Annotated in this window: 52 protein-coding genes (2 of these 52 cut by a window edge); 26 read left to right on the top strand and 26 right to left on the bottom strand. The window is 69.3% G+C overall.

The window, feature by feature from the left end; translation table 11 throughout:
* From G1H11_RS14615 to G1H11_RS14625, 3 genes are all read left to right on the top strand, one after another.
* Window positions 1–129 carry the 3' end of a gamma-glutamyltransferase family protein gene (locus G1H11_RS14615; protein WP_246211436.1) on the top strand. The gene continues 1620 nt to the left of window position 1, outside the view, so only the last 129 of its 1749 coding nucleotides appear in the window; its start codon lies off the left edge, out of view; the stop codon is at window positions 127–129.
* A 66-nt stretch (window positions 130–195) separates the two neighbouring features.
* Entirely contained in the window at window positions 196–843 is a 648-nt protein-coding gene (locus G1H11_RS14620; RefSeq protein WP_163819324.1) for a helix-turn-helix domain-containing protein, read from the top strand.
* A complete protein-coding gene (locus G1H11_RS14625; RefSeq protein ID WP_163819325.1) occupies window positions 843–1469 on the top strand; it encodes a helix-turn-helix domain-containing protein in 627 nt (208 codons plus the stop codon). The genes G1H11_RS14620 and G1H11_RS14625 overlap by 1 nt, the downstream gene beginning before the upstream one ends.
* A gap of 93 nt (window positions 1470–1562) precedes the next feature.
* On the opposite strand, the gene G1H11_RS14630 is transcribed toward G1H11_RS14625, so the two are convergent.
* Together G1H11_RS14630 and G1H11_RS14635 are read right to left on the bottom strand one after the other, a co-directional pair.
* Window positions 1563–4784, bottom strand: coding sequence for a gamma-glutamyltransferase (locus tag G1H11_RS14630; protein ID WP_163819326.1), 3222 nt, complete (start codon window positions 4782–4784; stop codon window positions 1563–1565).
* Between the two features lie 195 nt (window positions 4785–4979).
* Window positions 4980–7961 (bottom strand): DEAD/DEAH box helicase family protein, encoded by a 2982-nt coding sequence (locus G1H11_RS14635; RefSeq protein WP_216843762.1) that lies wholly within the window; start codon window positions 7959–7961, stop codon window positions 4980–4982.
* Between the two features lie 125 nt (window positions 7962–8086).
* Here G1H11_RS14635 and G1H11_RS14640 point away from each other — a divergent pair, with 125 nt between their 5' ends.
* Window positions 8087–8935 carry an SDR family oxidoreductase gene (locus tag G1H11_RS14640; protein ID WP_216843763.1) on the top strand — a complete coding sequence of 283 codons (849 nt, stop codon included), beginning with the start codon at window positions 8087–8089 and terminating at the stop codon, window positions 8933–8935.
* On the opposite strand, the gene G1H11_RS14645 is transcribed toward G1H11_RS14640, so the two are convergent.
* The 3 genes from G1H11_RS14645 to G1H11_RS14655 form a co-directional block, all read right to left on the bottom strand.
* Complete coding sequence (locus G1H11_RS14645; RefSeq protein ID WP_163819327.1) at window positions 8926–9807, bottom strand: cytochrome c oxidase assembly protein; 882 nt, start codon at window positions 9805–9807, stop codon at window positions 8926–8928. The two genes, G1H11_RS14640 and G1H11_RS14645, sit on opposite strands and share 10 nt — an antisense overlap.
* Window positions 9791–10219 (bottom strand): DUF2243 domain-containing protein, encoded by a 429-nt coding sequence (locus tag G1H11_RS14650; RefSeq protein WP_216843764.1) that lies wholly within the window; start codon window positions 10217–10219, stop codon window positions 9791–9793. The genes G1H11_RS14645 and G1H11_RS14650 overlap by 17 nt, the downstream gene beginning before the upstream one ends.
* 91 nt (window positions 10220–10310) lie before the next feature.
* Complete coding sequence (locus G1H11_RS14655) at window positions 10311–11192, bottom strand: manganese catalase (RefSeq protein ID WP_163819328.1); 882 nt, start codon at window positions 11190–11192, stop codon at window positions 10311–10313.
* Between the two features lie 130 nt (window positions 11193–11322).
* Here G1H11_RS14655 and G1H11_RS27080 point away from each other — a divergent pair, with 130 nt between their 5' ends.
* Window positions 11323–11556: a CDGSH iron-sulfur domain-containing protein gene (locus tag G1H11_RS27080; RefSeq protein ID WP_163819329.1), complete on the top strand. Its 234-nt coding sequence runs from the start codon at window positions 11323–11325 to the stop codon at window positions 11554–11556.
* Here the strand turns inward: G1H11_RS27080 and G1H11_RS14665 are convergent.
* Complete coding sequence (locus G1H11_RS14665; RefSeq protein ID WP_163819330.1) at window positions 11471–12535, bottom strand: glycosyltransferase family 2 protein; 1065 nt, start codon at window positions 12533–12535, stop codon at window positions 11471–11473. The genes G1H11_RS27080 and G1H11_RS14665 overlap by 86 nt on opposite strands.
* Window positions 12508–13503, bottom strand: coding sequence for an iron-containing redox enzyme family protein (locus G1H11_RS14670; protein ID WP_163819331.1), 996 nt, complete (start codon window positions 13501–13503; stop codon window positions 12508–12510). The genes G1H11_RS14665 and G1H11_RS14670 overlap by 28 nt, the downstream gene beginning before the upstream one ends.
* 155 nt (window positions 13504–13658) lie before the next feature.
* Here G1H11_RS14670 and G1H11_RS14675 point away from each other — a divergent pair, with 155 nt between their 5' ends.
* The 3 genes from G1H11_RS14675 to G1H11_RS14685 all read left to right on the top strand — a co-directional run bounded on the left by G1H11_RS14675 (window position 13659) and on the right by G1H11_RS14685 (window position 15878).
* Window positions 13659–14159, top strand: coding sequence for a hypothetical protein (locus tag G1H11_RS14675; RefSeq protein ID WP_163819332.1), 501 nt, complete (start codon window positions 13659–13661; stop codon window positions 14157–14159).
* A 12-nt stretch (window positions 14160–14171) separates the two neighbouring features.
* On the top strand, window positions 14172–14612 hold the full coding sequence (locus tag G1H11_RS14680) for a DUF421 domain-containing protein (RefSeq protein WP_163819333.1): 441 nt from the start codon (window positions 14172–14174) through the stop codon (window positions 14610–14612).
* A gap of 90 nt (window positions 14613–14702) precedes the next feature.
* Complete coding sequence (locus tag G1H11_RS14685) at window positions 14703–15878, top strand: alcohol dehydrogenase catalytic domain-containing protein (protein WP_163819334.1); 1176 nt, start codon at window positions 14703–14705, stop codon at window positions 15876–15878.
* Window positions 15879–15956: 78 nt separating this feature from the next.
* On the opposite strand, the gene G1H11_RS14690 is transcribed toward G1H11_RS14685, so the two are convergent.
* Both G1H11_RS14690 and G1H11_RS14695 read right to left on the bottom strand, forming a co-directional pair.
* The gene (locus tag G1H11_RS14690; protein ID WP_163819335.1) at window positions 15957–16508 is read right to left on the bottom strand and encodes a thermonuclease family protein; all 552 of its coding nucleotides are present in this window, start codon (window positions 16506–16508) and stop codon (window positions 15957–15959) included.
* 25 nt (window positions 16509–16533) lie between these two features.
* Window positions 16534–17409 (bottom strand): SDR family oxidoreductase, encoded by an 876-nt coding sequence (locus G1H11_RS14695; RefSeq protein WP_163819336.1) that lies wholly within the window; start codon window positions 17407–17409, stop codon window positions 16534–16536.
* 213 nt (window positions 17410–17622) lie between these two features.
* Here G1H11_RS14695 and G1H11_RS14700 point away from each other — a divergent pair, with 213 nt between their 5' ends.
* Window positions 17623–18171, top strand: a complete 549-nt coding sequence (locus G1H11_RS14700) for a hemerythrin domain-containing protein (RefSeq protein WP_163819337.1) — start codon at window positions 17623–17625, stop codon at window positions 18169–18171.
* Window positions 18172–18247: 76 nt separating this feature from the next.
* Here the strand turns inward: G1H11_RS14700 and G1H11_RS14705 are convergent, their stop codons facing one another.
* Entirely contained in the window at window positions 18248–19273 is a 1026-nt protein-coding gene (locus G1H11_RS14705; RefSeq protein ID WP_163819338.1) for a DNA topoisomerase IB, read from the bottom strand.
* 18 nt (window positions 19274–19291) lie between these two features.
* On the bottom strand, window positions 19292–19726 hold the full coding sequence (locus tag G1H11_RS14710) for a DUF6098 family protein (protein ID WP_163819339.1): 435 nt from the start codon (window positions 19724–19726) through the stop codon (window positions 19292–19294).
* Window positions 19727–19937: 211 nt separating this feature from the next.
* Between G1H11_RS14710 and G1H11_RS14715 the strand changes: the two genes are divergently transcribed.
* Both G1H11_RS14715 and G1H11_RS14720 read left to right on the top strand, forming a co-directional pair.
* Complete coding sequence (locus G1H11_RS14715; protein WP_163819340.1) at window positions 19938–20537, top strand: hypothetical protein; 600 nt, start codon at window positions 19938–19940, stop codon at window positions 20535–20537.
* Window positions 20521–20913 carry a hypothetical protein gene (locus G1H11_RS14720; RefSeq protein WP_163819341.1) on the top strand — a complete coding sequence of 131 codons (393 nt, stop codon included), beginning with the start codon at window positions 20521–20523 and terminating at the stop codon, window positions 20911–20913. The genes G1H11_RS14715 and G1H11_RS14720 overlap by 17 nt, the downstream gene beginning before the upstream one ends.
* Before the next feature lie 30 nt (window positions 20914–20943).
* On the opposite strand, the gene G1H11_RS14725 is transcribed toward G1H11_RS14720, so the two are convergent.
* On the bottom strand, window positions 20944–21234 hold the full coding sequence (locus tag G1H11_RS14725; protein ID WP_163819342.1) for a hypothetical protein: 291 nt from the start codon (window positions 21232–21234) through the stop codon (window positions 20944–20946).
* Window positions 21235–21321: 87 nt separating this feature from the next.
* A complete protein-coding gene (locus G1H11_RS14730) occupies window positions 21322–24231 on the bottom strand; it encodes an FAD-binding and (Fe-S)-binding domain-containing protein (protein WP_163819343.1) in 2910 nt (969 codons plus the stop codon).
* 345 nt (window positions 24232–24576) lie between these two features.
* Here G1H11_RS14730 and G1H11_RS14735 point away from each other — a divergent pair, with 345 nt between their 5' ends.
* From G1H11_RS14735 to G1H11_RS14750, 4 genes are all read left to right on the top strand, one after another.
* The gene (locus G1H11_RS14735; protein WP_163819344.1) at window positions 24577–25758 is read left to right on the top strand and encodes a Nif3-like dinuclear metal center hexameric protein; all 1182 of its coding nucleotides are present in this window, start codon (window positions 24577–24579) and stop codon (window positions 25756–25758) included.
* 28 nt (window positions 25759–25786) lie between these two features.
* Entirely contained in the window at window positions 25787–26491 is a 705-nt protein-coding gene (locus G1H11_RS27085) for a zinc ribbon domain-containing protein (protein ID WP_216843765.1), read from the top strand.
* A gap of 43 nt (window positions 26492–26534) precedes the next feature.
* Complete coding sequence (locus tag G1H11_RS14745) at window positions 26535–27722, top strand: bifunctional RNase H/acid phosphatase (RefSeq protein WP_163819345.1); 1188 nt, start codon at window positions 26535–26537, stop codon at window positions 27720–27722.
* Window positions 27723–27792: 70 nt separating this feature from the next.
* Window positions 27793–32016 (top strand): cation-translocating P-type ATPase, encoded by a 4224-nt coding sequence (locus tag G1H11_RS14750; RefSeq protein WP_163819346.1) that lies wholly within the window; start codon window positions 27793–27795, stop codon window positions 32014–32016.
* A 3-nt stretch (window positions 32017–32019) separates the two neighbouring features.
* Here G1H11_RS14750 and G1H11_RS14755 read toward each other — a convergent pair whose 3' ends face one another.
* Window positions 32020–32523 carry a MarR family winged helix-turn-helix transcriptional regulator gene (locus G1H11_RS14755; RefSeq protein ID WP_343074864.1) on the bottom strand — a complete coding sequence of 168 codons (504 nt, stop codon included), beginning with the start codon at window positions 32521–32523 and terminating at the stop codon, window positions 32020–32022.
* 53 nt (window positions 32524–32576) lie between these two features.
* Here G1H11_RS14755 and pip point away from each other — a divergent pair, with 53 nt between their 5' ends.
* Complete coding sequence (gene pip / locus G1H11_RS14760) at window positions 32577–33560, top strand: prolyl aminopeptidase (protein WP_163819347.1); 984 nt, start codon at window positions 32577–32579, stop codon at window positions 33558–33560.
* A gap of 50 nt (window positions 33561–33610) precedes the next feature.
* On the opposite strand, the gene G1H11_RS14765 is transcribed toward pip, so the two are convergent.
* From G1H11_RS14765 to G1H11_RS14775, 3 genes are read right to left on the bottom strand one after another with little or no spacing between them, the layout of a single operon-like run.
* Window positions 33611–34192 carry a DUF3618 domain-containing protein gene (locus G1H11_RS14765; protein ID WP_163819348.1) on the bottom strand — a complete coding sequence of 194 codons (582 nt, stop codon included), beginning with the start codon at window positions 34190–34192 and terminating at the stop codon, window positions 33611–33613.
* The gene (locus G1H11_RS14770) at window positions 34189–34608 is read right to left on the bottom strand and encodes a phage holin family protein (RefSeq protein WP_163819349.1); all 420 of its coding nucleotides are present in this window, start codon (window positions 34606–34608) and stop codon (window positions 34189–34191) included. The genes G1H11_RS14765 and G1H11_RS14770 overlap by 4 nt, the downstream gene beginning before the upstream one ends.
* Window positions 34601–35482 (bottom strand): hypothetical protein, encoded by an 882-nt coding sequence (locus G1H11_RS14775; protein ID WP_163819350.1) that lies wholly within the window; start codon window positions 35480–35482, stop codon window positions 34601–34603. Before G1H11_RS14775 ends, G1H11_RS14770 begins: the two co-directional genes overlap by 8 nt.
* A 610-nt stretch (window positions 35483–36092) precedes the next feature.
* Here G1H11_RS14775 and G1H11_RS14780 point away from each other — a divergent pair.
* From G1H11_RS14780 to G1H11_RS14790, 3 genes are all read left to right on the top strand, one after another.
* The gene (locus tag G1H11_RS14780) at window positions 36093–37193 is read left to right on the top strand and encodes a winged helix DNA-binding domain-containing protein (RefSeq protein ID WP_163819351.1); all 1101 of its coding nucleotides are present in this window, start codon (window positions 36093–36095) and stop codon (window positions 37191–37193) included.
* A gap of 24 nt (window positions 37194–37217) precedes the next feature.
* Window positions 37218–38012, top strand: coding sequence for a 2-phosphosulfolactate phosphatase (locus G1H11_RS14785; protein WP_163819352.1), 795 nt, complete (start codon window positions 37218–37220; stop codon window positions 38010–38012).
* Between the two features lie 268 nt (window positions 38013–38280).
* Window positions 38281–38757, top strand: coding sequence for a VOC family protein (locus G1H11_RS14790; RefSeq protein WP_163819353.1), 477 nt, complete (start codon window positions 38281–38283; stop codon window positions 38755–38757).
* Between the two features lie 40 nt (window positions 38758–38797).
* On the opposite strand, the gene G1H11_RS14795 is transcribed toward G1H11_RS14790, so the two are convergent.
* Window positions 38798–39511, bottom strand: coding sequence for a VOC family protein (locus G1H11_RS14795; protein ID WP_163819354.1), 714 nt, complete (start codon window positions 39509–39511; stop codon window positions 38798–38800).
* Window positions 39512–39660: 149 nt separating this feature from the next.
* Here G1H11_RS14795 and G1H11_RS14800 point away from each other — a divergent pair, with 149 nt between their 5' ends.
* Window positions 39661–40449 carry an ArsR/SmtB family transcription factor gene (locus G1H11_RS14800; RefSeq protein ID WP_163819355.1) on the top strand — a complete coding sequence of 263 codons (789 nt, stop codon included), beginning with the start codon at window positions 39661–39663 and terminating at the stop codon, window positions 40447–40449.
* 70 nt (window positions 40450–40519) lie between these two features.
* Here the strand turns inward: G1H11_RS14800 and G1H11_RS14805 are convergent, their stop codons facing one another.
* Both G1H11_RS14805 and G1H11_RS27090 read right to left on the bottom strand, forming a co-directional pair.
* Window positions 40520–41635, bottom strand: coding sequence for an ABC transporter ATP-binding protein (locus G1H11_RS14805; RefSeq protein WP_163819356.1), 1116 nt, complete (start codon window positions 41633–41635; stop codon window positions 40520–40522).
* Between the two features lie 244 nt (window positions 41636–41879).
* Complete coding sequence (locus tag G1H11_RS27090; protein WP_163819357.1) at window positions 41880–42386, bottom strand: tetratricopeptide repeat protein; 507 nt, start codon at window positions 42384–42386, stop codon at window positions 41880–41882.
* Window positions 42387–42520: 134 nt separating this feature from the next.
* Between G1H11_RS27090 and G1H11_RS14815 the strand changes: the two genes are divergently transcribed.
* The gene (locus G1H11_RS14815) at window positions 42521–43357 is read left to right on the top strand and encodes an acyl-CoA thioester hydrolase/BAAT C-terminal domain-containing protein (protein ID WP_163819358.1); all 837 of its coding nucleotides are present in this window, start codon (window positions 42521–42523) and stop codon (window positions 43355–43357) included.
* A gap of 39 nt (window positions 43358–43396) precedes the next feature.
* Here the strand turns inward: G1H11_RS14815 and G1H11_RS14820 are convergent, their stop codons facing one another.
* Complete coding sequence (locus tag G1H11_RS14820; protein WP_163819359.1) at window positions 43397–43642, bottom strand: hypothetical protein; 246 nt, start codon at window positions 43640–43642, stop codon at window positions 43397–43399.
* A 298-nt stretch (window positions 43643–43940) separates the two neighbouring features.
* Between G1H11_RS14820 and G1H11_RS14825 the strand changes: the two genes are divergently transcribed.
* Window positions 43941–45017 carry a hypothetical protein gene (locus G1H11_RS14825; RefSeq protein ID WP_163819360.1) on the top strand — a complete coding sequence of 359 codons (1077 nt, stop codon included), beginning with the start codon at window positions 43941–43943 and terminating at the stop codon, window positions 45015–45017.
* A gap of 24 nt (window positions 45018–45041) precedes the next feature.
* Complete coding sequence (locus G1H11_RS14830; RefSeq protein ID WP_163819361.1) at window positions 45042–47339, top strand: heavy metal translocating P-type ATPase; 2298 nt, start codon at window positions 45042–45044, stop codon at window positions 47337–47339.
* Between the two features lie 51 nt (window positions 47340–47390).
* Here G1H11_RS14830 and G1H11_RS14835 read toward each other — a convergent pair whose 3' ends face one another.
* Complete coding sequence (locus G1H11_RS14835; RefSeq protein ID WP_163819362.1) at window positions 47391–48098, bottom strand: hypothetical protein; 708 nt, start codon at window positions 48096–48098, stop codon at window positions 47391–47393.
* Window positions 48099–48232: 134 nt separating this feature from the next.
* Window positions 48233–49027 (bottom strand): peroxide stress protein YaaA, encoded by a 795-nt coding sequence (gene yaaA / locus G1H11_RS14840; protein WP_163819363.1) that lies wholly within the window; start codon window positions 49025–49027, stop codon window positions 48233–48235.
* Window positions 49028–49220: 193 nt separating this feature from the next.
* Between yaaA and G1H11_RS14845 the strand changes: the two genes are divergently transcribed.
* Window positions 49221–52223 carry a glycine--tRNA ligase gene (locus tag G1H11_RS14845; RefSeq protein WP_163819447.1) on the top strand — a complete coding sequence of 1001 codons (3003 nt, stop codon included), beginning with the start codon at window positions 49221–49223 and terminating at the stop codon, window positions 52221–52223.
* 56 nt (window positions 52224–52279) lie between these two features.
* Here the strand turns inward: G1H11_RS14845 and G1H11_RS14850 are convergent, their stop codons facing one another.
* Window positions 52280–53371, bottom strand: a complete 1092-nt coding sequence (locus G1H11_RS14850) for a Gfo/Idh/MocA family protein (RefSeq protein ID WP_216843767.1) — start codon at window positions 53369–53371, stop codon at window positions 52280–52282.
* Window positions 53372–53407: 36 nt separating this feature from the next.
* Window positions 53408–54193, bottom strand: a complete 786-nt coding sequence (locus tag G1H11_RS14855) for a ThuA domain-containing protein (protein ID WP_163819365.1) — start codon at window positions 54191–54193, stop codon at window positions 53408–53410.
* Between the two features lie 189 nt (window positions 54194–54382).
* On the opposite strand from G1H11_RS14855, the gene G1H11_RS14860 reads away from it, so the two are divergent.
* The gene (locus tag G1H11_RS14860; RefSeq protein WP_174257659.1) at window positions 54383–55402 is read left to right on the top strand and encodes a LacI family DNA-binding transcriptional regulator; all 1020 of its coding nucleotides are present in this window, start codon (window positions 54383–54385) and stop codon (window positions 55400–55402) included.
* Between the two features lie 190 nt (window positions 55403–55592).
* On the opposite strand, the gene G1H11_RS14865 is transcribed toward G1H11_RS14860, so the two are convergent.
* Window positions 55593–55958 carry an ArsR/SmtB family transcription factor gene (locus G1H11_RS14865; RefSeq protein WP_163819366.1) on the bottom strand — a complete coding sequence of 122 codons (366 nt, stop codon included), beginning with the start codon at window positions 55956–55958 and terminating at the stop codon, window positions 55593–55595.
* A gap of 65 nt (window positions 55959–56023) precedes the next feature.
* On the opposite strand from G1H11_RS14865, the gene G1H11_RS14870 reads away from it, so the two are divergent.
* Window positions 56024–56182: the 5' portion of a cation diffusion facilitator family transporter gene (locus G1H11_RS14870; RefSeq protein WP_163819367.1), read on the top strand. 1014 nt of this gene lie beyond the right edge of the window; only the first 159 of its 1173 coding nucleotides appear in the window; its start codon is at window positions 56024–56026; its stop codon lies beyond the right edge, outside the window.

The raw sequence follows: 56182 nt of genomic DNA on the forward strand, positions 1-56182 counted from the left end.
ATCCCCTGGACGCCGATGGAGGGGATCGGCGCCGCCAACGGCCTGCAGTGGAACGACAAGGGCGACGTGACCGCGGTGGCCGAGCCGGTTCGGCGTGGAAGCGGTTACGCCGCGGTATGGCGGCTGTAGGATCTTGGGGCAGAGTGCATGCGGATCGGACCCATACTGCCTGTTCGACGTCGAATGGGAGAGCTCATGACGCGTGGTGAGGCGGACGGCGCCGTCGACCGCTCCGGCCTGGATCCCACGGTGGTGGGCGCGCGGATCCGAGCCCGCCGCAAGCAGCTGGGGCTGACATTGCAGAACGTCGCGGATGCCGCTGAGGTCTCCAAGAGCTTCGTCAGCCAGATCGAGATCGGCAAGACCTGGCCCTCGGTGGGTGTCCTCGAGCAGATCAGCGCCGCGCTCTCGACGTCGGCCCGGGCGTTCGTCGCCGACGACGAGGTCCCCGGGCCGGACGACTCGACCCTGGACGGAGTCGGCAGCGTGCCCGTGTCCGACGGCGCCGTGCACGTCGTGCGCCGCTCCGAGCGCAAACGGCTGACGTATCCAGGAGGGCGTGCCGCCCTGCAGCTGCTCACGCCGGATCTGCAGCGGCCCTTTGAAGTGACCCTCGCCGAGGAGAACCCGGGCGAGTGGTTCGACGTGACCCGCACGGCGGCCGAACGCGAGGAGTTCGCCCTGGTTCTCGAAGGCCGCTACGAGATCGACGTGGACGGTGAGATCGTCGAGCTGGACGCGGGCGACAGCGTCTATTTCACCCCCGGCGGGCCGTACCGGGTACGGGTCATGGGGACGGCACCGGCCCGGGCCATCTGGATCGCCACCCCTCCGGCGTTCTGATGAGTACGCAGGAGATGGACGGGCGGTTGCCAGAGGACGGCGTCCGCGACGCCGATATCGGGCAGCGGCTGCGCGCCGCCCGCCGCGAGCGCAAGCGCAGCCTGCAGTTCGTCGCCGATGCGGCGGGGTTGTCGAAGAGCTTCATCAGCCAGCTGGAGCTCGGCCAGTCCGCGGCGTCGCTCGGCACCCTGAAACGCATCTGCGCCGTGCTGGACATCCCCGTGTGGGCACTGCTGGACGACGCGCCGGCCAACGGCACGGAGGGCCAGGACGATGCCGAAGGACGGGCCCGGGTGAGTGTGGTGCGCAGCCACCAGCGCAAGGTGCGCCGGCCGTCGGGATCCTCCACCGAGATCTCCCTGCTGACCCCGGACCTCAACCGGAAGATCGAGGTCACACTGAGTGTGGTCCAGCCCGGCGAGGGTTACGGTCATGAGCCGTACACGCACCGCGGCGAGGAGTTCGGCCTGGTCCTCTCCGGGACCTACGAGGTGACCGTGGACGGCGTGGCGCACGTGCTGGAAGCGGGTGACAGCATCTATCTGCCCAGCCACCTGCCTCACCGCACCCGCGCTCTGGGTGACGTGCCGGTCACCACCTTCTGGGTGGTGACCCCGCCGTCCTGAGCGCCGCCCCGCTTCCCCGTAATCATTGGCTTTTCGCCACCTGATCGTGTGCACGATAGCCAATGATCACGGGGAGTGGGCGTGCGTGGCGGTTCAGGGAGATGGAGTCTCGACCATCGCGCTGCCGCCGCCGCGCCGCATGGGCTCCGAGACCGCCTGGACGCGTCCGTCGGGCAGGAAAGCCACCGCGTTGACCGCCCCGATGCCGTAGCTGAGCCCGGTGACGAAGAAGTCGTGCCCGCGTTCTCGCAGCGCCTGATACTCCGGCTCGAGCGTGAACTCCGGCTCGACCAGCGTCTGCCCGAGGGCGCTGTGGTTGCGCTGGCTCAGGCGTGGCGCCGCCACGGCGTCGGGCAGTGACATCCCGAGGTCCAGCGTGTTGATCAGGACCTGGAGGACCGTGGTGACGATGGTCCCGCCGCCGGGTGAGCCGAGGGCCATGACCGGCTCCCCGTTGTGCATGACGATGGTGGGCGCCTGCGTGCTCACCGGGCGCATGCCGCCGCGCGGTCCGTTCGGGTGCCCGACGGGTGCGTTGGTGGGGGTTCGCCCGCTGAGCTCGTTGTTGAGCAGGAAGCCGTAACCAGGGACCACCATGCCGTTGCCGCCGATGGCGCTGAGCGTGTGCGTGTAGGCGACCACGTTCCCGTCGGCGTCGGTCACGGTCAGGTGAATGGTGGAGTGGCTGGCGTCCTCGGCATCCGGATCGTCGCCGACGCTCGTCCCGCCCGCCGTGGTGCCCGCCGTGGTGCCCGATGTCTGACTGCTGGCGGCCGGCGGATGGCTGTCGCGGATCGCGTCGTGGTCGAAGAGAGTTAAATCCTCCAGGAGAAACTCGCCACCGCTGCCGCTGCCGGTCGACTCGATGCCGCCGATCATGAGCGAACCCGGCTCGGTCACCTCGAGATCAGTGCGCTGGAACGTCCAGTCCAGTGGTTCGGGGTCGCCGTCGTCCCACACCCGGGCACTGATGCCGTTGCCGTTGACCCGGAACCGCAGCCACAGCGCGCCGGTGGAAAGGTCCCGGCGAGTACTGGTGAGGGTGTACGGCGAATTGCCGTGCCGGACACGCAGGAGGCGGACGTTGTCCACGGCCGGGTCGGTGGTGGAGCGGATCTCGATGCCGTAGCCGTAGTTGGGTGCCACCAGCGTGTTCCACTCGTCGCCGCGTAGCCACAGGCGCAGCCGCCGGTCGTCGCCGAGATCGCGAACGTTGACCTTCACGAGCAATTCGCTGTCCAGCAGTTCCGGGGTGAGGGACTGGGCGCGGGCATAGGAGTACCTCGACGTGTCCAGGCTGAGCCGGCCCACTTCGTCCTGGACGTCGATCGCCGCGCCGACACCGGGATTGCTGGCGCCGTTGCCGAACTGCGTGCTGAACAGGCCGGTGGAGTCCCACGTGGAGTCGTCGGCCACTCCGGCGAACGGCTCCCGAATGGCCGCCGGGTCCAGCTCGGTGACCCGCACGTCGTCGACGCTGAAACCACCGCCGGACGACGCTCCGCTGAGCTCGATCCCCGCCACGAGCAGGCTGCCGCTGCCGCTCACGCTGGTGTCGGTGAGCTCGCCGGTCCATTCCTGTCGCGGTTCCGGCTCGTCGTCGGGCCAGATCCGCATTGTGAGCTGGTCGCCGTCGACGCTGAAACGCAGCCACTGCCAGTCGGTGCTGCGGACGTGTGGGAAGGAGGCCAGCCCGTGCACGGCGTTGCCGTCGCGGGTGCGGATGAAGCGTACGGTGTCGTCGGCGCTGTTGATCTCGACGGCGTAACCGTTGTGCGGCGACGTCGAGTTGTTCCACTCGTCGGAGCGCAGCCAGAAGCGCAGCCGCCGGTCACCGCCGAAGTCGTCGATCTTGAACCGGACCAGGAGCTCACTGTTCGCGGTGGGTGTCATCGACGAGTCCGCCCTGGCGTAGGAGTATTGCCCGGGGTCGAGATGTATCTCGCCGGTCTCGCCCTGGATCTCGACGCTGCTCGCCGTTCCCGCGCTATTGGTGGTGGTGAATGCGTCGTCGGCGGCCCACGACGAGCCGTTGGCGAGACCGGAGAAGTCCGTATTCAGAGCGTTGCCGCCGGCGGCGGGGAGAATCGCGACGGGGTGGTTCGGGTCGGCGTCGAACGGCCACGGGTCGGCCGGATTGATCACCCGCTGTACGCCATTCTCGGTGATGCGCTGCCGCACCTGCTCGGCGTAGTTGTCACTGAGCAGGCCGTCCACCGGGATGGTGCCGCTGTAGGTGGTGGGATCGCCGAGGTACGCCCCCTGGTCGGCGAAGGCGTGCCGGGAGGCCTCCAGATAGTAGTGCAGCGCTTCCTCGGGTGCGGCAGCCGCGAGATCGTAACCTTCGAGGATCTTCAGGGCCTGGCCGACCGTTGTTCCGCCCGACGACGACGGCGGCGCGCCGTAGACCTGATAGCCGCGGTAGTCGACGCTGACCGGCTGGTACTGGTAGGTCTGGTAGCCGGTGAAGTCGGTGAGCGCGAGATCCCCCTCGAGGACGTCGAACGGGGGAGTGGGTACCGTCTCCGGATCGTTGATGGTGTCCACCACGGCGTCGGCGATCTCGCCGTCGTAGAAGACCGTGCTGCCGTGGTCGGCGATCAGCTCCAGTGTCGCGGCCAGGTCAGCGTTCGTGACCAGCGAGCCCACCGCCGGCACCGCGCAGCCGGAATCCAGGTAGATCGCAGCAGTTGCTGGGAAGATGCAGAAGCGGTCCGCGTTCTCGGATACCTCGCGGATGTAGTTCTCGTCGGCGATGAATCCGCTGGCCGCGACGTCGATCGCCGGCTGAAGGATGTCCTCAAAGGTCAGCACGCCGGAGCCGTAGTCGGCGATCGCCTCCTCCCAGGCCTTGACCACGCCGGGGACGCCGAACGCCGGGCCGCTGTTGGTTCGCACCTCCTCGTCGTAGTCCTCGCCGGTCAGGGGATCGACGAGGGCGTTCTCGTCGAAAGACGCTGCCCCGGCGCTGCGGTGGTCGATGACGACGAACTCGTCGGTGTCCTCGAGGTAGATGTGCAGGTATCCGCCGCCGCCGATGCCTCCGGAGAACGGTCGGACGACGCTTTGCACGGCGGAGGCGGTGATGGCCGCATCGATGGCGTTGCCTCCGGCATCGAGCGCGTCCATGGCGGCCTGGGTGGCGAGCGGGTGTTCGGTCGCCGCGGCGCCGCCGTATCCGGTGGCCGTCGGCGACTGTGGGTAGGGCGGCGGATCGGCCGCGGATGGCACGGCGGCGATGAACGAGGTGGCCAGGAGGGCGCCGGCGGGGAGAAGGGAGAGTGGGGCGAAGGTCAACGGGCGGTTTCTGCGCATCGTCGGTCCTTGCATCAGCCGTCGGGTCGCATGACCAGACGGGACGGGATGGGCGTGCGGCCGCGTGATCAATGTACGGTTACACTTAACTCATGTCAATGGTCACTGGACTCATACGCGTGCCCATGACGCCGTGCGTCCTGCATGCCGAGTGCTCTAGGCCACGGTGTGCAGGACGTAAGGGATCGGTGCGACTCAGGACCAGGCCACGCGCAGGCGGGTGGTGGCGGAGAACGGGTCCTGCCCCCGGTGGGTGACCAGGATGCCTTCACCCTCGGGCGTAGCCGTGCGTACGGCCTCGCCACGGCTGACCCAGGTGTGCCATGCCGTGACGAAATGCCGGACCCGCGCGCCGTTGGTGCAGAGCACCGACGGCACCGCGTGGTAGACGACGTCGTTAGGCGCGGCCGTCTCCTCCAGCCACTGCCGCCCTGCTTCGCGCAGAGCGGCGTCGTCCTCCGGGACAGGCGGCGAGATGTAGCGCGGAACGACGTACCGCGGTGCGGTCAGCGGGGAGAGCACTTCGTCGAGGGCCGTGGTGAACAGCTGTGACGATGTGGTGCCGACGCCCTCGAGCGCGATCCGGTAGGAGCCGTCGCGATCCACGCCGACGCGCACGGCCGTCGCACCGTGGGAGGACAGGCCGGCGAGCTTCAGGGCGTCGGCGACGGCGTAGGCGAAGGTCAGCGGCTCCGGGCCTGACGCCAGTTCGGCGAGTTCGCGCCCGCCCGCGAGCAGGACGGCCTGGAACCGGCGGTGCCGATGCCACCAGGCCACGATAGCGACGACGATGCCCACGGCCACTAGCCACCAGATGCCGGTCGCTGCCGCGGCGATGCTCAGGGCGACACCGAGCGCGGTACCGCCGACGGCTAACGCCGGTCCTGGCGTGTGCAGCCAGCCGGGACGGGTGGGACCGTGCGGACCGGGAACGGTCGATGGCGGAACCGGGCGCGGCAGTTCCTCGATCACATCGAGCCGAGACCGCCGTCCCGCGGTTACCCGGATCGTGTGCACGAGCTCATCGCGATACGGAGCGCCGACGTTCCACAGCTCGCGGACCCGCGGCCGGTCCCGGGCCCGGTCCAGCATCGTCGCGTTCATGGCGTCGAACTCGGAGACCGGCGGCGGCTCGTACGGCGAAAGGCCAGGGTCGACGTGGCCGACGCCCGAGGCGATCTCACCGGAGTCCGTCACACCGAAGTAGCCGTGGTGCTTGCGGACGAAGCGTTCCCAGTCGCTGGTGCCACCGGGATGCTCGTCCGAGACGCAAACCACCGTCCATGTGTTGGCCGACTTCTCCGGCCACGTCGGGTCCACGCGGAGCGCGCGGCCGCGGGTCTGCACCACAGCGGTCGGCGTGGTGGCAGTGGTCAGGTCGACGAGCGTGTTGACACCCTTGGCATCCCAGCCTTCGCCCAGCAGTGCGCGCGTGCCGACGAGGATCCGGGCCTCGCCGGTTTCGTAGAAGCGGGTGACGAGCGGAACCCACTGACGGGAACGCCACCGGCCGGTGATCTCGACCATGCCGTCCGCATCGGACGGGATGTCGTCGAGCTCGAGCCGCGGCGCGTGCTCGGCTACGAAGGCGACGAGCTTGCGGGCCGTGAGCGCGTGCGCCGCGACGGTGCGCCCGGTGATGAGCACGGGCTCAAGTAGAGTGGTGCGTGGGTCGGCGAGAAGGTTTGCCAGGACCAGTCGGGCCGATCCGGCCTGGGCGTCGAGCACGCCCCGCAGCCTGGCCGGCAGCGTGGCCGTGGCCCGCTCGTGATCGCAGAGGACGAGAGCCCGAAGCCGGCCGCCCAGGCTGTCGGCCTCGGCAGCGAGGATCTCCACGGTGGCAGTGGTCTTGGCTTCGCTGCGGGCCAGGACCCGGTCCACCGGTGACCTCCCGCGCCGGATCCCGCGGGTAGTGAGCTGGTAGCCGACGCTGGGCAGCGCGGCGCGAATCTCTTCCAGGAGCGCCGCGTCACGCGGATCCGGGGACGGTAAGAGACAGCCTTTGACGTAGTCCCCGAGCAGCGCGACCCAATCCTCGGCGGTGGGCCGGTGGCGGTGCTCCTCGCGCATGGTTGAGCCTGGCGGCAGCCGGAGCAGATCGGCGTGGTGGAAGCGCATCGCGGCGGCGGCCAGGCCGGGACTGTCTCGCTCCAGGCGGGACCACTCGAGCGCGAGCGTCTCGGGCCGGGGAGGCACGGGGGCAAGGCCGGCGACGGGCACATCATCGGCTTGTCCGGCGGTACTCACGCTTCGGGTGACGAACCGCTGGTCCAGCCAGGTCAGGAATCCGGTGCCCGCACGGGCAGGGTCGAGAAGGTCTGTCTGCAGTTCGGCGAACCGCTCGGCCTCTTCGGCCAGCCACTGCGCTTCCGACGACGCCGGGGTGGTGAACCACGCCAGCTCGGCGAACGGCGCAAGGTGTCCTTCCCGCACTACCGACGGGATGGACGTGCTGTATAGCGGCGCGCCGAACAGCTGATCCACGAGCGCCGCCTGGTCCGAGCTCAGGGTTTCCGGCGGGGTGCCGGTGAGCCCGATGACATGCGCGTTCGGCAGGTCGTCGAGCAGCTCGGCCAGGAGCCTTCCCCACACCTCCAGGAGGTGGTGGCACTCGTCCAGGACCAGTGTGATCGGACCGGCGTTCTCGAGCGCGGTGACCAAGGCTCGGCCGTTCTCGTGGAGCCGGTCGAGCAGGCTGCCCCGGCGTGGCCGTCCGAGCCGGGCCTGATGCTTGTGGCCCTCCTCGTCGACCTCGGCATCCGGGTCGAAGGTCGCCAGAGACTGGTAGGTAAGCGCTGTGACCAGCGCCGATAGGTCGCGAGTGGTGCCGGCGCGGATCGTGGCCGGCGTGAACGTCTTCCACTCGGAGAGCCACTGTCCCTGGATGGCAGTGTTGGGTCCGAAGACCACGATCGGCTGCCCGAGCCGGCGGGCTGCCTCCAGCCCTACCAGTGTCTTGCCGGTGCCGGGCGGAAGCACCACCCACACCCGTCGCGAGCCGGCGGCCTGGGCCGCCTTGATGGCATCGAGCGCGTGCTGCTGGTGGGTGCGAAACGGCCGCGGGCTGCGGACCTGCGTCCAGTCGGGCGTCGGCTTGCTCTGCAATCCGGCCGGACGGGCCATGCCATGGGGCATGCCGTCGACTCCCGACGATGGGCCGGTACTGGATCCGGGCATGCCCACATCATGCCAAGGCGACCTTGCCGTGATCATCGATGGTTTGGCCGGGCCATGACACGTCCAACCATCGATGATCAGAGGGAAGGGTTTGGGTGGCAGCCCGTAGGGAACGTGTTGACAGCATGACGTCGATACCTGAGCAGGAGCAGGAGTGGCCCGGCCGTACCGGCCAGATGCGGCCGCACCCGCGGGACGAGATGGCCGACTACGAGGGACGCGGCCTGCTCGAGGGCCGTACGGCGCTGGTCACCGGCGGTGACTCGGGGATCGGGCGGGCCGTCGCGGTGGCCTTCGCCAAGGAAGGCGCCAATGTCGGTATCGCCTACCTCGAGGAGGACGAGGACGCCAGGCACACCATCGATCTGGTCAACCAGGCCGGACGGCACGGGCTCGGCCTGCCGGGTGACCTCTCGACCGCCGATCACTGCCGCGACGTGGTCGCCCGGACCATCGCCGAGTTCGGCCGGCTGGACGTGCTGGTCAACAATGTCGCGTACCAGAAGCCGCAGGACTCCCTGGACGAGATCGACGACGAGCAGTGGGACCGCACCTTCCGGACCAACATCCACTCCTACTTCTGGGTCACCAAAGCGGCGCTGAAGCACCTGCCCGACGGCGGCGCGATCATCAACACGTCGTCCATCAACGGGCTGCGCGGGAACGCGTCGCTGATCGACTACGCCACGACGAAGGGCGCGATCAACGCATTCACCTACTCGATGGCGCAATCGCTGGCGGACCGGCGGATCCGGGTCAACTGCGTGGCGCCGGGCCCGGTGTGGACGCCGCTGATCCCGTCGACGCTGCCTCCGGACAGCGTGGAGGACTTCGGCTCGCAGGTGCCGCTGGGGAGGACGTCACACCCGGACGACATCGCGCCGTCGTACGTGTTCTTCGCCTCCGAGCGGCTCTCCGGCTACTACAGCGGAGAAATCCTGGCACCGGTGGGCGGGGAGATCGTTCACGGCTGAGCAGCTGCGTCCGGGACGCGATCGGTGGGTCGATGACGGGCCGGACGCGACGTCGCGCCCATACGTTGCCGTCCGGCATACCACGACGCGAACAGCATGACCGCAAGGGCGAGCTCGGCGATGTCGCCGCCGTAGTACATGACCTGCGCCGCACCTTCCGCCTCCGTGACGGCGACGCCGACGCCGGGTGGCAACTCGCCTGCGCGCGCGTAGAGGAGCTTCGCGAGGTATGCATGGGCCGCGGCCGCCAGAACCAGCACGGCCAGTCGCATCGGGAAACCGGCCCGCCGGGGGGCCGGGTCCGGGCCGGCGATCGACCAGACGAACAGGTAGCCCGCGATCAGAAAGTGCGCATGCACCAGGTGGTGAACGACCGGATGCTCTGTGCTCAGCAGGTAGAGCGGGCTGAGATAGAGCGCGTACACGCCGCCGACGTGCAACGACGCCGTACTGACCGGATGTGCGACGAAGTGGACCGCGCGATGGGTGAGCACCGCACGTACCGGACGTCGGCAAGCCACCGGTAGCGCGCCCAGGGCGACCGTAAGCGGCGCCCCGAGTACGAGCAGCACCGGCGCGAACATGCCCAGCAGGAGATGCTGCACCATGTGCCCGCTCATGCTCGCGTGGCCGAACTCCTCGACGATGGGCGAGAGCGATGCTGCGACGAGGGCCGCACCGAGCATGAAGCAGGCCGTGCGCCACCCGGCCCACGGCCGCCGGAGGCGGCGGCGCCGCCGCACCACACCGAAACGGTAGGTCCCAATGAACGCGCCGGTCACGCCAAGGACGAGTAGCCACGACACTGGGGACGCCGCGGCGGAGTGCTCGGCGTGCGCGAGTGTCCCGATCCCCTCAGCTAGTAGCGGCATCGTCGACCCGTTCGGCTCCCTCGTGCCTGCTTCGCCAGGCAAGGACGAGCCCGGTGATGATGAGCAGTGTCCCGCCAGCTACCCACGCGATGTCGTAGGGGAGCGGATCTACGCCGTATCTGACCTGATGAAGCCCGAGCAGCTTGTGGTGGACCAGGCCGTCCCAGACCTGGAATCCGCCCAGCCCGAGGAAGAACCCGGCCCACCCTGACCGCCGCGCCAATGTGCCTCGGCGACGCAGATCCGCAAAGAGGAAGAAGCCGGCTATCAGGATGACCACTTCGGCTGCGTGCAGCAGGCCGTCGGACATCAAAGCCACGTCGGTGGTGGAACGGTCGTAGAAATGATGCCAGGCGAGGATCTGATGAAAGACGATCTCGTCCACCGCGGCCATGAGCGCGATACCGATCATGGCGCAAATCACCATCGAACGGCGTCGCTCCAGGCGCCGGGACGTCACGCGACGCCTCGAGCGATGCGCGCAGGCCGTGGCCCAGCCGGGCTCATTCCTTGTTGAGCATGTCCTGCGCCTTGCCGGCGATCTTCTCCACCGTGTTCGGGAGATCCGTGGTGCCGAAGAAGCGCGAGTCGGGACGCGTCGGGTCGGGCATGGGGTATCCGGCGGGCGGCTCGGGCACGTACTCGAACTCGCCGTTCCCGTCCGGTGTCGGGCCGTCGGCCCAAGAGCCGTCGGCCGCTCTTTCGCCGTTGGAGAAGTTGATGTACTGATAGGCGACGTCGCCGTTCTCGTCGGATTGCGGGAAGTTGCTGGGCACGGGCAGTTCCTCCACACCTTCTTCTTGCAGTTCCCGGGCGGCCGCGATCCACTGGTTCTGGTGCATCGTGTCCCGGGCGATCAGGAAGGACAGCAGGTCACGCACACCCGCGTCGTCGGTCATGTTGTAGAGCCTGGCCACCTGCAACCTGCCCTGCATCTCGGCGTTGGCGTTCGCGGTGAAGTCCGCCAGGAGGTTGCCGCTGGCGGTCACGTAGCCGGCCGTCCACGGGTTGCCCATACTGTCCACCGGACGCGCTCCCGCACCGGCGACGATGGCGTGCTGAAGATCGGTCCCGCCGATGACGGCCGCGACGGTCGGGTCGGCCTGCATCGCACCCTCGGTGACACCGACCGGGGCGTTCTCGAGCAGCTGGGCGATCATCGTCGCCAGCATCTCGACATGGCCGAACTCTTCGGTGCCGATGCCGAACAGCAGGTCGCGGTACTTGCCGGGAATGTGCGCGTTCCAGGACTGAAATCCGTACTGCATGGCCACGGTGATCTCGCCGTACTGGCCACCGAGCACTTCCTGCAGTTTGCGCGCGTAGACCGCGTCGGGCTGGTCCGGCTTGGCTCTGTGCTGTAGTTCCTGACGGTGAAAGAACATGTCCCTACCCCTTGTCGTGTGGGCGTGCAAGATGGAGCGGCAGTACCCGGATCGAGGCGTGTGATGCGGATGAATCGGGTGATTCCGGGTGTCGCCGCTTGAACAGGCCCGCTCGGGGTAGACCGTGGCCATGGACGGTGAATCCGGCGCGGCGATCCGCGTCTACGAAGACGGCCCCCTGATCGTGCGGGGAGACTTCGAGATCCAGACACAGGACGGCACCACCATCGACCCCGGCCGGTCCACAGTCGCGTTGTGCCGTTGCGGCAAGTCCGCCATCAAGCCGTTCTGCGACGGCCGCCACACGGTGGCTGGCTTCCGTGCTCCGGGTGGCAAGATCCGTGGACCGGCGAGCGCCGGGTGAGGCCGGCCGTGCTGTGTGCCGCGACCCGCAGCCGGGTGCCCGCGTAGGGCACGCCGCCGCGCAACAGCCGTAGTCCCAGCGCCGCCCAGCTGCACAGCGCCCGCTCGCAGACCCAGGCCGGCGCCCACAACGGCGAGCTCCGGGGGTACACGGAGGTGCCGCCGGCTCGCCTTCGGCCGATCTCGGCGGCGGTGACGGCCGCGAGCGCGCCCGCTGCCACGGTGGTAAGCAGCGGGCGTGCACCACGAGACGTCGCAGCGGCCATCACCGGTACGAGGGCGAGCTCCGCGGCCAGCCGTCCCGGTTGAGCGAGGCTGTCGTATGCCTGCCGTACCCGCTGCGACCAGAACCCGCGACTCGCCGGTGGACGGCGCGCGACGAAGATCGACAGCTCGGGACGGACCACCGCGCCAGTCACCTCCAATGTGCGGATCAGTTCCAGGTTCTCGAACAAGACGTCGCCGTCGTAGCCGCCGGCCCGGGTGAACGCGGAGCGCCGCAGCGCCAGCGTGCCGGGGTAGTCGGTGCCGAACGCCCGGTTGATCAGGGACCGCGCGGTGTCCCAGCGCGCATGCCACGGCAGTGGGTCGAAGTAGTTCTGTGGGATCACGAGATCGGCGTGGCCTAACGCGGTGATCACCGCGTTCCAGGACGCCTCGTCGTAGCGGACGTCGTCGTCGGCAATGACCACATACTCGCCGTGTGCCCGCCGCACGCCGGTCATTACGCCGTGGACCTTGCCGTTGAGGCAGCGCAGGTCGGCATCGGGCCGGCAGACCAGCGCATGCGGGCTCCAGTCGCGGTGGTGCCGCTCATAGAGGTCAGCAGGCGAGCCGTCGACCACGACGACGTCACAGCGCGCCGCCAGCCAGGCCAGATACGCGGTGAGTTCGGCGCCGCGTCCATCGTCACCGGTCCAGCGCAGCGGGAGGACGTATGTGGGCCGCGTCGTCACGCCGCCGGAACCGAGCCCGCGCACGGGGCCTTCTCCCGGTCCCACCCGGCCATGAGGTGCTCCGCGGCGAGCGCATCGATCCGCAGGCATGATGCCGCGCCGAACACGACGTCGACCAGGGCATCCGGATTGTGCGCGACGAAGCTGCCGCACAGGTCGTGCGCGGCGATCTGTTCGTGCACGGCGTCGGCCTCGACGTGTTCGTCGAAGTACCACGCGGCTGTGTCGTCGCCGCCGAGCCGCCGAATACCTGCGGCGTATCGCCTGTTGGGCTCGGTCGACGTCATCTCCAGAGCGGCGAGGTGGCCGACCAGGGCGCCGATCCAGCGCCGGTGCAAGGCGAAGAAGGACATCACGTTGGAGACGGCCAATGTCGGCCCGGGCGCTTCGGGCACGTACCTGCCGTACTCGTCGGACAGGCCCAGCCAGCGCATCGTGTGACCGAACAGGGTCGCGTGCATGCGCTTCAGCTGTCCGCCGCCGTACTCGTCGGCCTGGATCTCCACCAGGGCGGCCTTGGTCTCCGGATCGAGCCGGGGGATGCCGAACGTGTGCGGGTCGGCCTCCTTGAGCTGGTAGACCGAGCGGTGCATGACGAATTCGCGAAATTGTTCCACGGTTGCCTCGCGTTGCAGGTACCGGGCGAGCGGCGGCCCGTCGAGGGTCTTGACCACCTGCCTGAGAAGTGTCGGAACCGGCAAAGTGAGGTCGAACGCGTGCTCCCGGTGCAGATCCTGCAGGCACGCCAGCCAGGCGCGCTCCAGCCCAGCACGGAAGGCCAGGACCCGGGGATCCCATTCCAGTGCGTCCGGAACGTCGTCGAAACCTCGATAGTGCAGCTCGTAGCAGCACCAGAGAGCCAGCTGGAAGTCGTCGTCGGACCACACGTCCGCCGTGGAACCGGTGAACTCGGGAACGGGCGTGGTGCGGTCGTCCCGGAGTACATCGGTCAGCCACGTGCTCAGCCCGCCCCGGGCCGGAGGTACCTTCATTCCCGTTTCCTTCCGTGTTTTCGCAGCGCACAATTACCCCGAGTTGCGGGCGGCATGCCGACCGGAAGGCACGCGAGTATCTCAGAGTGCACCGCGGAGGGCGGAGCCCCGCAGTAGCCTGTTGTGCGTTTCCTTCTGCGGAAGTGAGGACTGTGGTGGCGCGTTCGCTCTCCGTTCGGGACATCGACGCGGGTGACTTCCAGCGGCGTGAGTGGAGGGTGGAGCGGGCGGGCTGGATCGCCCTCGTGCTGGTACTCGTCGCGGCCGGCTTCGGCGTCTTCGGGTCCGGTCCGCTCAGCAGCACCGAATCGGTTTCTGGTGATGGCTCGATCCGGGTGGACTACGAACGTTTCGTCCGGCACAGCGGCCAGTCGCAGCTCACGGCCACGGTGGCTCCCGATGCCGTACGCGACGGCTACGCCACCGTGCGCCTCTCGGCCGGTCTCAACGAGACCATGGACATCGAGTCGGTGTTTCCGGAGCCGGAATCGAGCACCTCGGACGGTTCTGGCGTCATCTTCCGCTTTGCCGTGGAAACCGGCTCACCGCTGGTGATGCGGGTGCATTACCGGCCGCAGTCGATCGGAACGAATTCCGGCTATCTCAGGACAGGACAGGGTGATGCGGCGCACGTGCGGCAGTTCACCTATCCATGACGAAAGGCCATCATGGACCTCATCGCGCGGGCGCTCGCCGTCTACCTCGTGCTCATGCTGCTCTTCCGGATCACCGGGAAGCGGTCGCTGGCTCAAGTCTCCACGTTCGACTTCGTGCTGCTCCTCGTCGTGGGAGAAGCGACGCAGCAAGCCCTCCTCGGTGACGACTTCTCCATCACCACGGCCGCGATCGTCATCGCCACCTTGCTGGTGGTGGACCGTGGCGCCGATTACCTCGGCTACACGTTTCCCAAGCTGGGCCGGGCCATGGAGAGCGTCCCGCTGATCTTGATGAACGACGGCGAGCTGCTCAGGGACCGGATGCGCCGAGTGCAGATCACCGAGGAGGACATTCTCGCTTCAGCCCGGGAGCGGCATGGAATCGAGCGCCTCGATCAGGTCAAGTACGCGGTTCTCGAGCAATCCGGAGGGATCAGCGTCATCCCCAGGTAGTGCGACGGGCTGGTGCGTTTGGCCGTGCACTGGGCGGGTACGCACAGACTCTCGACGAACGTGGATGCGAGAGGGAGAGGTGGCTGTCCGATGAAGGCTGTGACCTGGCAGGGCAAGCGGGATGTACGGGTCGACGAGGTACCCGATCCCCGCATCGAGGAACCCACTGACGCCATCATCCGGGTCACGACCACCGCGCTGTGCGGCTCGGACCTGCACTTGTACGAGCCGTTGTCGCCGTTCATGCAGGCGGGCGACATTCTCGGTCACGAATCGATTGGTGTGGTCGAGGAAGTGGGCGGCGAGGTCTCGCACATCGTGCCCGGCGACCGGGTAGTGGTGCCGTTCCAGATCTGCTGCGGGACGTGCTTCATGTGCACCCGAGGTTTGCACACCCAGTGCGAGACCACCCAGGTACGCGAGCAGGGAATGGGGGCCGCAATCTACGGCTACACCAAGCTCTACGGCCAGGTGCCCGGGGGCCAGGCGCAGTACATGAGGGTCCAGCAGGCTCAGTATGCGCCGATCAAGGTGCCCGACGGCCCGGACGAGCGGTTCGTCTACCTGTCCGATGTGCTGCCCACGGCGTGGCAGGCGGTCGAGTACGCCGACACACCGGAGGGCGGGACCCTGCTGGTTCTCGGGCTCGGCCCGATTGGGGACATGGCCTGCCGGATCGCCCTGCACCGCGGATACCGCGTGATCGGTGTCGACCCGGTACCGGAACGCCGGACGCGGGTGGCACAGCGGGGAGCGGAGATCCTCCATCCTGACCTCAGCGACGTCGGTGACACGGTGCGGGAGATGACTGGCGGACGCGGAGCCGACGCGGTGATCGATGCCGTGGGCATGGAGGCGCACGGATCCGTCGTCGCCCACGCGGCGCACAAGATCGTCGGAATGCTGCCGTCCGCCATCGCCGAGAAGGTGATGGAGCGGGCCGGCATCGACCGGCTGGCCGCGTTCTACCTCGCGATCGACGCCGTGCGCCGGGGCGGGACCATCTCCCTGGCCGGCGTCTACGGCGGAATGACCGACCCGCTGCCGATGCTGACCCTGTTCGACAAGCAGGTCCAGGTGCGCATGGGCCAGGCGAACGTCCGACGGTGGTCCGACGACATCCTGGCGCTCGTGGCCGCAGACGGAGACCCGCTGGGCGTCGAGAGCTTCCACACCCATCGCCTACCGCTGGACGAGGCGCCGCAGGCGTACGAGATGTTCCAGCAGAAGAAGGACGGCGCTGTCAAAGTGCTCTTCACACCCTGACCGGCGCCGCCCTGACTGGGGTCACCCTGACCGGAGCCGCGCTGACCGCCGGCAGCCCCGGAGGGCGCGGCCACGGTGTCAGGACGTCCAGCCGCAGGCAGTCCACAGGCCGCGAGACGCGCTACTCGCTGCGCGTTCGGCGTCGTGGTACGCCGTGGCCAGGTCAGGGTCCTCGCCGGAGTAACGGCGGCCCCAGCGGGCGGCGCCGGCGCGGATCAAGTGTTCCCCGGCGTCCTGGCCCGCCGCGCTGACCACGCGCAGCAGCCTGCCGTGCGGGTCCGTGTCCGGGCCGCGCGCCGTGGTCGACAGGGCCACGGTGGTGCCGAGAATCAGGTCCTCCAGCGCCGCCGTGGCCTCGTCGTACCCGCACTCGTCGCGCTCAGGTGTGTCCACTTGCGCGATCCGGACCCGCTCCGTCGCGCCGTCGGCGAGCTCCGCGTCGAAGGTGTCCCCGTCGATGACCCGCGTGACACGCGCCGGCTCGCCATCACCGGCCGTCGCCGGCGCCGGCGGCTGCCGTGCGGAGCAGCCGCCGGCGACGAGAACGACGAGCATCGCCACGACGGCGGCGACCGCCACGCGATCGCCCACGCGGCGGGTCGCCGGCTCAGCCGCGCCAGCAGGAGTCATGGCGGCAGCGTAAGCGACGGAGCGGTCAGAAGACCGGCTTTCCTCCGGTGACACCGAGGACGGTGCCGGAGACGTAGCTGGCCTCGGCGGGGGAGGCGAGGAAGACGAACGCGGGCGCCACTTCGGCGGGCTGCCCGGCCCGGCCGAGCGGGGTGTCCTGGCCGAACGCCTTCACCTTCTCCACCGGCTGGGTGGCCGGCTGCAGGGGTGTCCAGATGGGCCCGGGAGCCACCGCGTTGACGCGGATGTTCCTGGGGCCGAGCTCCGCGGCAAGGTTTACGGTGAAGTTGTTGATCGCCGCCTTGGTGGCCGCGTAGTCCAGAAGGGAGACCGAGGGGTCGTATGCCTGGATCGACGAGTTGTTGATGATGCACGAGCCGGGCTTGAGATGCCGGACCGCGGCCTGGGTCAGCCAGAACAACGCATACAGGTTGGTCCGCATCACCCGGTCGAGCTGCTCGGGCGAGATCTCCTCGATGCCCGTGGAACGGGCCATCTGGTAGCCGGCGTTGTTCACCAGGATGTCCAGCCCGCCCAGCTCCCCGACGGCGGTCTCCATGAGGTCGACGCACGCACGGTGCTCGGTGAGGTCCGCGGGCAGGGACACGCATCGTTGCCCGGCTTCGGCGACGAGAGCCGCGGTGGCCTCGCCGTCGGGCTTCTCCTCAGGCAGGTAGGAGATCGCCACGTCGGCGCCCTCCCGGGCGTAGGCGATCGCAATCGCCCGGCCGATCCCCGAGTCACCGCCGGTGATCAGGGCCTTCAAACCGGCGAGTCGCCCGTGACCCTGGTAGCTGCGCTCACCGTGGTCCGGCACGGGCTGCATCTCGTCGGTGAGCCCCGGCGGCTCCTGCTGCTGCGCGGGAAACTCCTGCGGTTGATCGTCGCCTGTTTGCGCCATGATCGTGGTCCCTCTTCTTCCGGTTCGGTGACGCCGACGTAGATACCCGTCCCCGTCCAGGTCATGCGGCCAGTCATGCGGCCAGGTGTTCGCCGCTGCGGGGCCACGGAACGACGACCCGCGGAGAGCCCTGGGGTCGCGCCGGGGCCGCCGTTTGGTCCGGACGCGGCGGGGTATTCAGCACCGCACCATCACCGGCTAACGGAGGAAACCATGGGCGAATCGCAGGACGTCGTCGATCTGATCGAACAGGATCACCGGGAGGTCGAGCGCATCTTCGAGACGATGAAGGAGCAGCCTCGTCAGCGCCGTCTCCTCCTGCCAATCGTCACGTCCCTGCTGGTGGCGCACAGCCGTGCCGAGGAGGCCGAGGTGTACCCAGTGGCACGGGACGAGGCCGGTGAGACCGACGAGGTGGCGCACAGCCAGGAGGAGCACCGGGAAGCGGAGGAGTTGCTGGCCCGGCTCGCGCAGACCGATCCGGACGCGCCGGATTTCGAAAGCGTCCTGCAAGAGGTGGTCGACTCGGTCACGCACCACGTCGAGGAAGAGGAGAGCACCGTACTGCCCGGCATGCGCGAGCGGCTCTCGGACGAGCGGCGGCGTGAGCTCGGGGCGGCCTTCCTCGCCGCCCGGGCTGAGCACCTCGGCGAGCAGCCGGGGGAAGAGACCCGCGAGGACATGCTGAAGCAGGCGCAGAACATGGGCATCAGCGGCGCCAGCTCGATGAGCAAGGGCCAGCTCGAGGACCGCCTGCCCTGATGATCGCCTCCTGCGCTCGTCGCGGGAGAGCGAGGCGCCACCGGCCGCGGCACACGCGGCGGTGGCGCCTGGCACGTCAGGAGTCCTCGAGCAGCTCCAGCACCGCCTTCTCCAGGCGCGCGCGGTCGGCGGCCTCGTCGAGATCCGACGAGCCGAGCTCTTCGATCGTGGCGCTGATCGTGGTTCCCTCCTCGAACGCGTCGACGACGGTAGGGTCCACGTACGAGGTGCGGCAGATCGCCGGCGTGTTGCCGAGGTAGTGGGACACCTCCCGCATTGCCTGGGCGCACGCGCGGCGCCTCGCGGTGGCACTCGTCGAGTGGCCCGCGCCGTTCTCGGCCAGGGCGAGCGCCACCGCCGCCAGAACGGTGCCGTGCCAGGTCCGGAAGTCCTTGGAGCTGACCTCGATCTCGAACAGCTCACGCAGGTACTCGTTAACGTCGGTGGAGCTGACCTCGTGCCAGGCGCGCCCCTCGTAGTAAGCGAGCATGGCCTGATCGGGCCGGCGGCGCTTCTTCAGCGCCCGGACCACAGCGACGACGTCCGGATCGGCGATCGACTGGACCCGCTCCTGGCCCCACTTCGCGGGGTAGTCGAACACCACCGTGCCCCCGCGTCGCACATGAACGTGCTCGCACAGCACCGTTGCCAAGCCGTAGGAGCCGTTCTCTTCGGCGTATTCCTTGCCGCCGACCCGGAAGAAGCCGATGTCGAGCAGCCGGGCGGCGGCCGCGAGGACGCGCCGCCGGTTCAGTCCGCGGGTCTCGAGATCAGCCTCGATCTGGCGGCGGGCATCGGGAAGCCGGCGGCCGAACTGGCGGATCCGCTCGAACTTCTCCGCGTCGCGGCGCTTGCGCCATTGCGGATGGTAGATGTACTGGCGCCGGCCGGCGTCGTCCACACCGACGGCCTGCAGGTGACCGTTCGGCCACGGACAGATCCGCACGTTCTTCCAGGCCGGCGGGATGACGAGTTCCTTGATCCGGCGCAGCGTATCGTCGTCATCGAGGACGGACCCGTCGACGTCGTGATAGCTGAAGCCCCGGCCGCGCCTGCGGCGAGACAGGGCGGGACCTGCCGGGCTCCATCGGCGCAGCCGCATGTTTCCCCGTCCGCGCCGTCAGTTCGTCGAGTCGCGAGCGACGTCGAAGCGTTCGGCGTAGTGGGATCGGGCTTCCTGGATCACCAGGTCGTCCAGGCGCGCAACCGGCTCGATGTCGGTTACGAGAGGTTCATGGTCCGGACCGCGTCCGACGACTCGTCCGTGCAGGAGCCAGGCGTGCCGCCCCTCGACCTCACTGAGATCGGCGTACTTGCAGACCCTTCGTGCCACCCAGTCGATGGGCGGGCGCGGCCACCACGGCTCGGGTTCGATGGTGGTGACGGACAGCCCAGGCATCTTCACCCCGGACTCGTAATCGAGGCTGCCTTGGCCGAACATGTCCGCTTCCGGCCCCTGTGACTGGCGGAGGTACAGCCCTGAGCGGCACCGCACCAGATCGGTGAGCGCCTGCAGATCTGGAACAAGCGGGAGGCCCCGCCCCTTCAGCAGCATGCGGTGGTCAGTACCCCGAGCATCGCATCCCTATGCGCAGGGCCTTCCGCTCGCACCGGTGATCATCAGCGGTGCTATGCCCGCCGAGGGCCAAGCTGAGCCGCCCTCCGCGGGCTGCCTACCGGAGCTGGGCGTTTCATACCCTTTGGTCCGGGTATCTCGGCTCCTGGTGAGGCCGCGCCGGCGGCGTCGCAGACGTAAGGAGGCACAGATGGATACCTGGATGTGGATCGTCCTACTGGTCGTGGTCGCGCTGATCGTGGCCGGCCTCGTATTTTTCCTGATGAAACAGCGGAGTTCGTCACAGTTGAAGAACCGCTTCGGTCCAGAGTACGACCGCGCGGTGGACCGGGCGGACAACCGTCGCGAAGCGGAGGACCGCCTGCGTGAGGTGGCCGATCGCCGGGACCACATCGACGTCGTCCCGCTCACCGCTGCCGCCCGCCGTCAGTATGCGGCCGACTGGGACACGATCCAGCAGCGGTTCGTCGACGAGCCGGGACCCGCGGTGTCCGAGGCGGACGAGCTGATCGTCACAGTGATGGCGGAGCGGGGCTACCCCGTGGACGACTTCCACGAGCGAGCCGACATGGTCGCCGCCGATCATCCTGACGTCGTTACGCACTACCGCTCTGCCTACGCGATTCGCAAGCGGGGCCCGGAGGCCACGACCGAAGACCTGCGTGAGGCGTTCGTCCACTACCGGGCCCTGTTCGACAAGATGCTCCACGACGAGACCGACGACGTCGGGGAGAACCGCAACGGCACGCCCAGCAGCCGCCGAGGAGGCCGACATGACAGCACACGATGAGTACCGAGACGCCGCCGCCGGAACCGACGAGCCGCGAAGCGGTGTGGAGTACGACGAGCCGCGAGGCGGCGGCGACATCGGCGAGCCGCGGCATGCCGGGGTGGACGGTGACGGTCCTCTGCTGCTGGGAGACTCGACCGACCTGGTCAGCCGCTGGGATCATGCCCAGTCCACCTTCGTGGACGATCCGAGGCTCGCTGTTCAGGAGGCTCGCGATCTTGTCGAGGACGTCCTAGGCAAGCTGGCCAGCAGTTTCGACGAGGAGCGCGGCAGGCTCGAGGCGACGTGGGAGGCGGGTGGAGAACCCACCACCGAGGACCTCCGTCAGGCCCTGCGCCGGTATCGCCTCTTCTTCGAGCGGCTGCTGGCCGCGTAACACACGGCGGCTGGATGCCGGGGAGTCCGGCTACGCCGGGGAGCCCGCCTTGCGATGGACGAGACGCTCGATATACGTCTCCAGAATCGACCGGGGCGGGCTCGTCCCTGCCGGGTGCACTTCGATGTTCCCCTGGTAGAGGATCACCTGGCGGTTCGGATATGTGCGCTGCGCCAGTTCGACGTCGCGCTCGTCGAACGCCCCGGAGAAAACCAGGACGCCGTCGTAGAGTTCGGCTTTCTCCGCCCCGGTCGGCCAGCGTCTCTGGAAGGCCTCCGGGGTGAACGGTTCGTCGGGGGAGGGCAGGTCGGGTCCGCTCATGTCCCGCATCGTAGGCCGCGCGGCGCTCCTGCGGGTGGAGGACCACGCACCTCGTGTCACGGTTCCGAATTCACTGCCGTGCGCGCGTCACCCTTCTCCCGGCGGAAGGTGCGCGGCGAGGACCTCCGCGAGATGACGGGCGCGGATCCCGGCCAGCTGAGCAAGCTGTGTGCGGCAGCTGAAGCCGTCGGCGACGTAGACGGCGCCGGCCGGTGCGGATTCCACGGCGGGCAGCAGTTTCAGCCCGGCGATGCCGGCCGAGATCTGTGCATGCCCGTCTTCGAATCCGAAGTTGCCGGCCAGTCCGCAGCAGCCGTCCTGCATTCCCCGCGGGTCGATGCCCGCGTGGGCCATCAGTCGCTGATCGGCCTCGAATCCGAGGACGGAGCTCTGGTGGCAGTGCACCTGCCCGGTCGCCGGAGCGCTGATCGACGGTGGCGCCCACTCCGGGGCGAAGCGTTCCAGCGCCTCGGCCAGCGTCACCACGTGCGAGCGGAGATAGCGGGTAAAGCCGGTGTCGCCCAGGACCGCCGTGGCCTCGGAGCGCAGCATCGCCGCGCAGCTCGGCTCCAGTACCACGATCGGCCAGCCGTGGCTCCTCGGTGCGTCCAGCGCCTTCTCGCTGCGCCGGAGCGCGCTCGCGGCCATGCCGAGCTGGCCGGTCGAGAACCAGGTCAGTCCGCAGCAGACGCCTCCGCGGGGCACGTGCACCTCCAACCCGGCGGCCTCGAGCACGCGTAGCCCCGCGTGGAGGACCTCGGGCGCCAGGTAGTTGCCGAGGGTGTCCGGCCACAGCACGACCTTCCGCGTGTTCGTGGGAGATCCGGCACTCGTGGGTGCCTCGCCCGACGCGCGACGAGCCGGGCGGCCGCCGCTCGCGCTCGGCCGGGCGGAGAGGAAGGAGCGGCGGGCGAAGCGCGGAATGGCCCGTGCTCTGTCGATGCCGCCCAGCCGCTTGAGGACCGGCTGAAGCCGGGACGAGGCGACGGCGTTCACTATGCGTGGCATATGTGTGGCGATTCTGGCCAGGACCGGCAGCCAGCCCAGCGAGTAGTGGGCGAGCGGGCGGATCCGGCGGCGATAGTGCTGGTGCAGGAATTCCGCCTTGTACACGGCCATGTCGACGCCCACCGGGCAGTCGCTCGCGCAGCCCTTGCAGGACAGGCAGAGGTCCAGCGCCTCCCGGGCGTCCTCGGAGCGCCAGCCGTCCGGCACGGCTTGCCCGGAGACGATCTCCTGCAGGATCCGGGCCCGGCCGCGGGTGGAGTGCTTCTCCTCGGCGGTGACCAGCCAGCTGGGGCACATGACCGCGCCGTCTCCGGAGCGGCATTTGCCGATGCCGACGCAGCGGCGCACCGCCCGGGTGAGGTCGCCGTCGTCGTCGGGATAGTGCAGCCGGGGAGCCGGCAGATCGATCGGGCCGGCGCTCCGGTAGCGCAGGTGCTGGTCGATGTCCGGCGGGTCGACGACGATCCCGGGGTTGAGGATGCCGGCCGGGTCGAAGATCCGGGCGAACTCGGCGAACGAGCGGATCACGCCCGGCGAGTACATCCTGGACAGGAGGGCGGACCGGGCCAGCCCGTCGCCATGTTCTCCGCTGAGGGATCCGCCGTGTGCGACGACGAGGTCCGCGGCGTCCTCCACGAACGATCGGAATCGGGCCACGCCGCCGGCGCTCAGGAGGTCGAAGTTGATCCGGACGTGGATGCAGCCCTCGCCGAAGTGACCGTAGCTCAGCCCACGCAGCCCATAGTTGCTCAGCAATGAACGGAACTGCCGCAGGTACGCACCGAGGTTCGCGGGCGGGACCGCCGCGTCTTCCCAGCCTGGCCAGGCCTCGCGGCCGGCGGCGTCGCGGGTGGCCAGGCCAGCGCCGTCTTTGCGGATACGCCACAGGGCGGCGCGCCGTCGTTGATCCACCACGATCAGTGACGACTCCGCGGCACCCCAGGCTCTGCCCAGGTCGCGAAGCATGTCCTCCGCGCGTCGGCGGGCGTCGTCCGCGGTGTCCCCGCCCAGCTCCACGAAGAGCCAGGCGTCGCCCGCCGGGAGACCTTCGCGGGAGGCGCCGGCCACGGCCAGAAGCTCGGAGTCCAAGCCCTCGACGGTGAGTGGTCCGTGGCTCAGAATCACCGGAACCACGTCCGCCGCGCCCGCGTCGTCGGAGAACCCCAGCACCACGAGGATCTGGTGCCGGGGCGGCTGCACCAAGCCCACGGTCGCGTCGAGCACGACGCCGCAGGTTCCCTCGGTACCCACCAGTGCCTTGGCCACCGACCGGCCGCGTTCCGGCAGCAGCCGGTCCACGCCGTAGCCGGACACGCGGCGGGAGAACGCGGCTAGTTCCTGCCGCCACAGGCCTCGGTTGGCCTGCTCGAGCCGGTCCAGTTCCCGATAGATGTCTCCTTCGTCGCCGGCGAGGTCCAGCTGGCGTGACCACTGCTCGGCGCTGTACTCCCCAGGTCGCAGGACCGTGCCGGAGGGCGTGAGCACGGTCAGCCGGTGGACGTTGTCGGCGGTGGTACCCCACGCGACGGAGTGGTTGCCGCAGGCGTTGTTCCCGATCATCCCGCCGACGGTGCATCGACTGATGGTCGACGGGTCCGGCCCGAAGCGCAGTCCGTGGGGAAGGACCGCACGCTGGAGGTCGGCGAGAACGACGCCGGGTTCCACCCGGGCCGTGCGGGCTTCGGAGTCGACCTCCAGGATCCGGTTGACGTGCCGGGAGGTGTCGACCACGATCCCAGGCCCGATCGCGTTGCCCGCCACCGACGTGCCGCCGCCGCGCATCGTCAGCGGCGTACCCGTCTCCGCGCACAACGAGACCGCTGTGGCGATGTCCTCGGTATCACGCGGGAACACGACAGCCAGCGGGATCCGGCGATAGTTGGACGCATCGGCGCCGTACATGGCGCGGGTTCCGGGCCGCGCGTCGACCTCGCCGTTCAGGCGGGCGGAGAGCGCCGTCACGACACCGGCGCCGGACGACTCGGGCATCGCCGCGATCCTACCGCCTGGGAAGGCGCGGACGGTTGCGGTGCTGCCCGAGCTGGTCGGAGAAGGCGTCGGCTGAGTGGCGTCGGCACGTGGCGTGGGGCCTGGATCGCGTGTGTGTCGCTGCCTTTGCAATGCGCACACATACGCACATGCACAGGACTCCCTGTCGAAGCCTCGCGAAACCCGAGATCCCGACTCCGGAGGGCGTTGCGTATGTGTGCGCATTGCAAAGGACGGCAGACCCAGGGTCCTGTGAACCAGGTTCCCTGACCGGAATCGGTGGACACCGAAGGACGCCAGCCACCTAGGTCCTCCGGTGCTTCGGGGCGCGTTAGGGTGGCGACTGTGCCTCAGTTAGCCGACGTCATCGCCATCCTCGAAGCGCACTATCCGCCGTCCAGCGCGGAATCCTGGGATGCTGTCGGTCTGGCGTGTGGGGACCCCGCCGCGGACGTTCGGCGCGTGCTGTTCGCCGTCGACCCGGTCGAGGCAGTGGCGGAGGAGGCGATCCAGTGGGGCGCCGACCTCATCGTCACGCACCACCCGCTGTTCCTGCGCGGCGTGCACGGAGTTCCGGCGACGACGCCCAAGGGACGGCTCGTGCACCGGCTTATCTCCCACGGCGTCGCCCTGTACACCGCGCACACGAATGCTGACAGCGCCGGCGACGGTGTCAACGACGCCCTGGCCGGAGCGCTCGGGCTCAGGGGACTCCGCCCGTTGAACCCGCACGCGGGGGAGCAGCTGGACAAGCTGGTGGTCTTCGTCCCCGAACCCGACACGGCGCGGGTGCTCGACGCGCTCACGGCCGCCGGCGCGGGGGTGATCGGCGACTACGAGCGGTGCGCCTGGATGACCAGCGGCACCGGGACGTTCCGGCCGGGGCCGGGGGCAAACCCGACTATCGGGGAGGTCGGCGCCGTCGAGGAGGTGCCGGAGCACCGTGTGGAGATGGTGATGCCGCGCGGGTCCCGGACCGGCGTCGTCGCCGCCTTGATCGAGGCGCACCCGTACGAGGAGCCGGCCTACGACCTCTACGAACTCGCGACCCTCCCGGCGGGCACTGGGCTCGGCCGGATCGGCGCGCTCGACGAACCGGAGACGCTGCGGTCGTTCACCCGGCGGGTCGCCGCCGCGCTGCCCGCCACGGTCGGCGGGGTCCGTGCCGCCGGAGACCCGGAACGGCTCGTGCGCACGGTGGCCGTCTGCGGTGGCGCCGGCGACTCGCTCCTCGACACCGCACGCCGGGCAGGCGTCGACGTGTACGTGACGGGCGATCTTCGCCACCATCCGGTGTCGGAGTCGTTGGACAACGGCGGTCCCGCTCTGGTCGACGTCGCCCACTGGGCGGGCGAGTGGCCCTGGCTGGAACGGGCCGCCGATCGCCTGCGAGCCGACATGGCGGATGCAGGTACTAGGGTGGAGACCCGCGTATCCGTGGCACCGACAGACCCGTGGACGCTGCACGAACCGTCCCGCCCGGCCGGGGCGCTCGTGCCCGAAGGAGGGACGAGCCCTGAACGTTGACCCCGAAGCCCAACTTCGCCTCCTTGATGTGCAAGGACTTGACCAGAAGCTGGACCAGCTCGCGCACCGGCGGAGGAAACTGCCCGAGGTGGCGGAGCTGGAAGCCGCGGCCGCCGAACACGCCCGCCTCAGCGACGCGCTGGTGGTGGCGCAGACTTCCGTCACCGATCTGGAACGCGAGCAGAAGCGCGCCGACGCCGACGTGGAACAGGTGCGCGAGCGCAAGGCACGTGACCAGAAGCGGCTCGATTCCGGTCAGGTGTCCTCGCCGAAAGAGCTGGAGAGCCTGCAGCGTGAGATCGAGTCGCTCGATCGCCGGCAGTCCGACCTCGAGGACACCGAGCTCGACGTGATGGAGCGCCTGGAACAGGCACAGCAGCAGGTCGAGTCGCTCACCGCGCAGCGCGAGAAGGTCGGCCGGCGAGCACACGAGATCCAGCAGGCGCGGGATGCGCAGTGGGCGGAGATCGACAAGGAAGCCGAGGAGGCGCGGGGCAGGCGCTCCGAGCTGGCCGCGCAGCTTCCCGACGATCTCATGTCCTTGTACGAGAAGATCCGTGCCGCGCAAGGCGGTATCGGCGCGGCGGCATTGCGCCGGCGGATGTGTGAAGGCTGCCAGATGCAGCTCGACCCGGCCGAACTGACCCGGATCCGCAGCTTCGCCGCCGAGGTGGTGATCCGGCACGACGAGTGCCGACGCATCCTCGTCCGCGTTCCTGATTCCGGCCTGTGAACCATCCCAGGGACTGTGAACCATTCCGGAGACGAAGGGTGACATGACGCGGTTGATCGTCGAGGCCGACGGCGGCTCTCGTGGTAATCCTGGCCCCGCCGCGTTCGGCGCGCTGGTGCGCTCCGCCGACACCGGCGAGGTACTGGCCGAGGCCGGCGAGACCATCGGCGTCGCCACCAACAACGTCGCCGAGTACCGCGGGCTGATCGCCGGCCTGCGGATGGCCCGGCAGATCGATCCGTCCGCCCAGGTGGAAGCCCGCCTGGACTCCAAGCTCGTGGTGGAGCAGATGTCCGGCCGCTGGAAGATCAAGCATCCCGGCATGCGCCCGCTGGCGCTGGAAGCACAGCGGATCCTCCCACCCGGTCAGGTGACGTACACCTGGGTTCCACGGGCTCAGAACGCGCACGCGGACCGGCTGCTGAACGACGCGCTGGACGGCAAGCCGGTCGCGCCGCACGAGGCTGCCGAGCATCCAGACGACGACGCGCCAGCCCTGCCCACCGAACCCGAGCCGTTCGACGCGAAGACGGAACCCGAGACCGCGACAACGCCGGACACGGTCCCGCCTCCACATCGGCTCGTCACCTGGTCGCCCGAGCTCGGCCCGCCCACCACCCTGGTGGTGGTCCGGCACGGGCAGACGGCGATGACCCGGGCGCGCGCGTTCAGCGGGGGTGGCACGGAGGGCCCGCCCCTCGACGAGGTCGGACTGGACCAAGCGCTGCGGGCCGGGACGATGCTGGCCGGGTCGGACGTGATGGCCGACGTCGCGCCGGTGGTCGTCGCGTCCCCGATGCTTCGCACCCGGCAGACCGCGGACGCCATCGCCACACAGCTGGGTGTGGAGAAGGTCGGGGTCGACGACGAGTGGCGCGAGTGCGAGTTCGGCGCCTGGGACGGGCTGACGCTGGGGGAGATCACTGAGCGCTACCCCGAGGACATCGCGGCGTGGTTCGCGTCGACGTCGTACCAGATGCCGGGCGGCGAGTCCTTGGACCAGATGACCGCCCGCATCGTCGCGGCCCGCGACCGGACCGTAGAGCTGTACGCCGGCCGGACCGTCGTCGTGGTGACCCACTCGATGCCGGTCCGCGCGCTGGTCCGGCTCGCGCTGGAGGCGCCGGCGTCGGCGATGTTCAAAGTCCAGCCGGCCCCCGGCTCGGTGACCGAGATCCAGCACTACAGCGACGGCACCGTCGCACTGGCCGGATTCAACACGCGGCCCTGATTCTCCGCACAGGCGCTTAGACGGCGGCGCGGCGGGTACCTCCGCGTCCATGCTTGGTACTGCTGCGTCAATGCTCAGGGCCCCGGGCCGCCTCGCTGGCCGGGCCGCTATGGCCGGAGTGTCCGGCGCCGCGTTCGCCGCGGGTGTCGCGAAGGGCACGGCGACGTCGATCCCGCGCCTGGTATCGCAGTCGATGCACGCCGAGTCCGCCAGCCGGGAGGCCATGGATGCCGGCCGGGCGCTGACGGATCTGCATCCCAGGAGGCAGCACCGGCGAGTGTGGACAGGTCACGGAAGGGCGCACATCGAGGTCCGTGGCCTCGAGGGTGACCACGGCCGGCGGCTGGCCGAGCGGGTGCCCGCGGCTCTGCGGCGCGTGCAGGGGGTGCGCTGGGCGCAGATCAACGCGGTGACGGGGCAGGTGCTGGTGGCTTTCGACGAGCGCCGGCTCGACGTCGAGACGTTGCTGAACACAGTGCGCGCGGTGGAGGGCGACCAGGGGACCCGGGAGGACGACTTCTCCTGGCGGCGTCCCACGCATCCGGGCGACATGACGGCGGTCGTCGCGGTCGCGACCGAGCTCGCCGCCGATTGCGTCGGCAGCTCCGCCGCGCTGGTCCAGTCGGTGCTGCGGTTGCCGCCGCTGCCGCGCTGGGCGAGGGCGGGGATGGCAACGCTGGAGATCGAACGGGATCTGCGCCGCGGGATCAAGCGCCGGATCGGGCCGATCGAGACCGACCTGGTGCTCACGCTGGCCAACGCGGCGGTCCACGGGCTGTCCCAGAGTGTCATGACGCCCGCTGTCGACGCGGTGTACCGCAGCACGCTGCTGGCTGAGGCATGGTCTCGCCGGCAGGCGTGGATCCGCCGCGAGCCGGAGCTGTCCGGTGCGGAGGATGCCGTGCCATCCGATGCGCCGAGCCCGCCTCCCCGGCCGGGTCCACGACCGAAGGGGCCTATCGAGGTCTGGAACGATCGGATCGGCCGCGGAGCACCGGCCGCGGCCGCGGGGGTGCTGGCGTTCACCCGGAGTCCCGGCCGCGCGGCCGACGCCCTGCTGGCCGCCGTGCCCAGGCCGGCCCGCTACGGACGCGAGGGCTTCGCCACCGCGGTCGGCCGGGATCTGGCCCGGCGAGGCGTGGTGCCGCTCAACGCCGGCGCGTTCCGCCGTCTCGACCGGATCGATGCCGTGATCATCGACTCACGCGTGTTGATCACGGCCGACGGCGAGATCGACCCGCTGGCCGACGCCGTCCTCGACGCCGCGAGGTCTACCGGCGCCACCGTCGCGCTGACCAGCCGAGCGGAAGCAGAAGAGCTTCTGCCACGAGTGGACCATGTGCTCAACGGCGTGCCACTCGCCGACGAGGTGCGCCGGCAGCAGGGTGACGGACACGGCGTCCTGGTGGTGACCGCGGCGGACGAGAGCGCCCTCGCGGCCGCGGACGTCGGCGTCGCCGTCACCCGGGGGGAAGGGAACTCCTACTGGTCTGCGGATGTGGTCTGCGGCGAGGACTTGGACGACGTGTGGCGCATTCTGCGCGCCACCGCGGCGGCGCGCGGGGTGAGCGAGCGAGCCGTGCGCCTGGCTCAGGCCGGCTCGGCGCTGGGCGCCCTGCATGCCCTGGTCGGTGACCGGCGGCGCGGACTGGCACGTGGCTTCGCCCCGGTTCAGGTGGCGGCGCTGGTGGCCCTGATCAGTGGAACCGTGTCCGGTCTGCGCGCCACCCGTGGCGGCTCCCCTCGTCCGGTGGTGCACGTCCCGTGGCACGAGCTGCCGGGCACCGACGTCTACACCAGGCTCCGTGCCGGCCGGCCGGGCGGCGGGCAGGACGGGGCGGGCACCGTTGAACCGCCCAGGCGCGACCGGGCGCGGAGCGACGCGCGGGGCCTTCGTGCGCGACGCTGGGGAGAGCCCGCACGCCTCGCCGGGGCGGTGTTCCAGGAGCTGCGCGATCCGCTCACCCCGGTGCTCGCGGGTGGAGCCGTGGCGTCGATGATCGTCGGATCCGGCATCGACGGTGTGCTGGTCGGCGCCGTCATGACGGGTAACGCGCTGATCAGCGGCGTCCAGCGGGTGAGGGTGGAGCGAGCGTTGCGCGGGCTCCTCGCCGAGCAGGAGGTACAGGCCCGCCGCGTGCTCGTCGAGAGTCTGGACCGGATCGACGACGCGCCCGTGGAGAAGACTCCGGCGCGTGCGTTGATGCCTGGCGACGTGATCGAACTGCGCACGTCCGACGTGGTGCCGGCCGACGCGCGGCTGCTGCGGGCAGCGGAGCTCGAGATCGACGAGTCGACATTGACCGGTGAGTCGATGCCGGTGGCCAAGGACACCGAGCCGACACCTGGGGCGCCACTGGCCGAGCGCACCGGCATGGTGTTCGAGGGAACCACGGTCTTGGCCGGTTCAGCCCACGCCGTCGTCGTGGCGGCCGGCGCATCCACCGAGGCGGGGCGCGCCGCGCGGATAGCGGGACACGCCCCGCAACCGGTGGGCGTTCAGGGCCGCCTGCACGAGGTGACTCGGGTGGCGCTGCCGATGACGGCACTGGGCGGGGCTGCGGTGGCCGGCATCGGGTTACTGCGGGGGATGCCGCTGCGCCAGGCGGTCGCCGCGGGCGTGTCGGTGGCCGTGGCCGCCGTGCCCGAAGGCCTGCCCCTGGTCGCCACGGTGGCGCAGGCCGGGGGAGCGCGCCGGCTGTCCCGGCAGAACACGCTGGTCCGCACGTCCCGGGCGCTCGAGGCGCTGGGCCGGGTCGATGTGGTGTGCTTCGACAAGACGGGCACGCTCACCGAGGGCCGGCTGAGCCTCACTCGGCTGGCGACGCCGGAGGGCGACGTCGAACCCGGCGGAGTCGACGCCGCACGCCTGCTCGCCGCGGCAGCGCGCACCTGCCCGCAGACCGATACGCAAAGCATCGCCAAGCTCGCCCACGCCACCGACCGCGTGGTGCTGGAAGCCGCCCACGAGGCAGGCGACGTGCACCGGAACGGGTGGCAGCCGGTCACCGAGCTGCCATTCCAGGCTCAGCGCGGCTATTCGGCGGCACTCGGGCGGATCGACGGCGGCTCGGTGCTGGTGGTCAAGGGTGCACCGGAGGTGGTGCTGCCGCTGTGTGGCACCGACGCTGGCGCGTCCGGCAAGGCCGAGCGGCTGGCGGGTGAAGGGCTGCGAGTCCTGGCCGTGGCACAGCGCCGGGACGGCTTGCCCGAAGACACCGACGACCTCGAGCCGCTCGTCTGCGAACTGGAACTGCTCGGCTTCGTCGGCATCGCCGATTCCGCCCGGCCGGAGGCGCGGGATACGGTCCAGGCGATCACCGGCTCGGGTGTCCGCGTCGTCATGGTGACCGGCGACCACCCGGAGACCGCACGGGCGACGGCGGCGGCCACGGGCATCGCCAACGGCGCGGTCGTCACCGGTGCCGAGCTGGACCGGATGAGCGAATCCGAGCGGGCGCGCAAGGTTGCGGAGTCCACGGTCTTCGCGCGGGTCTCGCCTGAGCAGAAGGTGCAGATCGTCGCGGCGTTGCAGCAGGCCGGCCGCGTCGTCGCCATGATCGGTGACGGTGTCAACGACGCTGCCGCCATCCGGCTCGCCGACGTGGGCATCGGAGTGCGTGCACGGGGGTCGACCTCGGCGCAGTCCGTGGCCGACCTGGTCCTGCCGGACGCCGACATCACACAGGTCCATGGCGCGCTTCTCGAGGGTCGTGCGCTATGGCGGCGGGTACGTGACGCGGTGTCGATCCTGGTGGGCGGCAACGCCGGCGAGGTGGGCTTCATGGTGATCGGCACGGCGCTGGCGGGGCGTGCACCGATCACCACCCGGCAGATGCTGCTGGTCAACATGCTCACCGACATGTTCCCCGCGCTGGCTGTGGCGCTGGCCTCCGGCCGGAACGACGAGGACGACGGCAAGCCCGTCGGCGCTATTCTCGGCAAGCCGCTGGCCAAGGCCGTCGCCGTCCGCGGAGCGGCGACCGCGCTGGGCGCCACGCTGGCCTGGACCGCCGGGCGTTGGACGGGACGCAGAAGCCGGGCCGGGACGATGGGCCTTGCCGCTCTCGTTGCCACGCAGCTCGCCCAGACCCTGGTGATCGGTCGGCACAGCCGGCTGGTGGTGGTGACGTCGGTGGCGTCGTTCGCCGCGCTGGTGGCCATCATCCAGACGCCCGGGGTTAGCCAGTTCCTGGGTTGCACGCCGCTCGGACCGATGGCCTGGGGGATGGTGCTCGCCGCCGCGGCGGCCGGGACCGTCGTCGCCGTGAGGCGGGGGAGTGCGGCGCAGTGACGCTCACCCGGCGGCCTGCCCAGGCGGAGCGGTAGCCGCGTCGGCAATCCGCTGCCGGAAAGGCCGCCGGCTCAGCGCGTCCAGCGCCTCGTCGATGACCCGGCTTAGCGGAAACGAGAGTTCGGCGTCGAGGGTCGCTGCGGCCCGGGTTGTGGCCGTCCACTCCGTGTCCAGGACAGGCAGCAGCCGTCTCGCCCGCGGGGTCAGCGTCACGATGCGCTGGCGTGCGTCGTCGCCGGTCCGCAGTTTTACCAGATCTTCCTTGACCATGTGTGCCACCGTCTGGCTGACTGCGGAGTGGGTGACGCCGACCGCGCGGGCCAGGTCGCGGATGGACGAGTCGCCGGCACTGGCCAGGGCACGCAGGATCGGCGTGAAACGCGGCCGGAACCCCGGGAGGCCGAGGTCGGCATAGGCCGCTGCCACGCCGCCCTCCATCAGCTCGAGCAGGTGCCGGAGCCGGGTTCCCAGGAAGCCGGCTCCGGCGCGAGGGTCGTCGTCGGTCACCCGTGTAATATAACAGCGCTGTTAGAAGTCATTCGAGAAGAATGAGGAGCGTTGTGTCCGACCTCTATGTGCCCACCGAGGCGACCCAGCGAGGTCTGCTCGACGCGGGCGACGGCAATCGCATGTATTGGGAGACCTCCGGCAGTCCGGACGGCGTGCCCGCACTGATCGTGCACGGTGGCCCCGGAACCGGCTCGGTGCCGAGCCTGCGGCGGTACCTGAACCCGGACCAGTATCGGGTGATCAGTTTCGACCAGCGCGGATGCGGCCAGAGCGTCCCGCACGCCAGCGACCCCTCGGCCGACATGAGCGTCAACACCACCGAACACCTTCTCGGCGACATGGAGCGCCTGCGTGAGCACCTGGGCATCGAGCGCTGGGTGCTTTTCGGCGGATCGTGGGGATCGACGTTGATCCTCGCGTATGCCGAGCGGTATCCGCGGCGCGTGTCCGGGATCGTACTGGCCGGGGTCACCACCAGCAGGCGTAGCGAACTGGAATGGCTGTATGAAGGTCTCGCGCGGTTCTTCCCGCGGGAATGGGAACAGTTCCGGGCCCAGGTTCCCGCGGTGTTCGCAGGCGATGTCGTCGCCGGGTACGCACGGCTGATGGAGGATCCGGATCCGCAGGTGCGGGAGCGGGCCGCGCACGCGTGGGTCGCCTGGGAGGACGCCGTCGTCTCCATGGAGCACCAGGGCAAGCCGGACGCTTACAGCGATCGCCCACACCACGCGTTGCTCGCGTTCGTGCGCATCTGTGCGCACTATGCAGCCAACGGCGCGTTTCTCGAAGACGGCGTCCTTCTCCGCGATGCCGGCCGCTTGGCCGGAATCCCGGGCGTGCTGGTCCACGGCCGTCTTGACCTGGGCGCTCCGCTCCAGATCGCGTGGGAGCTGTCCCGCGCGTGGCCGGACGCCGGACTCAGGATCGTGGACGACTCCGGCCATACGGGGAGCGACAGCATGCGCCGAGAACTCCGCGACGCCCTTGACGCCATGGTCCAGAAGGTGGTTCAGGAAGTGCCGGCCGGGCCGTAGACGTGCCCGTCCGGCGCCCGAGGACGCCACCGAGGCAGTGTTGGTACGTGTCAGCCCTGGTCACGCCGCACGTTCTGCACGGACTCCTGCCCGGTGTCCTTGATGTCCTGGGCAGCTGATGTGCCTTCCTCACGCACCGTCTGGGCGCCCTCGGCGGCGGTGGACTTCACCGACTCCATGGCTTGCTGGGCCGGTTCACGCATGTCCTCGGCCATTTCCTTCGCCACATCTGTGGCCTGGTTGGCCATGTCCTGGGCGTACTCCTTGACCGTGCCGGCCGCCTGGCGTTCTTGCTTGGACGCCGGGATGATCGCCGACGCCAGCCAGCCGACGCCGAAGGCGACGAGCCCAGCCGCAAGGGGGTTGCCCTCCGTGCGCTCCCGGACCTTGGTGGGCGCGTCGGTCATGGTGTCCTTCACCGAGTCCACAGGGGAGCCGCCCCCGGAACCCACGTCGGGCATGGCGCCCATGACACGTTCGCGCGCGCTGGACATCGCGCCCTGGACTCGGCTGCGTTGCCGTTTCACTACGGAGCCGGGGCTGACCCGGTCACGTACGGCGTCCACGTTCTCGCTCAGGTCGGTTCGCGTCCGCTCAATGTCCGCGCGGATCTGATCGGGGTCGTTTGTCATCGTCGTTCCTCCTGTCCCTTCAAGGCATCGGGAATCTGCTTCACAGTTTCCGCCGTCTTGGGCGTGCCCTTGATCTTGCGCATTTCGGTCCTGCCGAGCGCGGCCAGCACCCCCGCGATCACAGCCCAGATTGCGGCGACGATGACGGCGGCCCAGGCGTGCCCGGCGAGGTCGCCCAGGCCCCACCACAGTGCGACGGAGAGGAACAGCAACGCCATCCAGCCTCCGAGAGCGGCGCCGCTGAACATACCGGCTCCCCGCCCGGCGCGGCTGGCAGACTGCTGCATCTCGGCCTTCGCCAGCTCCACTTCCTGCCGCATCAGAGTCGACAGATCTTTGCTCACGTCAGCCAGCAGCTCACCGAGCGACGCGTCGGGTCGTGCGGAGCCAGAGGTGTCGGGCGGCGTGTCAGCCATCGCGATCCACCGCCTGGGAGTGGCCACTCGGGGCCGCCCTGTGCTGGCCGCCGATGTCCCGAGGACCCGGCGTCGGCTTCACCGGCTGGTCCGTGGTGGCGGTAGTCGGGCCTCCCAGCAGCGGGTCGGCCGGGTTTCCGGGTGTGGGCGTCGTGGGCCGCTCAGGCATGGGCTGGTCGGGCCGCGAAGCACCGAGGGGCGCCTGGCCGGTACCCGGCATGCCCGCACCATCGGATGGACCCTGTTGCCCGGACCTCCCGCCTGCCTCACCCTGCGTTGCCTTACGCTCCTCCGCGGTTCCCCGGGTCAGGCGGCCGGCTAGTACTCCGGCGCCGGCGGCCAGGAGGAGGAACGTGCCAGGACGCCGGCGGGCGAACGACTTGACCTCGTCAATAAGGTCCCCCGGCTGACGGTGCTCCAGCCACTGCGCCGCGTCACCGGTCCGGCGCGACGCCTCACTGACAAGCCGTGCCGCGGTGCCGGACTGGTCCGAACTCTCCGCCATGGTGCGCAGCTCGTCGGACAGCGTGCGCAGGTTGTTCACCGTCCGGTCCTTCTGCTGGTGGGCTTGGTCGGCGAATTCTTGCTGCGCCTGGCCGGCCAAGTCCCGAAGCTGGTGTCGCGCCTCGTCCACTACGTGGCCGGCTTCCTCCTTCGCCACCCCGGCGACGTGCCGGCCGGACTCGGCGGCGGTGCCGCCCACTCGTTCAGCTTCGCCTTTCGCGATATCCCTGGTAGACGACTCAGTCGACGACGCACCGGGGTCTCTTGGCGTGCCGGACGGTGGTGCACCGGCGTCTCTCGGCGTGCCGGACGACGACATACCCGGATCCACGGGCGTACCACGGGCTTCGCGCCCTGGTTGATCAGACATGGCTGCAGCTCCCCTCTGCTGTCGCGGCCGGTGTTTTCCGGACCGCACGCGGTTCGGCTCGTTGCCGATAGCCCGACCGGGTACCCGGATCGGTTCGCCCGAAACCACTGGGCAGGCAAGGTATGGGCGGTCACAGGCCGCCGTGGCAGGGCTGTAGCAGAGGGGCGAAGTCAGCCGGACCACTCGGCGCGCACAGCCGGGAGCCAGGCGTTCTAGTAGTTATCGCGTGGGTGGCGGGGGACCAGGGGTCGGGGTCGCCGGATCGTCCGGTTTCGGATCCGCAGGAGGGCCTGGGGTCGGGGTCTCCGGTGGGTCGGTCGTCGGCGTGGGCGTCGGCCCCGGCTTCGGGTGAGGTTCGGGCTGATCCGGCTGGTTTCCCTCGTGGCCTGGTTCGTGAGACATGGCGGAACTCTCCTTGGGATACGGGCATGCGCCCTGGTGCGCCTGCCGTTGGCCGTACGCCGGCGCGCATGCCATCAAACGTCTCGTACCCCGGCCCGCCCAGGCGAAACGTGCTGCACGGCGCCGCGACGGTGTTGGTTGCGACGTGTCCACTCGCTGGCCACGACCACTACGGCTGACGATCCCCGGGCCCATCTATGATCAACCGATGGGTGTGACCATTGCTCGGGAGGATGTGCTGGGTTTCCGCGTGCGTGCTCAGCAGCTGGACCGCCGCAATGGGCCGTTGTCCGAGACCGCCGTGTTCGATGCGGGTGTGCAGGACACGAGACCGGACGGCGGGCTGTGGGCGCTGGCCATCCGAGGTGTCGACGTGGCGGCACTGCCCGGCGACGAGCTCGCCGGGGTGTGGACGATTCGCGGCGCGCCACACCTGTACCGCCGTGCCGACCTGCCCGCCGTCGCGAAGGCTGTCTGGCCGTGGTCCGAGGCTGACGCCGGGAAGCGGATCTTCGATGCGGCGAAGCCGCTGCGGGAAGCGGGCATCGACGCGCTCGCGGCATTGGACGTGGTGGCGTCGGCCATGCGCTCGGTGGTGACCGAGCCGTTGGTCAAGGGCGAGGTGTCCACGCGGGTCAGCCGCATGATGGATCCGCCGTATCTCCGGTTCTGCCGTTCTTGTGACGCCACGCACCTGTACGAGCTGCCGTTCCGGCTGGCAGCGCTGCGGGCGGGGCTGGAACTGCAGGCTGGGACGTCGCCCCCGGTGCTGGAACCGATACCCGGTTTCGAGCCGGCCGCTCGCACGCCCGAGCAGTACGACGTCGTCCGTACCTACCTACGCTTGCTTGGCCCAGCGACGCCCAAGCAACTGGCCGAGTATCTCGACTCGCCGATCAAGGAGGTCAAGGCGCACTGGCCGGCCGACGCCGTGGACGTCACGGTCGACGGCGAGACGCGCTCGGCACTCTCGGCGGACATGGATGCGCTGACGGCCGGCCCGGCCCGGACGACACAACTTCTGGGACCCTACGACCTCTACCTTCAGGGACGGGACCGGGCCCTGCTGGTGAGTGATGCCGCACGAGCGAAGGTGCTGTGGCCCGTGCTCGGCCGGCCGGGTGGGGTGCTCGTCGACGGAGAGATCGCCGGCACGTGGCGGCCGCGCAAGGTCGGGAAGAAACTGAAGGTCCAGATCGGCATGTGGACGAAGGACTCAGCACGCCTGCGTGGCGCGATCGCCGAGGAGGCCGAACGGCTGGCGGCTTACCGAGGCGTCCCTCTGGCAGACGTCGATTTCACTGCCTGACCTGCGTGTGGGAGGCTCCGCGATGTGGGAAGGCCGCATAGCCAGGACCGGGCCCAGGTTCGGCTGGAGTGGGGGCTCGCCGGCGCGTCGGCTGTGTCCGTAAACGCGACGTACACCGTCGTCGTCGATGTTCTGAGCTTCACTACGACGCTGAGCGTGGCCACGGATGCGGGCATAGATGTGTATCCCTATCGGTGGAGGAACGCCTCGGCGCTCGACCATGCGCGGAAGCACGGCGCGACGCTGGCTGTTGGTCGCCTGGAGGCCAGGGATTCGGAGAATGCCGCAGAGGTCAGCCTGTCCCCGCAGGCCGTTCGGGCGGCGAGTGGGTTGCGGCGCATCGTGCTGCCGTCACCGAACGGATCAACGATCAGTGTTGAACTGGCCGAGGCCGGCGCGAGGGTTCTAGGAGCGTGTCTGCGTAATCACAGCGCCGTGGCTGACTGGTTGTCAGCGCGGTTCCGCGATTCGCCGGGATCCGCCGTAGCCGTGATCGCAGCGGGGGAGCGGTGGCCCGACGGTTCTCTGCGACCCGCCGTGGAGGACCTATGGGGCGCGGGCAGTGTCATTACGGTGCTGCGCGAGCGGGGTGTCACGGACTTCAGCCCGGAGGCGGAAGCGGCTGCGGCGGCGTTCGGTGCCGTACGTCCCCACCTGGCAGACGCATTGATGACGTGTAGCAGTGGTCGCGAGCTGTGTGAAGCGGGGTTCTCCGGAGACGTCGCGGTGGCGGCTGAGGTGGACACCAGCGAGTCCGTTCCCGTTCTGGTGGACGGGCGGTTCGTCGATGCGGCGCGCCACGCAGGCCAGTCGGTCTAATCCTCAGGGGGCGGGCCGTTCGTGTGGGTGGTGTCGGACCCGTGCAGGCGTGGCGCGAGGTACTTGTGTGTGGCGCCGTGTGAATGCCGACCGCTCACGCGTCGGGGCCGGAGATGGTGAACGCCGCGGCACTCTACACATGCTCGTTGTCGGAACGCTGAGTCACCAAAAGTTAACGTTGAGGCGTTTTCAGCCTTCGCATATGCGACAATCCGTGCGAATATAGCGAGGTCGATCGTCCGGCCTACACGCAGTGAACGGAGCGTTCATGGGAGCGGGACTCGTGCGAATCCAGCAGGTGAAGGTCCCAGTCTCGGACTTGCAGCGCAGTGTCACCTGGTATCGATCGCTGCTCGGGCTAGACCTGATGCGCGAGTTCATCGAAGAGGGCGAGCCTACCGGTGCGGTCCTGGTCGACCGCGAAGCTGGCTTCCTCATCGGCCTTCGGCGGCGCGACGCGGTCTCGGGGAGTCCGCGATTCCCTGGATTCGACCTGTTCACAATGGGGCTCTCGTCCGTGGAGGCGCTCGACGAGCTTGCCGCTCATTGTGACGACGTCGGCATCGAGCACGGTGAACTGCTCGACCGTGGACCGGACGGAACCCAGCTCGACATCCCCGACCCCGACGGCACCGTGATCCGCTTCCTGTCGCCGCTGGGAGATGACGGGCCCGCGTTCGCTGGGGTCGAGCTCAGCGCCGCGGGCCAGATGACCTTCTACAGCACGCCGCGGCTCTCCATCTGAAGCACCTGCGGCGGTGGAGGGTCGATTGCCGATCGGCCGGTCAGCCGTCGCGGCCCTGCCACGTGGTGATGCACGCCTCGTTGCCTTCGGCATCGGCCAGGACCCAGAAGGCCGGGGCGTTGGCGTCAGAGCGCAATGTGCCGCCTGCTGAGAGCGCTGCTGCGATCCGGTGCTGGGCCTCGTCATGCGGGACGGAGATGTCGAGGTGGATGCGGTTGCGCTGCGGCCGGGACTCGTCCATCTGCTGAAACCAGATGGCCGGGCTCTGTCCGAGAGGGTCGACCAGTGGATCGGCCGGTCCGGTGCGGCCCGGCTCGTCGTCGTAGCCGAGAATCGCCTTCCAGAACGGCCGGACGGTGGGGATGTCCATGGCGTCGATGGCGATCTCGATGATCTGGACCGACCGCAGCGACTCGTCTCCGACGTCAGGCGTGGTCCGGAGTTCGAGGTCGGTCACCGCCGACGAGATGCGCTCCGCCAGGTCGGTGTCGCGTGCGGTGACCGTCGCCGCCGACAGCGATTGCAAGGTGAACACGACGCGATCACGGCGTAGGTCGATCCGCAGATGCTCGTCGGCATGTGACCGCGCCACGTCGATGGCCAGTGCCGCGACGTCGGCGGCATGGGCGATCGAGGCGACCGGGACCGTGGTGCGCAGGGTGCCGAGGACATAGCGCCACCCCAGGTCAAGGACGGCGGCGGAGGCTTCGTGGCGGCTCAGCTCGCGCTCCGGGCCGTCAGCTCGTTCGCTCATCGCACCATGATGGCACTGCCGGAAGCCTGCGAAGGCCTACGCCCCATCTTCACAGGGCCACCCACCGTCCCCGTTCGACCTTGACATGCAGCCATATGGCTGCCTATATTGAACGGGCAGCTAGACGGCTGCATATACGAGGTGAGGCAATGGATGCAGTGTTCAAGGCGTTGGCCGATGCGACCCGTCGTCGGCTTCTGGACAGCCTGAACTCACACGACGGGCAGAGCCTGCGGGAGCTGTGTTCCGAGATGGAGATGGCCCGGCAGTCGGTCAGTAAGCACCTGGCGGTGCTGGAAGAGGCCAACCTCGTCACCACCGTGTGGCGGGGGAGGGAGAAGCTGCATTTCCTCAACCCCGAGCCGATCAATGCCATCTCCGAGCGTTGGATCAATCGATACCACCGTGACCGCATCCATGCCCTCGCCGACCTGAAGAGAGCCCTGGAGGAACCGATGAGCAAACCCGAATTCGTCTACACCACCTACATCGACACCACGCCGGAGAAGCTGTGGCAGGCGCTGACCGATCCCGCGTTCACCCGCCGCTACTGGGGTCTGCATTTCGAGACCGACTGGCAGGTGGGATCCACGATGGCTTGGGTCATGGACGACGTGACGATGCAAGATTCGGCTCAGGTGATCCTGGAGTCGGAACCGCCCCGCCGGCTCTCCTACACCTGGCACACCGTGACGCCCGAGTTCGCCAAGGCGCAGGGGATGAGCGAGGAATTGCGCGAGAAGCTCGGCGATGAGGCTCGATCGAAGGTGACGTTCGACATCGAGCCGATGGGGCAGGCGGTCAAGCTGACCGTCGTGCACGACGGCTTCGAGCCAGGCAGCGTGATGCTGGAGATGGTCAGCGGTGGCTGGCCGGAGCTGCTGTCCGGCCTGAAGACCCTCCTGGAGACCGGATCACCGCTGCCGGCCAGCGCCTGAGCGTCTCTGGGCAAGAGGCTGTGGACCTCGTCGCCGTTGATGAGGCCCACAGCAGTGTGGAGCCTAGCCGTTACCCCGCTGTCTCCTCCACGTTCGCCTCCGGTTCAGCTGCCGGCGCGGGGTTCCAGCACGAGAACGTCCTCGTCTCAACTGTCCTCGTGATGGGTAGCTCGTCGGCGCAGGGGTCCAGCGCATGGGTGCAACGGTCCCGAAAGTGGCAACCGCTCGGAAACTGCCCGACCGACGGTGTCTCACCGGGTATCGGCCACAGCGGGTGCGTCAGCGTCCGCTCGACTGGTGAATCAGCCAGCTGATCGGGGTTGGCCTTGATGAGGGCCTGGGTGTAGCGATGTCGTGGCTGGTCGACGACGACGCGGCTCGGCCCCCGCTCCATGAGCTGTCCGCCGTACAGGACGGCGACGTCGTCACACATGGATCGGACGACGCCGAGATTGTGGCTGATGAGCAGCAGCGACATGCCCTGCTCGTCGCTGAGGCGCACCAGCAGGTCGAGGATCTCCGCCTGCACGTTCACGTCAAGTGCCGAGCTGGGCTCGTCGGCGATGAGGAGCCTGGGCCGGCACGCGATGGCGATGGCGATCATGACCCGCTGGCGCTGCCCGCCGGAGAGCTGATGCGGAAAGCGCCGCCGGAGCCGCTCAGGATCGGGCAGCTGCACCTGTTCCATCAGCTCAAGGACCCGTTCCCGGCGCTCGCGGCGTGACGTGCGGTGGTGCATCCGCAGAGCTTCGTCGATCTGCCGCCCCACCTTCATGACGGGGTTGAGGGCGCTGGCCGGGTCCTGCAGGACGACACCGACCTCGGACCCACGGATCCGGTTGAGCTGCCGGTCAGGCATGCCAATGAGCTCGAGGCCCTCCAGCCGGACCGATCCGGTGACCCGTGCGACGCGCGGCTGCAGGTCCAGCAGGCTCAGTGCGGCGACGGTCTTGCCGGCGCCGGACTCACCGATGAGGGCGACCCGGCGGCCCGCAGGGATGTCGAGCTCCCTGATCGCGACGACCTGGTGCTCGCCGATGCTCACGACGAGATCCCTGATCTCCATCAGCGGAGCGGCGATGCTCTGCGGTCTGTCCAGCGAGGCGGACGGCTGGTCGTCTGGCGTGGCCGACCGCTGGATGTGCCCCGTGGCACCCTGCCGGGCGGCGGGCGTCGTCGCTGTCATCTCCACCTCCCGGCCAAAAGATGAAATAATAGTTTCATCTATCTGGCTGGAGGTCAACACAGGAGACGTCCACGCCGGGGCGTGTGGACCAGGCCCGGGATCGTAGGCTCCGGCGACACCGAACTGCGGTGACCTGGCAACGAGGGGTGCGCCCAGCTGAGGACGGCGAGGGTGCGGGCCGTCGCTGCGGCACCTGGGCCCGCGGGAGCGCATCGACGGTCAGGCCGGCGCGCAGCCCGACCGTCTACTGGAGTGCGCGCCGCGCTGCCGTCAGCGCCTGACGGGAGGACCGTGCCTGGTCCGCCGGCGCACCGACACGTTCTCTCAGCTCCAACGCCGCACCGAAATGGTGCTCCGCCTCGGCGAAACGTTTCTGGTCGAACAGCGACTTCCCATAGTGCTGATGGGCGAAGGCCAGGAGGGCGTCGTCGCGCAGAGCGGCGGCTTCGGTCAGGGCGCGGGTGAACAACTCGTCTGCTTCATGGAAACGCTCCAGCCACTGCAGCACGTGCGCAAGGCGGAGCGACGCCGCCAGCCGCGGACGGCCATCCTCGGTCGTCAGTTCGACCGCCCGACGGCCGAGCTCCTCGGCTTCCTCGAGCCGGCCGAGAATACGCAGGAGGCTGACGCGTTCTCCGACCGCCCGGAGGTCGTCCGTGTGCGGGGCTTGTGTGAGGACCCGAACCCGATGCTCGGCAGCCGAGCGGTCGTCGAGCACCTCACGCAGCGTGTGATCGTCTATCTGGTACACAGGCTCAGATTAGGCGAGGACCGCCCAGCTCCGCCGAGCTGCACGAAGCGTTGACTACCGACATTGTCCGGGCTATCACCCGGACAATGTCGATTCGCCGTCCAGACCCCGGCCAGTGCCTCTAGCCTGGCGATGTGGAGACGACGCTGGAGAATCCGGCAGGCCTGCTCGTCCGGCCTGACGGCGGCGGGAATGGTACCGGGGCCCTGGTGCTCGCCGGTTCGAGCGGTCGGGTCGAGGTGGACCGGGTGCGGTTGCTGGCCAGCGCAGGTGTCACAGCCATGTCGATCCAATGGTTCGGAGGTGAAGGGCAGCCGCCCGGCATCTGCGAAGTGCCGCTGGAGACGTTCGGCGCAGCGCTGGACCGGCTCGGCGAGTTGTGTTCGAGGCTGGTGTTGATCGGCACGTCCAAAGGCGCCGAGGCGGCGCTGCTGCTCGCCGCCGTGGATGCACGTGTCGATGCCGTGGTGGCCTTCGCGCCGTCGCACGTCGTGTGGTTCAACTCGGGTCCGGGTAGGGACGGGAAATTGCGTCCGGCCCGCTCGTCGTGGACGCGCGACGGTGAACCGCTTCCCTTCGTGCCACCGGACGACGACGCCCGGAGCATCCTCGGCGATCCGCCGGCCTTCCGTGGCGTGTACCACCAGAGCCTCGCCACCTCCGCGGGCCACGTGCCGGCGGCGACGATCCCGGTGGAACGCATCGCCGGCGATGTGGTCCTGGTGGCCGGCGAGGACGACCAGGTGTGGGACAGCGCCGCGTTCGCTCGCGCGATCGCTGACCGCCGAGAACGCCACGGTCTGCATACGACGCTCGTCACCCATCCGGAGGCCGGGCACAGGGCGGTCCTACCAGGAGAGCCCACGCCGACCGGCGGGACGCGGATGCTGCGGGGAGGAAACCCCGAGGCTGACGCCGCGCTGGGCAGGCTCGCTTGGTGGGAGCTGACGAAGGTGCTGCCACTCAGCTGAGTGTCGGCACGTTCGTCCGGCAGTGGCTGGTGCAGGGCACTAGAATCGGGCCATGACGTCCCTGATCCAGTCGAGGCTGGCCGGGGTACTGGAGTAGTTGCCGTAAGTGCAGCGGCTGTCGCCGCTGGACGTGAGACCGACCTGAGAGCGCTTGCCGTCAACGAGCTGAACAAGCGGCCCATGGTTGGCGCGGACCTTGGAGGTCGAGACCTGTACGACGCCGCCGCCGCTCGAGCGGTTGAGGCTCTTCACTCGGACGGTGAGTGCGGAGTTGGGAATACGCACGCCGTCGGAGTAGACGCAGTGCCTGGCGGTGAGGATTCACCGGTTGTGCACGATCGACGCTGAGCACTTGTACCTGCCGTTCGCGTGGAGAGTAGCCATTCCTCGGGATGATGTGGCAGGTTCTCCGCCGACAATCGGTTGCGCCATGTGAGACCGCTCCGGCGAGGGCGCACTCGGCGCGTTGCCATGATTACCCCCTCGGGGTATGGTGTGGAGGCGAGATACCTATGCCGGGTATACGTTACCGGCGTGAAGTGAGTCTGATGACCAATCGATGCGAAAACTGGATGGCTCTTCGATGAAGACATCGAGCAAGCTTGCTGCCTATACAGGCGTACTGGCCGTGGCCTTCGCCGGCGCCGCCGGTCTCGGCAATCTGACCGGCAGTCCGATCGAGCGTCCGCCGGCTCACGAACCGACCGGGCACGCCGCCGACGCAGACGACGTCTCGGCCGCCGGTAGCGACGCCGGCGGAAGCAGTGACGTCCAGGAGGATGGTCATGCCGACCCGGGAGATGGGCACGGCGACCAGGAAGATGGGCACGGCGACCACGGCTCCGCCCCGGCTCCCGCCGAAGCGCCCCCGGGCCTGCAGGTGTCCGAGCACGGTTACACCCTGTCCGCGATCGAGGCTCCGGAGCGAGCGGGCGACGCGGGCCAGTTTCGCTTCCGCATCCTGGGGCCGGACGGCGAACCGGTGACCGAGTTCACCGAAGCCCACGAGAAGGACCTGCACCTGATCGTCGTGCGCACCGACACGGCCGTGTACCGGCACGTGCATCCGGAGCTGGACGCGGAGGGTGTGTGGTCGATCGACTGGGAGTGGGCGACGCCGGGAACGTACAAGGTGTTCGCGGATTGCACACCGACGGACCTCGGCGCCGGGCTGACCCTGGCGCGTACCGTCGACGTTCCCGGAGGCTACGACGTCGAGGTGCCGGCTGAGAGCGCGGTCGCCGACGTGGACGGCTACACGGTCACGCTCGGCGGGGACATCGCGGCGGGCCAGACCTCTGAGGTGACGGCGACCATCGAGCGCGACGGTGAGCCGGTCACTGATCTGGAGCCCTATCTGGGTGCTTATGGCCACCTGGTCGCGTTGCGCGAGGGCGATCTTGCCTACCTGCACGTCCATCCGGAGGGCGAGCCTGGTGACGGGATCACCGAGCCCGGCCCGGACGTCACCTTCTACGTCGAGGCGCCGACCTCGGGCACGTATCGCCTCTTCCTCGACTTTCAGGTGGACGGACAGGTCCGCACGGCCGACTTCACGCTGACAGCCGGCGGGAGCGGCAGCGAGGCGGCAGGCGACGAGCCGAGCGACGACGAGCCGGTGCACGACGAAGAAGACGGTCATGGCCACGCCGATGGCTAACATGGCAAGGACGGAGACTTTCTGATGACTACTGAGACAGCGAGCGACGCCGACGGCGCCACGAGTGCCGCCGTCGCCACGTCCCGAGTAGAGCTCGTCATCGGCGGAATGACCTGCGCGTCGTGCGCGGCTCGGATCGAGAAGAAGCTCAACCGGGTGGACGGGGTGACCGCATCGGTGAACTTCGCCACCGAGAAGGCAAGGGTCGAGTACACCGGCGACATCACCCCGCAGGACTTGGTCGCGGTGGTGGAGCAGACCGGCTATCAGGCGGAGCTTCCTCCCGAGCCGGACGACTCTCGGCCGGACGCGGGAGAGCCCGCCGCCGAGGACCAGCACGGCCGGGAGCTGGCGGCACTCAAGAACCGGCTGATCGTCAGCGTGGTCCTCTCGGTACCCGTGATCGCCCTGGCCATGGTCCCGGCCTGGCAGTTCGAGTACTGGCAGTGGCTGTCCTTCACCCTCGCCGCGCCGGTGGTGGTGTGGGCGGGCCGGCCATTTCACAAGGCAGCGTGGGCCAACCTCAGGCATGGTGCCGCCACGATGGACACTCTCATCTCCATGGGTACCAGCGCGGCGTTCCTGTGGTCGGTGTACGCGCTGTTCTTCGGCACGGCGGGCGAGCCGGGGATGTCTCACCCGTTCGAGCTGACCATCGCCCGGGTGGACGGCTCGTCGCAGATCTATCTCGAAGTCGCTGCGGGGGTGATCACGTTCATCCTCCTGGGGCGATACTTCGAAGCTCGCTCGAAGCGGCGCGCGGGCGCGGCTCTGCGAGCGCTGATGGAGCTCGGGGCCAAGGAGGTCACTCTGCTCCGCGAGGGGCGCGAGGTGCGTGTCCCGGCGGCTGAGCTCGCGGTGGGCGACGAGTTCGTTGTCCGGCCTGGGGAGAAGATCGCCACGGACGGCGTCGTCGTCGACGGCTCGTCGGCGGTGGACGAAAGCATGCTCACCGGTGAGTCGGTGCCGGTGGAGGTAGGCGTCGACGATCGCGTTGTCGGTGCCACGGTCAACGCGGGCGGGCGGCTCGTGGTGCGGGCCACGCGCGTCGGCGCAGACACCCAGCTCGCCCAGATGGCCAAGCTCGTCGAAGAGGCGCAGACCGGCAAGGCTGCGGTCCAGCGGCTGGCTGACAGGATCTCCGCGGTCTTCGTGCCCATCGCCATCGGGATCGCGATCGCCACGCTGGGATTCTGGCTCGGCACCGGTGACCCGCCGGCTGCGGCGTTCACGGCCGCCGTGGCGGTATTGATCATCGCGTGCCCGTGCGCGCTGGGGCTGGCCACGCCGGTAGCCCTGATGGTGGGCACCGGACGCGGCGCTCAGATGGGCGTGCTGATCAAGGGCCCCGAGGTGCTGGAGTCCACCCGCCGCGTCGACACCGTGGTGCTGGACAAGACCGGCACCGTCACCACTGGGCAGATGACTCTGGTCGACGTCGTCGTCGACGAGGGAACCACGGAGGACGAGGCCCTGCGGCTGGCCGGTGCGCTGGAGAACGCGTCCGAGCATCCCATCGCGCAGGCGATCGCCAAGGGCGCGCAGCAGCGCGTCGGCGAGCTCGCCACGGTGGAGTCGTTCGAGAACGTCGAGGGCCGTGGCGTCCAGGGCATCGTGGATGGGCACGCCGTGGTCGCCGGCCGGGAGAGCCTGCTCGCGGACTGGTCCCAGCATCTGAGCCCGTCGCTTAAACAGGCCAAGGCGGTGGCCGAGGGCGAAGGTAAGACCGCCGTCGCGGTCGGCTGGGACGGCGAGGCGCGGGGGATTCTCGTGGTCGCCGACGCGGTGAAGCCCACCAGTAAGGAGGCGATCGCTCAGCTGCGCCGCCTCGGACTGACCCCCATCCTGCTCACCGGCGACAACGAGACCGTGGCCCGCACAGTCGCGGCCGAGGTCGGCATCGACGAGGTGTTCGCCGAGGTGCTGCCGAAGGACAAGGTCGACGTTGTGCGACGGCTGCAGGACGACGGCAAGGTGGTGGCGATGGTCGGCGACGGCATCAACGATGCCGCCGCGCTCGCGCAGTCCGACCTGGGCCTGGCGATGGGCACGGGGACCGACGTCGCCATCGAGGCGAGCGATCTGACCCTGGTGCGGGGCGACCTGCGCGCGGCCGCCGACGCTATCCGGCTGTCCCGCAAGACCCTCGGCACCATCAAGACCAACCTGATGTGGGCGTTCGGCTACAACACGCTCGCCATCCCGATCGCCGCGGCGGGCCTGCTGAATCCGATGCTGGCCGGGGCGGCGATGGCCTTCTCGAGCGTGAGCGTCGTGATGAACAGCCTACGGTTGCAGCGGTTCGCCTCGGCCATCGACTAAGGGCGTGGTGGCGTGCGGGTCCGTCCGGGTCTCTCTTCGGCTCGGAATAGCCTATCCGGTGAACGCGGGCGGACCTGCGGCCTCGGAGGTCTGACGCGGTACGGCGGTGTTCGGCTCGGCCCGCCACAATGCCCAGGCGAGCCAGGCCGAACCGACGGTCAGAAGGACGCCGTGTGCGATCCGGACCGGTGCGGGCCCGAAGAACTGGGGAATGAACAGGACGAAGCCGAGGGCCACGAGCGAGCCGCTGTGCCGTGCCAGCACACCTGAACGGCGCACCGCGAGCGCTGCATGTACGGCCGCGACGGCGAGCACCACCAGGCCGGTGACGAACATGGTGGCCGCGGTGGGGTCGAACCGCACGGCGTCGGTCACGTCGAGGAGGTCGAACGAGGCGCCGTCGCGGTGCGCCGCGGCGACCGCATGCAGGCCGAACGTCTCGGCGCCGTAGTAGGGGAGTGTCAGGCCCGTCCCGATGATGCCCGCGACCACCGCCTTGCGCCCAGCGTTCTGGCCGGGTGTGCCCTGTACTGCGCTGCGAACTGCCAGGAAGCCCAGGGTCACGAGCACGAAACCGAGCATCGCGCACAGGTGCGAGACGATCCACCAGGCCGAGCTGAGTGCCTCCTCGGCTCCCGCGACAGTGGTCTCGTCACGCCATGGGCGCACGGCGTTGTAGAGGAAGAACAGGACACCTGCCAGGGCGAGGGCACCTGCGCCGAGCCGTCGCTGGGAGGGGGGCGTGGTGTGCGTGGACATGTGTGCTCCTGAGGCGAGTGGGGCGCGGCCGGTGCCCGAGACGACGCTGGCTCGGCGGTTCTGAGCGAATCGACGATAGCTATAAAGCTATGAGCAATAGCCAACGTAGTCAAGCGTCCGGCCCACGGTGGTTGTCAGCGGGTCTCGACGTGGGTGACGACGATATCGAGCAGCCAGGGCCGCGCCGGGCGTTCCGGCTCGGTGAGTTCGGCCTTCCAGCCCAGTTCCGCCAGAAGATCGGCGACGTCTACCGGTCTCCGGGGCACCGCCGGGGACTCGAGCAAGGCGCGCACCACGCGTCCCTTCGTCGCCTTGCTGTGGTGACTGACGACGCTGCGCTTGCCGTCCCGCTCGTGCAGCACGCGAATCCGGACGCTGCGCCCGGTCAGCGACGGGTCCGGCCGCCAGAACGCCTCGTAAGTGGTCGAGCGCAGATCGATGACGACGCCGTCGCCGGCCGCCGGCGCAAGCACGCCGGCGAGCTTGGGACGCCAGTGGCCAGCGAGCGTGCCGACGGACGGGAGAGTGACGCCGCCGCCCAGACGGTAGGCGGGAATCCGGTCGGCGGGCCGCAGGGCGCCCCAGAGACCGCTCATGACGACGAGTCGCTCGTCGGCGCGGCGGGAGGCGTCGTCGTTCAGCGAACCCAGGCCGAGGGCGTCGAAGAGCACGCCGGCGTACACGTCACGGGCGGGAGCCGCGGGCGTCTCCATGAGCGCGGCGTTGCGGCGGACGTCGTCGGCCTGCTTGGGGCCGAGCCCGAGGGTCTCGACGGCTCGCCGCGGGCTACGCGTGCACAGGCGCATCAGCGCGGTCAGGACCTTCCGCCGAGCGGACGTGAGCTCCGGGAACGAGAGCGACTCGACGTCCACGAGCCGGCCTGATTCGGAAACGGCCTTGCCTTCAGATGGCGGCAACAGGATCAGCACACCAGCACCCTACGTGGCACGTCCGGGCCTGCGTGGCACGCTCCCGAGGTGGCGCGTGGCACGCCCGGCACCGGGACGCCGTTGAAGACGCGCCACAATCTCGCCCCACCGGGTTTGGGGGAGAGTGACGACTCGCAGCAAACGATTCGTGCTCAGGGGGTCTTCGGCCATAGGCTAGTGGCCCGTGGTGACGATGCAGGACGCGCTGATCGCGCTGACGAAGTACTGGACCGACCGGGGCTGCATGATCGCCCAGCCGTTCAACACGGAGGTCGGTGCCGGGACCATGAACCCGGCGACCATTCTCCGGGTGCTGGGGCCGGAGCCGTGGCGCGTCGCTTACGTCGAGCCCAGCGTGCGCCCCGACGACGCCCGGTACGGGGAGAACCCGAACCGGCTGCAGACACACACCCAGTTCCAGGTCATCCTGAAGCCGGACCCGGGCAACCCGCAGGAGATCTACCTCGCCAGCCTCGAAGCGCTGGGCATCGACATCCACGCCCACGACATCCGTTTCGTCGAGGACAACTGGGCCTCGCCGGCTCTCGGGGCGTGGGGCCTGGGCTGGGAGGTCTGGCTCGACGGAATGGAGATCACCCAGTTCACCTACTTCCAGCAGGCCGGAGGCGTCAGCCTGGATCCGGTCTCGGTGGAGATCACCTACGGCATCGAACGCATCCTGATGGCCCTGCAGGGCGTCACCCACTTCAAGGACATCGCCTACGCCCCTGGTGTCTCTTACGGTGAGGTCTTCGGACAGTCCGAGTACGAGATGTCCCGCTATTACCTGGACGACGCCGACGTCGATGCCAACCGGGCGCTGTTCGAGACCTACGCGGCCGAGGCCGAGCGGATGCTCGCCCAGCGGCTGCCGGTGCCGGCGTACACATACGTGCTCAAGTGCTCTCACGTCTTCAACGTGCTCGACGCCCGCGGCGCCATCAGCACCACGGAGCGGGCGCAGGCCTTCGCCCGGATGCGCGGCCTGGCACGCGAGGTGTCGGCGTTGTGGATCGCCCGTCGCGAGGAGCTGGGGCATCCGCTCGGCACGGGCGCCGCGAACGGCCCGGCGGAACCGTTGCTGCCCGAGATGCCGGACGTGTCCACCGTCCCGGCCGATGGGACGTCGTCGCTGCTGTTCGAAATCGGGACCGAGGAGATGCCGCCGCACGAGGTCTCCCAGACGGTCGAGGCGGTCCGTGCTGCCGTGACGGAGAAGCTCGCCGCCACGCGCCTGGGGCATGGGCGCATCGAGGTCTTCGGCACGCCGCGTCGAGTGGTGGTCACCGTCGGCGACGTCGAGGCTCGCGAACCCGACGCCCAGCGCACGGTCAAGGGGCCGCGGGTCAGCGCCGCCTACGACGACGCCGGGCAGCCCACGAAGGCGTTGCTCGGGTTCGCCCGCGGCCAGGGCGTCGAGGTGGAGGACCTCGGCGTGGCCGACTTCGGCGGCAATGAGCACGTCGCGGTCACAGTCACCGACCTCGGCCGCACCGCGCCGGAGCTGCTGTCCGGGCTGCTCGCCGACGTGGTCACCGGGCTGCGCTCGGAGAAGAACATGCGGTGGTGCGACCCGTCGCTGTCGTTCACCCGCCCCATCCGCTGGCTCACCGCGCTGCTCGGCGACAGCCAGGTGCATGTCCGGGTCTCGTCACTGACCAGCGGACGCACCACGCGCGTGCATCGGACCGCCGACGAGCCCGTGGTGCAGGTGGCCTCCGCCGGCGGCTACCCGGAGTTCCTGGCCGCGCACGGCATCGTCGTCGACGCCGCCCGTCGCCGGCAGGAGATCGTCGACGCCGCCCAGGCGCTGGCCGGCAGGGTGGGCGGCCAGGTGGACATCGACGGTGAAGCCGCGTTGATCGACGAGATCACCAACCTGGTCGAGCAGCCGAACGCTTTGCTCGGCAGCTTCGACTCGCGCTATCTGGAGCTGCCGGAGCAGATCCTCACCACGGTGATGCGCAAGCACCAGCGCTACCTGCCGGTGCGGACCTCCGACGGCGCACTGCTGCCGAACTTCGTCGCCGTGGCCAACGGGGCCTGCGACGAGGCCGTGGTCCGGGCGGGCAACGAAGCCGTACTCCGCGCTCGCTACGAGGACGCCGCCTTCTTCTGGCGGGCCGACCTCGGCGTGACGCCGGAAGACTTCCGGGCCAAGCTGACCCAGCTGACCTTCGAAGAGCGGATCGGCTCGATGGCCGATCGGGCGGACCGGATCGCCGCGGTGGCGTCCGACCTGGCCGTCGACGTCGCGCTGGACGAGAGCGGCGCGGCTACCCTGGCCCGCGCCGCGGCGCTGGCGAAGTTCGACCTCGCGTCGCAGATGGTGGTGGAGCTGTCCAGCCTGGCCGGCGTCATGGCGCGCGAGTACGCCTCCCGGGCGGGGGAGAGCCCGGACGTGGCGCAGGCGCTGTTCGACATGGAACTTCCCCGGCACACCAGCGACTCGTTGCCGGACACGGTGCCGGGCGCGCTGCTCGCCCTTGCCGACCGGTTCGATCTGCTGATGGCGATGTTCTCGCTCGGCGCCAAGCCGACCGGGAGCTCTGACCCGTTCGGTCTGCGCCGCGCCGCCCTCGGCGTGGTGCGCATCCTGCGGGCCAAGCCCGAGTTGTCCGCCGTGACCGTGGACAGCGGCCTGCGTTCGGCCGCCGAGCGTCTCCGGGCGCAGGGCGTGAGCGTCGCAGACGATGCCGTGGACTCCGCCCGCGAGTTCGTGGTGGCGCGCTTCGCCCAGCAGCTGCGGGACGAAGGCGTGCCCGTGGGGTTCGTCGATGCGGTTCTGCCGGGTGCGTCGGCGCCGGGTACGGCGGCAGGTGAGCTCGCCGTGCTGCGTCAGCGTTCCGAGGACTCCAAGTTCCGCGAGCTGGTCACCGCCCTGCAGCGCATCGCCCGGATCGTGCCCGCTGGAACCGCGGCCGGATTCGATCCCGCGCGGCTCAAGGAGCCGGCCGAGGCACGGCTGGCCGAGTCTGTGCAGGCGCTCGGTGACTGGTCCGACGGATCGGTGGGTGCGTTCGCCGACGCCGGCGGGGCCATCGTCGACCCGGTGAACGTGTTCTTCGACGAGATCCTGGTCATGGCCGAGGACCCCGACGTCCGGGCGTCCCGGCTCGGGCTCCTGGCCACGATCCTCGCGCGCAGCCCGTCCTCGATCGACTGGTCGGCTCTGGACACCGCGCTCGGGCAGTAGCCGGTAGCCCGCCTCGTCTCCGGGCGGCGGGCGCGGCACGGCGACGATGCGGCGGTTCAGCGCGCGGGGAGCCCCACCGTCTCGCGCACATCCCGCCAGCTCTTCAATACGGCGCGGACGGCATCGTGCTGTTCCGCGTCGGTGGCCTGCGCGTGTGCATCGGCGAGGACGTCCTCGATCACGGTCCGCGTTCCGGTCAGCGCGGACTGGACGGCCGACTCGACCATCGCGAGGCTCAGCACATTGCCGTGTGCCTCCCCGGACGGCGTCGTACCGGTGCGCAGGGCGTGAACGAACTCGGCGAGGGCGCCGGAGATCTGCTCGGGCACTGCCGGGGCCCGGCGTGCCTCGCCGGCGGTGCCCGTGCGGCCGGGCATGTCGACGGTGGGGGAGCCGTCGCCGTCCCAGAGCGCGCTCCCAGTCTGCGCGCTGATTCGCCATCGCCCGTTCCACGAGGTCTCGTAGCCGGGACTGCACCAGCTTCCGGTGTAGACGAACTGCGCACCACCACTGAACTCGAAGACCGCCGTGGCCGCAGCATCACCGTCGTACCAGCTCCACGGCGGGTTGTACGCCTGGCAGTAGACCGCGACGGGTTCCTGGCCGACGAGGTGACGAGCAGCGTCGAAATGGTGGATCGCCATGTCCACCAGCAAGGGGTGCGCCATCCGCTCCCGGAACCCGCCGAAATGTGGAGCTTTGAAGAACTCGCAAGTCACGGTCCCCACGACACCCAAGCTCTCCACCAGCCGGCGCAATTCGGCGAAGCCGGCGAAGTAGCGGCGAGACTGGCTGATCATCAGCAGCCGGCCCGTCGCCTCCGAGGCGGCCACCATCGACAGCGCGCCGGCGACCGTTGGGGCGATCGGCTTCTCACACAGCACCGGAAAACCGGCGGACATCGCCTCCAGGTTCACCGGATGGTGAGCCTCCGGGATGGTGACGTTGACGACGGCGTCGGCCGCCACCGTGTCAGCCAGGGCGGCGAGTGAGGTCGCGGTCGGCAGATCGGGCAGCCCGGCCGTTTCGGCCGATCGGCGGGCCACGTCGATGTCGAGGTCGACCAGGCCCACCACTTCAGCGTCGGGCGACTCCGCGATGGTGCGCAGCCATGCGAGACCCATGGCTCCAGCCCCGACCTGGATCATCCGGACAGGTTCAGATGGGTTCATCGTCGTCGCCGCTCAGCGCTTCAGGGCGCCTTCGTAGCCGCGGCCGGCGAAGAACTCGCCCGTCTCGTAGCGCAGAAGAGTCGGCGCGGAGCGTTCCGGCCGGTCCGAGCGGGCCCACTCGACGCCGTTGGCGATCACCTTGCGGATGTCCTTGTGGTGGTAGACGGGGTACTCCTGGTCGCCGGGGGAGAAGTAGAAGATCCGGCCGTGCCCCCGGCGGAAGGTGCAGCCGCTGCGGAACACCTCGCCTCCGGAGAACGAGCTGATGAAGATCAGCTCGTCGGGCGCGGGGATGTCGAACTGCTCGCCGTACATCTCCTGCGCGTCCACGATGATCGGATGCGACACACCCTGCGCGATGGGGTGGGTGGGGTCCACCGTCCAGACCAGCTCACGGTCGTTCTCGTTACGCCACCGCAGGGTGCAGCTGGTGCCCATGAGCTTGCGGAAGATCTTCGACCAGTGCCCGGAGTGCAGCACGATCAGCCCCATGCCGGACAGCACGTGCTGGTGCACACGGTCCACCACCTCGTCGGCGACCTCCTCATGGGCGGCGTGACCCCACCAGAGGAGAACGTCGGTGCCGGCGAGCACATCCTCGGTCAGCCCGTGCTCGGGATCGTCGAGGGTGACCGTGGTGACCACGGCGCGGTCCCCGAGGTTCTCCTCGATTCCTTCCTTGATGGTGGTGTGCATGCCGTTCGGGTAGATCTCGGCGACCTCGGGCTCGAGCTGCTCGTGACGGTTCTCGCCCCAGACGACGACGCGGATGGTGTCGGGCTTCGACGTGGTGCTCATGGAGTCCGTTCCTTGTGGCGTAGGGAGTGTGGGCTCGGCTCCCGGTAGGGGCAAAGCGCTTAACCCCGGTTGTAGAGATTCTTTGCCCGGCCGCACCGGTGTGTCAAGCGGCCATGGCAAACCGCTTAACCGGGCTCTAGACTGGGGGCCGCCACGAGCCGCGTGGCCGAGCTGGACGTAGGTGGAGACATGGCAACGATGCGCGAGGTCGCCGAACGCGCGGGCGTGTCGATCGCCACGGTGTCCTTCGTCGTCAACAACACCAAGCCGGTCTCGCCGGCCACCCGTGAACGTATCGAGGCGGCGATGGCCGAACTCGGCTTCCGGCGCAACGTCGTCGCCCGTGCCCTGGCCAGCCGTCGCACCCGCATCCTGGCGATGGCCTATCCGGCCCTCCAGCATCGGCTGGGAAGCACCGCCATGAGCTTCGTCACCAGTGCGGCCAGCGCCGCGAGCGAGCGCGAGTACCACCTGGTGCTGTGGCCGGTGGACAACGACGGTGTCGAGCTCACCGAACTGATTCGGCAAGGACTCGTGGACGGCATCGTGCTGATGGAGGTGCTGCTCGACGACGCCCGTGTGGACGCCTTGATCTCGACCGGCACCCCGTACGCGATGATCGGGCGTACGGCGGACCCGGCCGGACTGCCGTACGTCGACATCGACTTCGACGCGACGGTGGACACGGCCCTCGACCACCTCCAGAGTCTCGGGCATCGGGAGATCGCGTTCGTCTCTGAGCGCCCTCCCTCGGAGGAGTTCCGGGCGTACGGGGCGAAGGTCCGTGCGGAGGCGGCGTTCCGCGGCAGCTGCGAGCGCCGCGGCCTGGAGCCGATCATCTTGGAATGCGCGCAGAACGCCGCGGGAGGAAGGAAGGCCGCCGGCGAGCTGCTTCAGGCACGGCCACGGACCACCGCGGTGGTGATCATGAACGAGCATGCCGCCTTCGGGGTGGTGTCGGGTCTGGCTCGCTCGGGCGTTCGGGTGCCGGAAGACGTCTCGCTGCTGTCGGTCAGCACGTCGTCGGACATGGGCGCCATGGCCGACCCGGTACTGACGATCATGCGCTCGCCCGGAATCCACCTGGGGCGACTCGCGGTGCAGCTGCTGCTGAGCCAGCTTGACGGAGGCGAGGCGCCCAGCACCCGCTTGCTGCCGTGCGAGCTGCACCAGGGGGAGTCGACCGCGCCCGCGCGCGTACGCGGCTGACGGTCGTGATGAGCCAGTCGCTTCGTGGAAGCTTACGGCCGTTGCTTGACGTCGTGTGGAAGCGTGGTGTCGTCGGGGTGACAATGTGGAAGCTTGTGGTGGTTGTGCTCGGGTCATGTGGAAGCTTGTGGCGGTTTGCCCCTTCTTCGTGGCACGCGCTCGCGCCACGACGCGCGTGAACAGCTACCAGTCAGCCGAGTCGGTGCACGTGGTGGGGGTCGTGCTCCTCGGGATGCTCGCCCTTGGCGTGATCGGCGTGGAAGAGCGCCTGCTCCAGCAGCTGGCGGACGTGCGTGTCGGCGGCGTGATAATAGATGAACGTGCCGTCGCGCCGGCTCTCCACCAGGCCGGCCAGCCGTAGCTTGGCGAGGTGCTGACTCACCCCGCTGGGGGTGGATTCGACCACGTCGGCGAGACAGCTCACCGACGATTCGCCCTGCAACAGCGCCCACATGATCTTGATCCGGGTGGGATCCGCGAGCATCCGGAGCGCGCGGGCCGCGCCGTCGACCTGATCAGCCGTCGGCATGTGGAAGTCCGGGACGCGGTCATGCATGCCCGCCATCTTACGTCGCTGCCTATGTACCTGCGTGATTACGCATATACGTATACTTGCGGGTTATGAGTCATCATCGGGCCGTCAACCGTGCCGGGAGACCCTTCGAGTCTGACGACACCGCTCTCCATGCCGACCGATACCTGCACGATCGTGAGCATGAGCAGGGCCATGACGGCGACCACCAGCACGACGACGACCACCAGCACGCCCACGGACACGGG

This window comes from Phytoactinopolyspora alkaliphila (genome assembly GCF_010550695.1).
GTDB classification, from domain to species: domain Bacteria; phylum Actinomycetota; class Actinomycetes; order Jiangellales; family Jiangellaceae; genus Phytoactinopolyspora; species Phytoactinopolyspora alkaliphila.

Bases quoted from the DNA above. Each gene is read 5' to 3' on its own strand.
- G1H11_RS14620 (WP_163819324.1), top strand. From the start codon at position 196: ATGACGCGTGGTGAGGCGGACGGCGCCGTCGACCGCTCCGGCCTGGAT.
- G1H11_RS14625 (WP_163819325.1), top strand. From the start codon at position 843: ATGAGTACGCAGGAGATGGACGGGCGGTTGCCAGAGGACGGCGTCCGC.
- G1H11_RS14630 (WP_163819326.1), bottom strand. From the start codon at position 4,784: ATGCGCAGAAACCGCCCGTTGACCTTCGCCCCACTCTCCCTTCTCCCC.
- G1H11_RS14635 (WP_216843762.1), bottom strand. From the start codon at position 7,961: ATGCCCGGATCCAGTACCGGCCCATCGTCGGGAGTCGACGGCATGCCC.
- G1H11_RS14640 (WP_216843763.1), top strand. From the start codon at position 8,087: ATGACGTCGATACCTGAGCAGGAGCAGGAGTGGCCCGGCCGTACCGGC.
- G1H11_RS14645 (WP_163819327.1), bottom strand. From the start codon at position 9,807: ATGCCGCTACTAGCTGAGGGGATCGGGACACTCGCGCACGCCGAGCAC.
- G1H11_RS14650 (WP_216843764.1), bottom strand. From the start codon at position 10,219: ATGATCGGTATCGCGCTCATGGCCGCGGTGGACGAGATCGTCTTTCAT.
- G1H11_RS14655 (WP_163819328.1), bottom strand. From the start codon at position 11,192: ATGTTCTTTCACCGTCAGGAACTACAGCACAGAGCCAAGCCGGACCAG.
- G1H11_RS27080 (WP_163819329.1), top strand. From the start codon at position 11,323: ATGGACGGTGAATCCGGCGCGGCGATCCGCGTCTACGAAGACGGCCCC.
- G1H11_RS14670 (WP_163819331.1), bottom strand. From the start codon at position 13,503: ATGAAGGTACCTCCGGCCCGGGGCGGGCTGAGCACGTGGCTGACCGAT.
- G1H11_RS14680 (WP_163819333.1), top strand. From the start codon at position 14,172: ATGGACCTCATCGCGCGGGCGCTCGCCGTCTACCTCGTGCTCATGCTG.
- G1H11_RS14685 (WP_163819334.1), top strand. From the start codon at position 14,703: ATGAAGGCTGTGACCTGGCAGGGCAAGCGGGATGTACGGGTCGACGAG.
- G1H11_RS14690 (WP_163819335.1), bottom strand. From the start codon at position 16,508: ATGACTCCTGCTGGCGCGGCTGAGCCGGCGACCCGCCGCGTGGGCGAT.
- G1H11_RS14695 (WP_163819336.1), bottom strand. From the start codon at position 17,409: ATGGCGCAAACAGGCGACGATCAACCGCAGGAGTTTCCCGCGCAGCAG.
- G1H11_RS14700 (WP_163819337.1), top strand. From the start codon at position 17,623: ATGGGCGAATCGCAGGACGTCGTCGATCTGATCGAACAGGATCACCGG.
- G1H11_RS14705 (WP_163819338.1), bottom strand. From the start codon at position 19,273: ATGCGGCTGCGCCGATGGAGCCCGGCAGGTCCCGCCCTGTCTCGCCGC.
- G1H11_RS14710 (WP_163819339.1), bottom strand. From the start codon at position 19,726: ATGCTGCTGAAGGGGCGGGGCCTCCCGCTTGTTCCAGATCTGCAGGCG.
- G1H11_RS14715 (WP_163819340.1), top strand. From the start codon at position 19,938: ATGGATACCTGGATGTGGATCGTCCTACTGGTCGTGGTCGCGCTGATC.
- G1H11_RS14720 (WP_163819341.1), top strand. From the start codon at position 20,521: ATGACAGCACACGATGAGTACCGAGACGCCGCCGCCGGAACCGACGAG.
- G1H11_RS14725 (WP_163819342.1), bottom strand. From the start codon at position 21,234: ATGAGCGGACCCGACCTGCCCTCCCCCGACGAACCGTTCACCCCGGAG.
- G1H11_RS14730 (WP_163819343.1), bottom strand. From the start codon at position 24,231: ATGCCCGAGTCGTCCGGCGCCGGTGTCGTGACGGCGCTCTCCGCCCGC.
- G1H11_RS14745 (WP_163819345.1), top strand. From the start codon at position 26,535: ATGACGCGGTTGATCGTCGAGGCCGACGGCGGCTCTCGTGGTAATCCT.
- G1H11_RS14750 (WP_163819346.1), top strand. From the start codon at position 27,793: ATGCTCAGGGCCCCGGGCCGCCTCGCTGGCCGGGCCGCTATGGCCGGA.
- G1H11_RS14765 (WP_163819348.1), bottom strand. From the start codon at position 34,192: ATGACAAACGACCCCGATCAGATCCGCGCGGACATTGAGCGGACGCGA.
- G1H11_RS14770 (WP_163819349.1), bottom strand. From the start codon at position 34,608: ATGGCTGACACGCCGCCCGACACCTCTGGCTCCGCACGACCCGACGCG.
- G1H11_RS14775 (WP_163819350.1), bottom strand. From the start codon at position 35,482: ATGTCTGATCAACCAGGGCGCGAAGCCCGTGGTACGCCCGTGGATCCG.
- G1H11_RS14780 (WP_163819351.1), top strand. From the start codon at position 36,093: ATGGGTGTGACCATTGCTCGGGAGGATGTGCTGGGTTTCCGCGTGCGT.
- G1H11_RS14790 (WP_163819353.1), top strand. From the start codon at position 38,281: ATGGGAGCGGGACTCGTGCGAATCCAGCAGGTGAAGGTCCCAGTCTCG.
- G1H11_RS14795 (WP_163819354.1), bottom strand. From the start codon at position 39,511: ATGAGCGAACGAGCTGACGGCCCGGAGCGCGAGCTGAGCCGCCACGAA.
- G1H11_RS14800 (WP_163819355.1), top strand. From the start codon at position 39,661: ATGGATGCAGTGTTCAAGGCGTTGGCCGATGCGACCCGTCGTCGGCTT.
- G1H11_RS14805 (WP_163819356.1), bottom strand. From the start codon at position 41,635: ATGACAGCGACGACGCCCGCCGCCCGGCAGGGTGCCACGGGGCACATC.
- G1H11_RS14825 (WP_163819360.1), top strand. From the start codon at position 43,941: ATGAAGACATCGAGCAAGCTTGCTGCCTATACAGGCGTACTGGCCGTG.
- G1H11_RS14830 (WP_163819361.1), top strand. From the start codon at position 45,042: ATGACTACTGAGACAGCGAGCGACGCCGACGGCGCCACGAGTGCCGCC.
- G1H11_RS14835 (WP_163819362.1), bottom strand. From the start codon at position 48,098: ATGTCCACGCACACCACGCCCCCCTCCCAGCGACGGCTCGGCGCAGGT.
- G1H11_RS14845 (WP_163819447.1), top strand. From the start codon at position 49,221: ATGCAGGACGCGCTGATCGCGCTGACGAAGTACTGGACCGACCGGGGC.
- G1H11_RS14850 (WP_216843767.1), bottom strand. From the start codon at position 53,371: ATGATCCAGGTCGGGGCTGGAGCCATGGGTCTCGCATGGCTGCGCACC.
- G1H11_RS14855 (WP_163819365.1), bottom strand. From the start codon at position 54,193: ATGAGCACCACGTCGAAGCCCGACACCATCCGCGTCGTCGTCTGGGGC.
- G1H11_RS14860 (WP_174257659.1), top strand. From the start codon at position 54,383: ATGGCAACGATGCGCGAGGTCGCCGAACGCGCGGGCGTGTCGATCGCC.
- G1H11_RS14865 (WP_163819366.1), bottom strand. From the start codon at position 55,958: ATGCATGACCGCGTCCCGGACTTCCACATGCCGACGGCTGATCAGGTC.